This is a genomic window from Serratia sp. PL17 (assembly GCF_017832355.1).
Taxonomy (GTDB): Bacteria; Pseudomonadota; Gammaproteobacteria; order Enterobacterales; family Enterobacteriaceae; genus Serratia.
In genome coordinates, this window is sequence record NZ_JAFIBY010000007.1 from 57672 (window position 1) to 115342 (window position 57671).

Sequence of the window (57671 nt, forward strand, 5' to 3'; positions counted from 1 at the left end):
GAACGAATCCAGCCATTTTACGCCACTGTGGTTCCCTACGGCGGCCATCATTACCCTGTTGTATCGCCATTCGCCGCGCCAATGGGGATTACCCTTGCTGGCCTGTGGGCTGGGTATCATAAGCGCCAGCGTTATCCTGTACGGATTTAGCTGGTTGCCGGTAAAGCTTGCGCTGATCAACCTGCTGGAAGCCTCCGTCAGTACCCTGCTGCTACGCCGCATGCTGTTGTCTGACGATCCCCTGAATAATCTGGCCAGTTGGCTAAAGTTCGTGGTCTGTGCGGTCATTTTCACCCCGCTATTTAGCGCCTTGCTGGCCGCCTGGTGGGCCCCTGCCCCGGAGCAATCCTTCTGGCAACCCTTCAATACCTGGTTTATTTCGGAAGCCATTGGCGTCCTGTCACTGGCACCGATTGGATTGGTCTATCGCCGGCGCATGCTGGAGCAGTTAAACCTGTTCTCCTTGCTGCTGACGCTCATGATGGCGCTGATTTTTTGCTATCTCGCGCTGACCTATCTGCCTTTCCCGTTTACCTTTGTCATTCTTCCTCTGCTGTGGGCGGCGATCGCACTGCCACGCCTGGAAGCCTTTGTGACCTGCTTTTGTACCACATTGATGATCACCGTGATGATTTCACTTGGGCTGCTGCATTTTAATGTTCCCGCCGAACCGCTCAGTGACATCGAAATCTACTTACCGATTCTGTTGATTTTGATCCCCGCACACGCCATGGCGATGGTCATGCACGCCTTCCGGGTAGAAAAACAGCATATCGTCGAGAGCGAAGCCCGCTTTCGTAATGCGCTGGAATACTCCGCTATCGGCATGGCGCTGGTCTCTCCGCAAGGGAAATGGCTACAGGTCAATCAAGCACTGTGCAACCTGCTGGGCTACACCCCGGAAGCTCTGCGGCGCTTGACGTTTCAGGAGATCACTCACCCGGATGATTTGAATGCCGACCTGATGCAGTTACAGGATCTGCTCGAAGGCCATATCAGCAGCTACACCCTGGAAAAACGCTATATTCGCAGCGATGGCGAACACGTCTGGGCTCTGCTGGCCGTCTCAATGGTGCGCGATGCCGAAGGCCTACCGCTGTATTTTATTTCTCAGGTGGAAGACATCAGCGAACTGAAACGCACCGCCGCAGAGAATCATCGGTTGGTTGAACGCATCACGCTGGCCAATCAGGTGGGGGGTATTGGCGTTTGGGAATGGGTCATGGACGGTGAGGAACTCACCTGGGACAAGCGCATGTTTGAACTCTATGACCTCAGTCCAGAGCAGACGCCTACGCTTTCACTGTGGCGCACCCTCCTTCTGCCGGAAGATCGCGAGCGAACCGACCGTGAAATGGCCTCTTTGCTGGACCAACCGCGTCCTTTTATCCTCGAATTCCGGCTGCTTTCCCGCCAAGGGAAAATCCGCCATATCCGCGGCCAGGGCAACGTCATTCTGGATGCACAAGGCCGCCCGCTGCGCATGATCGGCACGAACATTGATATGACGGAAGTCCGTAATCTGACCGAAGCGCTGCACCAAGAGAAAGAACGTCTGCACATCACGCTGGATGCCATTGGCGAAGGGGTGATTTCAACTGACGATGCCATGCATATCACCTTCATGAATCCGGTGGCCGAACAGATGTGCGGCTGGCCGCTGAGTCTGGCTGTTGGCATGCCGATTGCGGGAGTCGTACGCATGACTAACGGCAAAGATGGCATGGAAGTGGAAAACCCGGTCCAGTGCTGCCTTCAGGAAAATCGTCAGCTTTCGGCGGATTATGCCCTGGTGCTGCACAGTCGCGACGGCCGTCACTTTGATATTCAACAATCGGTATCGCCGCTGAAAACCCTCGGGGGTGGCGTGATGGGGGCTGTGATGGTGTTGCAAGATGTCACGGCTTCACGCGAGTTGATGCGTAAACTGAGTTACAGCGCCGCCCATGACGCCCTCACCAGCCTGCCCAATCGCACCAGTTTTGAGAAGCGGCTGAAAGCCGCCATCCTGGGCTCCGGTGAAAAACAGCGGCAGCATGCGCTGGTGTTCCTCGATCTCGATCGTTTCAAGGCCGTCAATGACAGCGCCGGGCATGCCGCAGGCGATGCATTGCTGAGGGATATTGCTCAACTGATGCAACGCCACGTGCGTGACAGCGACTGCCTGGCAAGGCTGGGAGGGGATGAGTTTGGGCTAATCCTGTTTGATTGCGCCAGCGAGCAGGCAAAATCCCTGATGCAGCAGCTGGTTAACAACATCAGCCAGCACCCGTTCTATTGGGAAGGAAAGGTTTATCACGTAGGTGCCAGCGCTGGCATCACCCGTATAGAGAGCGGCAGTGGTAAAAGCGGCGAGCTGTTGGCGCAGGCGGACATTGCCTGTTATACAGCCAAACATCGCGGCCGCGGGCAGGTCTATCTGTATGAGGCACGGCAAAAACAGATGCTGGAACGCCAGCATGAGCTGCTGACGAGACAGGAAGTGATGAGCATTATTGCCGACGGGCAGTTGATGCTCAGTGTTAAGGCAGTGGCACCGCCGAAAACGCCACTGGCAGTGTGTTTCTATCAGCTAAAACTTCAGGTCATGCCGCTGGATCCACGCCCGTTGAACGGAGAGGCGTTTCTCGCTGCGGCACAGCTCTATGGCCTGCTGCCGGACGTCGATGACTGGGTCAGCCGGCAGATTCTTGAGCACCACGCCGCAGAGATCGGGGCCAAAGGCCTGACAATCGCGCTCCCGCTCTCGACAGACAGCCTGCTCGACGCCGGGTTCCGGCAACATCTGATCACACGGCTTAATGCCTCTCCATTACAACCACAGGCTTTGCTGCTGGTGGTCGATGAGGCGGCGGTGCTGGAACACGATGACATTTGCAGGCCGTTTATCCACCAACTGCAACGAATGGGCTGCAAGCTGATCGTCAGCGGCTTTGGCCACAGCCTTAACGCCTTCGACGAACTGCATGATCGTCGGATTGACTATATCCGCATTGATGAGCGCTTTATCACCCAGGTTCACTGCAATCAGATGGATGAACTGATGGTTTCCATGCTTAACGGCGCAGCCCATCGTATCCACGCGCAGACACTGGCAGGCCCGGCACACCAGCAGATAACCTTGCATACGCTGCAGGCTCTGGGCGTCGACCTGGCAGACGGTGACGCCGTGGCGCGGGAACACCCCCTTACCGAGCTGCTCAGCGGCGGTTATTTCGGCATAAGATAACCGCCTCAGCACGGCGCTCTCCTGTGTTCTTTTGCGTTGCGGCATCCTGTGCCGCACGCCCCCAGCACGTTTTTGCTTAGCCAATCAGATGTTAGTGGTATAACTAACGGGTGAAAGTTAATCCTTCGTACAATCACTTTGATACGGAAATCAGCACGCCCGTTAATTTCCAGGAACCATCTTTGCACGTAATTGCTCAGGGATAATGGCTATGAAAAACGAGTGGTTTGCCGCCAGGGAGCTGACAGGCATAGCAGGACTGCCCTCTTCACCACAGGGAATCAATTTGATGGCGCGGCGCGAAGGTTGGATCAGCCGCCGCCGTAAAGGCATCCAGGGGAAAGCGGTGGAATACCATATCAACAGCCTGCCTATTGGCCCGCGCAAGCTGTTGATGTTACAGGAAGAACCCGCAGAATATCAGGTTGAACGCCAAGAGCCACTGGCAGTATGGGTGCAGTATTACTATCACCTGAGCGAAACCGAACGCGAGAAGGTGCTGGCATTCCTGATGCGTGAAGGGATAGAAAGCCTACTGGCTCGTATCGACAACGAAGGATAACGCCACCGCGCTAATTGTCGACATCCGCCAGCGGTACCCATGCGTCGTTATGCCACAAATGGAGCGTGGCGTAAGAACGCCACGGCCGCCAGCGTTCGGCATATTTTTCAATTTGGCGCGGCGTCAGGTCAGGGAAGCGTTGCTTGATCAAATAATCCCCCGCCAAAAACACGTCTGGCCATGACCAGGCACGCATCGCGATATAACTGGCCGTCCAACTGCCAATCCCCGGCAAGGCGGTCAGCGCCTTAATACCTTGCTCAATATCCAACACGTTATCCAACTGGAGCCGCCCTTCGGTTACCGCACGCGCAATCGCAATGATTGCCGCTGCGCGTTTCAACTGCACCCCCAGCGGACGCAACGCCTCAGGGTGTAACAGCGCGACCTGCTCAGCATTGGGGAACAGATGTGTAATGCCGCCATAGGGTTGTTCCAGCGGCGTCCCCCACTGTTCAGCCATCCGCCCGGCAAAAGTCGCGGCCATCTTGACGCTCACCAACTGCCCCAAGACGGCACGGACCGCCTGTTCAAAACTGTTCACGCAACCGGGCAGCCGCAACCCTGGTGCATCGGCAGCCAATGCGCCCAAGGCATGGGCAATCAAATCCGGTGCGGCGTCCAGATCAAACAGTTGACGGATCCGGCGCAGCACTTCCGTGGTCACCCGGCTTAATGAGGCGGCAATCTCTACTCGTACCCGGTTGCGCGTCTCATCCGGCTGGACGCTCACCCAGCCGCAATACTCGACGCCCCCTTGGGTAATGGCTATCGCTCGCAGATACTGCTGCCCCTCAACCCGTTCGACACCGCTCACCGCACGCGCATGCAAAAAACCCAACATGCGCTGCCAGTCATAGGGCGGTCGGTAGCCCAGATGAAACACCAGCCCGCTGGCAACGGTGGGCGCATTGCGTTCGCAGCTGCTGCGCAGCGCCGATGGAATAAGCCGGTAGCGTGCCTTGAACAGCTCATTAAAACGCCGCAGGCTGCCAAAACCGGCCGCAAATGCGACGTCACTCAATGGCATGTCGGTATCCGCCAGCAGGCGTTTGGCCTGCAACAACCGGTGCGACTGGGCGTAATCAATCGGCGATGCCCCAAACTGATCGGCGAAGATACGCCGCAAATGACGATCAGAGATCCCCAGCCGCGCGGCCAGTTGCTCGCAACTGTGTTCTGACAGGTACCCTTGTTCAATCAACTGCACCGCCACCTGCGCATAGCGATTGCCAAGATCGATCAGCGCCAACCCCGGTGCCAGCTCCGGCCGGCATTTCAGACAGGGGCGGAACCCCGCCAGTTCCGCCGCCGCGGCGCTGGGGTAAAAAGTGCAGTTCTCGATTTTCGGCGTACGGGCACTGCACACCGGCCGACAATAAATGCCGGTCGAGGAAACACCGACGAAAAAGCGGCCGTCGAATTTGCGATCGCGCGCGCTCAGTGCGTCGTACAGCGCCTGTTGTTGGTTTTTCATGGCAACGCTCGGGGTCAGTTTTTTGTTCATTATGCGACTCGGCTGGTGCGCTGACGTGCGGAATTCGGACATTAAGTTAAGCATGCCATGCTGGTCGCCGCTAAATTTTTCGTCAGTTAAGCGCCCACACGTTGCCCAGGAGCCAAGTCTCGGGTAAAGTCGCCCCCCTTCATTGGCATGGGGATTGAGAAAAGACATGTTTATTGGATTCGATTACGGAACAGCCAACTGTTCTGTCGCAGTGATGCGTGATAACGGCCCCGAGCTACTGACGTTGGAAAACAACGAACCTTACCTGCCGTCGATGCTTTGTGCGCCGACGCGTGAAGCCGTGAGCGAATGCTTGCACCGCCACTGGCAGGTACCGACCGGCAGCGAAGAGAATCAGCAACTGCTGCGCCGGGCCATTAGCTACAACCGCGAAGAAGACATTCCCGTCGGTAACGACAGCGTGCTATTTGGCCTGCAGGCACTGGCGCACTACGCCGAAGATCCGGAAGAGGTGTATTTTGTTCGCTCGCCGAAATCCTTCCTCGGCGCTAACGGCCTGAAGCCACAGCAGATTGCGCTGTTTGAAGATCTGGTTTGCGCCATGATGTTCCACATCAAACGTCAGGCGGAAAACGTGCTGCAAGACAGCATCAGCCAGGCGGTGATCGGTCGTCCGATCAACTTCCAGGGGATTGGGGGGGAAGACGCTAACCAGCAGGCGCAGGGTATTTTGCACCGTGCTGCCGAGCGCGCCGGTTTCAAGGACATTGAATTCCAGTTTGAACCTGTAGCGGCGGGACTGGACTTCGAAGCGACGCTGAACGAAGAGAAAACCGTGCTGGTGGTAGACATCGGTGGCGGTACGACCGACTGCTCGGTACTGCTGATGGGGCCACAATGGCGCGACCGTGCCGATCGCCAGCAAAGCCTGCTGGGGCACAGCGGGTGCCGCGTCGGCGGTAACGACCTGGACATCATGTTGGCGTTCAAACAGCTGATGCCGCTGTTCGGCATGGGTGGCGAAACCGGCAAGGGTATCGCGCTGCCCGCGCTGCCTTATTGGAACGCGGTCGCCACCAACGACGTGCCGGCACAAAACGACTTTTACAGCGTCGCCAACGGTCGCATGCTGCGTGATTTGATCCGTGATGCCGCCGAACCGGAAAAGGTCAAACGTTTGCTGAAAGTGCACCAGCAGCGTCTGAGCTACCGGTTGGTACGCGCGGCGGAAGAGAGTAAAATCGCCCTGTCGGCGCAGCAAAGCATCAGCGCGCCATTGGCGTTCGTCCAGCCTGACTTGGTGGAAACCATCAACCAGGATCAGCTTGCCGACGCTATTTCGCAACCCCTGTTACGTATTCAGGAACAGGTCAGTGCCGCCCTGGCGAGCAGCCAAACCGCACCACAGGTGATTTATCTCACCGGCGGTAGCGCGCGTTCACCCTTGCTGCGTGCCGCGCTGGAACAACAGTTGCCGGGCATCCCTATTGTCGGTGGCAACGACTTCGGCTCGGTAACTGCCGGGTTGGCGCGCTGGGCGCAAACGCTGTTCCGTTAATGGCCTGAGGGCGCGGTATATACCGCGATCCAGACGGCAGACAAAACCGCATAAGGGCTAAACAGGTAAGGGTCGAACCTGTTCGATCCGATTTAACCCATTGATTATGCTATAGGGCGTAGCATGCAGCGCCCCTACCATGAAACCAAGGAATGCTTGGTTACTGGAGGAAAGTCGATGTGTGAAATATTTCCCCTGGAAACTGACAGGCTGCGGTTGCGTGCCTGGCGTGACGATGATCTGCCCGCCTTCGCTGCCCTTAATGCCGATCCTCGGGTCATGCGTTATTTCCCCGCCCCGCTCAGTTCCACGCAAAGTGACGCACTCGCCGACAAGATCCGCCTGTTCATGCAACAGCATGGTTGGGGCTTATGGGCACTGGAAGTGAAAGGCGGTGCGCCTTTTATCGGCTTTGTTGGGTTGGCTATTCCTGCTGATGATCTCCCCTGCTCGCCCTGCGTAGAAATTGGCTGGCGGTTGGCGGCAGCGCATTGGGGTAAAGGCTACGCCAGTGAAGCGGCCGAGGCCGCATTGCACTATGCCTTCGAACACCTGAATCTGGCAGAAGTGGTGTCCTTTACCGCCGACGCTAACCAACCGTCGCGCCGGGTGATGGAACGCATCGGCATGACGTCCAAGGGTGAAAGCTTCCTTCATCCACGGCTACCCCAAGGCCATCCGCTGCAAAAACATGTACTGTATCGGCTGGGGCAACAATTATGGCGGGAGCAACAATGCTGATCGTTTTTTCCGGGCTGCCGGGCAGCGGCAAAACTACGCTGGCACGGGCGCTGGCAGGTGCCCTATCGGCAATTCATCTGCGAATCGACACCCTGGAACAGGCAATCCGTGACAGCGGTGCCTTAGCCAGTGACGTAGGCCCATCAGGCTATTTTGCCGCCTATGGCGTCGCTGAGGATAACCTGCGTCTGGGCCACACCGTGATCGCCGATTCGGTTAACCCACTGCCTGTCACCCGTGAAGCCTGGCATCAGGTTGCGCTCCGGACTGGCAGAACCTGTATTGATATTGAAGTGTTCTGTTCAGACAGTGCGGAGCACCGCCGAAGGATCGAAACCCGAGGCGGCGACATTGCCGGGCTACGATTGCCCAACTGGCAGGATGTCAGTAACCACGATTACATCCCCTGGAACATGCCAGTGGCCTCTATTGATACCGCAGGATGTACAATTGAAGCCTGCCTGACGCAGCTGCTTCAGTTGATCGATACCGCCCGCGGTTAATCTCGATTACCAGGCGCTGGCTTCGTTCAAGGTGCTGATATCATCCGCATCCAGCCGAAGCCGGGTGGCGCTAACCAGCTCATCCAACTGTTTTAAGGACGTGGCGCTGACGATAGGTGCAGTGATGCTGGGCCGTGCGATCAGCCAGGCCAGTGAAACCTGTGCCGGCGTGGTGTGATGCTTCTTCGCCACCTGATCCAAGCCTGCCAGAATGCTAAAGCCCCGCGGATTAAGGTACTGCGCGATCACTCTGTCGCCACGCTGACTTTTGCCGATATCGTGTTCACTGCGGTATTTCCCCGTCAGAAAACCGCTGGCCAGCGAGAAGAAGTTAATCACGCCCAACCCATGACGCTGCGCAACGGCCTCCAATCCCTGCTCATAGCCCGCCCGCGCATACAGGTTATATTCCGGTTGCAGGGTTTCATAACGCGCCAGCCCTTCCTGCTTACTGATATTGAGGGCTTCTTCCAGACGATCGGCCTGGTAGTTAGACGCCCCTATTGCCCGTACTTTGCCGGCCTTGATTAAGGCATCAAACGCCGCCAACGTTTCCGCAAGCGGCGTATCCCGATCGTCATCATGGGACTGATACAGATCGATATAGTCGGTCTGCAGGCGGCGCAGGGAATCCTCCACCGCTTGCTGAATATAACGTGGTGACAGCCCCTGTTTACCCTCGCCCATCGGTTTGCCTACTTTGGTGGCGATAATCACCTGGTCGCGCTTGCCGCTCTTTTTCAACCATTCGCCAATCGTGGTTTCCGATTCCCCCCCCACATTGCCCGGCGCCCAGCTCGAATACACGTCCGCGGTATCGATAAAATTGAGCTGATTTTCCACCAGCGCATCTAACAGGCTGAATGAGGTTTCACGATCCGCCGTCCAGCCAAACACGTTACCGCCGAAGGTCAATGCTGGTACTTTGATGCCTGAACGGCCCAGTTCTTTATGACTCATTGCATGCTCCATGGAGTTAATGATTTGCAGATTAATTATTAGCGTGAAGGCATAAAGTTCGCTAAAACCTATTCGCTATAAGCCGGATGGCATCGCTTATAAACATAGCACGATCAAATCTACAACTTATTCGGACAATGCTGACGGTTCCTCCATATTTCCTTCATTTTTATGCCGTCTTTCCTCGCTAAACTAGTATTCTGTAAGGAGTGTATTTTTTTGGCAATGCGTGCCCACGCACCTGCCCTTTGGAGAGATTTTCGCCACCATGAATGCAAAAAACCCTCGTCGTTCACTGATACTGCGCCTGCTGGTGGTCATCATCGTGGCGATTGCCGCCGTATTGATTTGGCGTCACTTCAGCGCAGCGCAGCCAGCCGCAGAGACGGCGCCGAGTGCCCGTCGCGCCGGTGCGAATCCAGCGGGTGCAAGCCACGCAGGTGGCCGACGTGGTGGCTCTATATCACCGGTACAGGCCGCGACGGCTACCCAGCAGACCGTTCCCCGCTACCTGATCGGTCTGGGCACGGTCACTGCCGCCAATACTGTCACCGTAACCAGTCGGGTTGACGGACAATTGATGTCATTGCATTTCACCGAAGGGCAACAGGTAAAAGCTGGGGACTTGCTGGCCGTGATCGATCCTCGCCCTTACCAGGTTCTGTTAACTCAGGCACAAGGCCAATTGGCAAAAGATCAGGCCACGCTCGCTAACGCGCGACGCGATCTGGCACGCTATCAGCAGCTGGTCAAAACCAATCTGATTTCACGCCAAGAGCTGGATACCCAAGTGTCGTTGGTCCAGCAAACGGAAGGGGCCATTAAGGCAGACCAAGGCGCCGTCGACAGCGCGCAGCTGCAGTTGACGTACAGTAAGATCATTGCACCTATCTCAGGCCGCGTCGGGTTGAAGCAGGTGGATATGGGGAATTACATCACCAGCGGCACCACTGCCATTGTAGTGATCACGCAAACCCATCCGATCGACGTGGTGTTCACCCTGCCGGAAGGCAATATCAGCGATATCGTCAAGGCGCAGAAGGCCGGCCCGGTGAGCGTGGATGCCTGGGGCCGCACCAATAAAGCCCTGTTGGCGCAGGGCAGCCTGCTCAGCCTTGATAACCAGATCGACACCACCACCGGTACGATTAAATTGAAAGCGCAATACGCCAACGAAGACGATGCGCTGTTCCCTAACCAGTTTGTGAATGCGCGCCTGAAAGTCGCAACATTGCAGGACGCGGTCGTGGTGCCTACCGCCGCCGTGCAAATGGGCAACGAAGGTAACTTCGTCTGGACCATGGATGCAGAAAATAAGGTCAGTAAGCATCTCGTGACCCTGGGTATTGAAGACAGCCAAAATGTGGTTATCGCCAGCGGGCTCAACGCCGGACAACGGGTAGTGACCGACGGTATTGACCAATTGATTGAAGGCATGAAAGTGGAAGTGGTCACACCGCAGACCAAAACGGCTGACAGCAGTGCCAAACCGCATACCAAGCGGGAGAAATCCTGATGCAGGTGATGACACCGAACCCCGGTGGTGGTCCATCCCGCCTATTTATCCTGCGCCCAGTAGCCACCACGCTGTTGATGGTGGCTATCTTGCTGGCGGGGATTATCGGTTATCGCTCACTGCCAGTATCTGCCTTGCCTGAAGTAGATTACCCCACCATTCAAGTGGTGACGTTATACCCCGGCGCCAGTCCAGATGTCGTGACATCGGCAATTACCGCCCCGCTGGAACGCCAATTCGGCCAAATGTCCGGGCTTAAACAAATGCTGTCGCAGAACTCCGGCGGCGCATCGGTGATCACGCTGCAATTCCAATTGGCACTGTCGTTAGATGTCGCCGAACAGGAAGTGCAGGCAGCGATTAACTCTGCCACGAACCTGCTGCCGACCGACCTGCCCTACCCCCCCATTTACAGCAAGGTTAACCCTGCCGATCCGCCTATTTTGACGCTGGCCGTGACCTCAACCGCCATGCCGATGACCCAGGTGGAGGATATGGTGGAAACCCGGGTCGCACAGAAAATATCCCAGGTGACCGGCGTTGGGTTGGTGACGCTGTCCGGCGGTCAACGGCCTGCCGTACGCGTTAAACTCAATGCCCCCGCCATGGCCGCCAATGGACTGGACAGCGAAACGGTTCGCACGGCCATTACCGGTGCCAACGTCAACTCGGCCAAGGGGAGCCTGGACGGCCCGGCGCGTTCAGTCACGCTGTCCGCCAACGATCAGATGAAGTCAGCCGATGAATATCGTCAGCTGATTGTCGCTTATAAAAATGGCGCGCCGATTCGGTTGCAGGATATTGCGACCGTTGAACAGGGTGCCGAAAATACCCGGCTGGCCGCCTGGGCCAACAAGCAGCCGGCGATCGTGCTGAACATCCAGCGCCAGCCGGGGGTCAACGTCATTACCACCGCCGACAACATCCGTGAGATGTTGCCCACGCTGATCAAAAGCCTGCCGAAGTCAGTCGACGTCAAGGTGCTGACGGACCGTACTACCACTATTCGCGCCTCCGTCAGCGACGTGCAATTTGAGCTGCTACTGGCTGTCGCCCTGGTGGTGATGGTCATTTACATATTCCTGCGTAACGTACCTGCCACCCTAATTCCGAGCGTTGCGGTGCCGCTGTCACTGATCGGCACCTTTGCCGTCATGTACTTTCTCGGCTTTTCGATCAACAACCTGACGTTAATGGCGCTGACTATTGCCACCGGGTTTGTGGTCGATGACGCGATTGTGGTGATCGAAAACATCTCTCGCTATATCGAAAAAGGCGAAAAACCGCTCGATGCCGCGTTAAAAGGTGCCGGTGAAATCGGCTTCACCATTATTTCATTGACCTTCTCACTGGTGGCGGTGCTGATCCCGCTGCTGTTTATGGGGGATATTGTCGGCCGCTTGTTCCGAGAGTTTGCCGTCACGCTGGCCGTTGCGATTTTGATTTCGGCCTTTATTTCCCTGACGCTGACGCCAATGATGTGCGCACGCATGCTGAGCCATGAATCGCTGCGCAAGCAGAACCGTTTTTCTGCTGCTTCTGAGCGTTTCTTCGAGCGCGTGATTGCCGGCTACGGCGTTTGGCTGAAAAAAGTGCTTGATCACCAGTGGTTAACGCTCGGCGTGGCACTGAGTACCATGGCGCTCACGGTGCTGCTGTATCTGTTTATTCCGAAAGGGTTTTTCCCCATTCAGGATAACGGTTTGATACAGGGCACGCTGGAAGCACCGCAGTCGGTATCCTTCAGTAAAATGGCAGAACTGCAACAACAGGTGGCCGCCCAACTGCTGCAAGATCCGGCGGTGGAAAGCCTCACCTCGTTTATCGGCGTGGATGGCACCAATGCCGCCCTTAACAGCGGCCGTCTGCAAATCAACCTCAAACCCCTGAGCGAACGCAGCGGCAGCCTGCAAGAAATCATCAACAGGATGCAGCAACAGGCCGCTAAGCTACCCGGCCTGAATTTGTATCTGCAACCCGTGCAAGATTTGACCATCGATACGCAGGTCAGCCGTACCCAGTACCAGTTTACCCTGCAAGCCATGTCGCTGGAGCAGCTCAGCCAATGGGTGCCACAGTTGGTCGATGAACTGCGACAAACCCCGGCATTGCAAGACGTCAGCAGCGACTGGCAAGATCAGGGGTTGGAAGCCTATATCAACGTCGACCGCGACTCAGCCTCTCGGTTGGGTGTCCAAATGAGCGACGTAGACAGCGCGCTGTATAACGCCTTTGGCCAGCGGTTAATCTCCACCATCTACACTCAGGCGAACCAGTATCGCGTGGTGCTGGTGCATGACGTGCAGGCTACACCGGGCCTGGCGGCCTTGAACGATATCCGCCTGACCAGCAGTAACGGCACCATCGTGCCGCTGAGCACGATTGCTAAAATCGAACAGCGCAATGGGCCGTTATCCATCAACCATCTTGACCAATTCCCAGCCACCACGGTGTCGTTCAACGTGGCGGAGGGGTATTCACTTGAGCAGGCGGTCAATGCCATTACCCAGGTTGAGAAAAACCTCAACATGCCGAAAGACATCACCACCAAATTCCAAGGGGCAACGCTGGCGTTTCAGGCCGCACTCGGCAATACGCTGTGGCTTATCCTGGCCGCCGTGGTGGCAATGTATATCGTACTGGGCGTGCTGTATGAGAGCTTTATCCACCCGGTCACTATCCTCTCCACGCTGCCAACCGCCGGGGTCGGTGCGCTGCTAGCCTTGATGATGGCCGGTAGCGAGCTGGACGTGATCGCCATTATCGGCATCATCTTGCTGATCGGTATCGTGAAGAAAAACGCCATCATGATGATCGACTTCGCGCTCGCCGCCGAGCGTGAACAGGGCATGACGCCGTATGACGCGATCTATCAGGCTTGTTTGCTGCGCTTTAGGCCAATTTTAATGACCACGCTGGCCGCGTTGCTAGGGGCACTTCCGCTGATGCTCAGTACCGGTGTGGGCGCAGAGCTGCGCCGCCCGCTCGGCATCTGTATGGTGGGCGGCCTGATCATGAGCCAGATACTGACGTTATTTACCACCCCGGTGATTTACCTGCTGTTTGACAAACTGGCGCGCAATACTCACGTCAAAGAAGAATCGCAGGAGACACCGTGAAATTCTTCTCGCTGTTTATCTTTAGGCCGGTCGCGACGACCCTGCTGACGCTGGCGATTGCGTTAGCCGGGGCGCTGGGGTTTAGCCTGTTGCCGGTCGCCCCTTTGCCGCAGGTAGACTACCCGGTGATCTCTATCACTGCCACTCTGCCGGGCGCCGATCCAGAAACCATGGCGACCTCTGTCGCCACGCCATTGGAGCGCGCACTCGGCCGCATCGCCGGGGTCAATGAAATGACCTCCATGAGCTCACTGGGCAGCACCCGCATTATCCTGCAGTTTGATCTTAACCGTGATATCAATGGCGCTGCGCGTGACGTGCAGGCGGCGATCAACGCGGCACAAAGCCTGCTGCCCTCCGGCATGCCAAGCCGCCCCACCTATCGCCAGATGAACCCCTCCGACGCGCCGATCATGATCCTGACGCTGACGTCCGATACTTACAACCAGGGGCAACTTTATGACTTCGCGTCCACCCAATTGGCGCAAAAAATCTCGCAGACCGATGGCGTAGGCGATGTCACCGTCGGCGGGAGCTCCTTGCCGGCAGTGCGCGTCGAGTTAAATCCGTCCGCGCTGTTTAACCAGGGCGTATCACTGGACAGTGTGCGCCAGGCTATCAGCAACGCCAACCTGCGTACGCCGCTGGGGTCGGCGGAAAGCCAGGACAAACGCTGGCAGATACAAAGCAACGATCAAATCAAGAAGGCAGAAGGCTACAAGCCGCTGATCGTGCATTACAACAACGGTTCAGCCGTACGCCTCAGCGACGTCGCTGACGTCATTGATTCGGTCCAGGACGTCCGCAATGCCGGGATGACCAATGCCCAACCGGCCATTCTGCTGGTGGTAAGCCGTTCGCCCGATGCCAACATTATTGATACCGTCGATCGTATCCGCGCGGAACTGCCAAACCTGAGGGAAAGCATCCCCGCGTCGATCAAATTGAACATTGCCCAGGACCGTTCTCCGACCATTCGTGCCTCACTGGCCGAGGTGGAACAATCGCTGGTGATCGCCATTGCGTTAGTGATCCTGGTCGTTTTTGCCTTCCTGCGCTCCGGGCGCGCCACGTTGATCCCGGCTGTCGCCGTACCGGTTTCACTGATTGGTACCTTCGCCGCCATGTACCTGTGCGGCTTTAGCCTGAACAATCTGTCACTGATGGCGCTCACCATCGCGACGGGCTTTGTGGTGGACGACGCCATCGTGGTCCTGGAGAATATCTCGCGCCACGTCGAAGCCGGTATGAAACCGCTCCAGGCCGCTCTGCAAGGGATCCGTGAAGTCGGTTTTACCGTGCTCTCGATGAGTATGTCGCTGGTGGCGGTGTTTATTCCGCTGCTCTTGATGGACGGTCTGCCTGGCCGCCTGTTCCGCGAATTTGCCGTCACCTTGTCAGTGTCGATCGGCCTGTCATTACTGATATCTTTGACCCTGACGCCAATGATGTGCGCCTATTTGCTGCGCCAGCAACCGGCACACTCGCAGCGGCGGGTTCGGGGTTTTGGCAAACTGTTGTTGAAGCTGCAACAAGGCTACGGGCGTTCGCTGAACTGGGTGCTCAATCATTCGCGTTGGGTGCTGGTTGTACTGTTGGCCACCGTGGCACTGAATGTTTGGTTGTACATCAGCATCCCAAAAACCTTTTTCCCGGAGCAGGATACCGGTCGCCTGATGGGGTCAATTCAGGCTGACCAGAGTATCTCGTTCCAATCGATGCGCGTGAAGCTGCAAGATTTTATGACCATTGTGCGTGATGACCCCGCCGTGGATAACGTCACAGGCTTTACCGGCGGTTCGCGCACCAACAGCGGTTCAATGTTTATCTCCCTGAAACCGCTGTCCGAACGCAAGGAAAACGCTCAACAGGTGATTGCCCGCTTGCGCGCAAAATTGGCGAAGGAACCGGGTGCCAGCCTGTTCCTCATGGCCGTTCAGGATATTCGCGTGGGCGGCAGACAGGCCAATGCCAGCTACCAGTACACCCTACTTTCTGACGATTTGAGCGCCCTGCGCACCTGGGAGCCTAAAATCCGCACCGCCCTGGCCGCGCTGCCCGAATTGGCAGACGTCAACTCGGATCAACAGGATAAAGGCTCGGAAATGGACCTGATTTATGACCGCGACACCATGGCACGACTGGGTATCTCGGTTTCCGACGCCAATAACCTGCTCGACAACGCTTTTGGCCAGCGCCAGATATCCACCATTTACCAACCGCTCAATCAGTACAAGGTGGTCATGGAGGTGGCTCCGGCCTATACGCAAGACGTCAGCTCTCTGGATAAAATGTTCATTATCAACAGTGAAGGCAAAGCGATCCCCTTGTCCTACTTTGCCCACTGGCAGCCGGCCAACGCGCCTTTGGCCGTGAACCATCAGGGGCTTTCTGCCGCCTCGACCATTTCGTTTAACCTGCCGCTCGGTTACAGTCTGGGGGATGCGACCGATGCCGTAACCCGTGCCATGACTGCGCTCGGCGTTCCCTCGACCGTGCGCGGCGCCTTTGCCGGGACGGCTCAGGTCTTCCAGGAGACGCTGAAATCCCAGGTGATCCTGATCCTGGCGGCGATAGCCACGGTATATATCGTGCTCGGCATTCTCTATGAAAGTTATATTCATCCGCTGACTATCTTGTCCACCCTGCCCTCCGCAGGGGTGGGTGCATTGCTGGCGCTGGAGCTTTTCGGGGCGCCGTTCAGCCTGATAGCATTGATCGGCATCATGCTGTTGATCGGCATTGTGAAGAAAAACGCCATCATGATGGTCGACTTCGCTCTTGATGCGCAGCGCAACGGCGGTATCAGCGCACGTGATGCCATTTTCCAGGCATGTCTACTGCGTTTCAGACCGATCATGATGACCACATTGGCCGCGTTGTTCGGCGCTTTGCCGCTGGTGCTAACCAGCGGTGACGGTGCTGAATTACGCCAACCGCTGGGGATCACCATCGCCGGTGGGCTGGTGATGAGCCAACTGTTGACGCTGTACACCACGCCGGTGGTCTATCTGTATTTTGACCGATTGCAGATGAAGTTACGTCGCGGCAAGAAATTGGTCCCGCTGCCTCAATAATGGTTGCCTGATGCTCATAAAACACACCGCCTCAGTGAGGTGGCAACTCTGGATTGTGGCGTTTGGCTTCTTCATGCAGACGCTGGACACCACCATTGTCAATACCGCCCTGCCGTCGATGGCCGTCAGCCTGGGGGAGAACCCGCTGCGCATGCAGTCCGTGATCGTTTCCTATGTGTTGACGGTGGCGGTGATGCTGCCCGCCAGCGGCTGGCTGGCGGATCGGGTTGGGGTGCAGCGGGTATTTTTCAGCGCCATCGTCCTGTTCACGCTGGGTTCCATCCTGTGTGCCCGTTCCGAAACCCTCAATGAGCTGATCGCTTCGCGGGTCATTCAGGGGATTGGCGGGGCGATGATGGTGCCGGTTGGCCGGTTGACGGTGATGAAAATCGTCCCGCGCGAACAGTACATGGCAGCGATGACCTTCGTCACCCTACCCGGCCAAATCGGCCCACTGATGGGGCCGGCACTGGGTGGGTTTCTCGTCCAGTACGCCAGTTGGCACTGGATTTTCCTGATCAATATTCCAGTCGGCATTGCCGGGGCCATCGCCACGCTATTGTTAATGCCTAACTACCGTATGCAGACGCGGCGCTTTGACATCAGCGGTTTTATCATGCTGGCGATCGGCATGGCGACGCTGACCCTGGCGCTTGATGGACACAAAGGGATGGGGCTGTCGGCGACCGCTATCTCAGGCCTGGTTGCAGCCGGTGTGGCGGCGTTGGCCGGCTATTGGTGGCATGCGCAAGGCAACAGTCGCGCGTTATTCTCACTCAGGCTGTTCAAAACTCAGACCTACAAGGTGGAGCTTACGGCAAGCCTGCTGGGCCGTATCGGCAGCGGTATGTTGCCGTTTATGACCCCGCTATTTATGCAAGTTGGCATGGGGTTTTCCCCGTTCCACGCCGGATTGATGATGATCCCGATGATCATCGGCAGTATGGGAATGAAGCGGATTGTGGTACGCGTCGTTAACCGATTTGGGTACCGCAATGTGCTGGTGGCCGCCACGCTGATGCTGGCGCTGGTCAGCCTCAGTTTCCCGTTGGTGGCCATGATCGGCTGGATCTGGCTTTTACCCGTGGTGCTGTTCTTCCAGGGAATGGTCAATTCACTGCGCTTCTCGGCAATGAACACCCTGACGCTCAAGGACCTGCCGGACAGGCTGGCCAGCAGTGGGAACAGCCTGCTTTCGATGGTGATGCAACTGTCGATGAGCCTCGGCGTCAGCCTCGCCGGTATTCTTATCGGCAGCTTTGCCCATCACCAGGTGGTCACCGACAGCCCGGCAATTCACAGCGCATTTATTTACAGTTACTGCTGCATGGCATTGATCATCGCCCTACCCGCACTGGCCTTCGCCCGCGTCCCGGCTGATACCGCGCCCAACCGAACGCTGACCAAAGAGCCGGGGACCGGCACCACGAGGTTGCAATAATGAAACTAGGCATTACCGGCAAGCTGTTCATGGCCATTTTCGCCACCTGCATGCTGGTGTTAATCACCATGCATTGGGGCGTTCGTGTCAGCTTTGAACGCGGCTTTATCGACTACATCAAGAACAGCAACGAACAACGTATCAATATGCTGAGTGAAGGGCTGGAAGAACAATACAGCCGCCACGGCAACTGGGTTTTTCTGCGCAATAACGATCAGGTGATTTACCAGATCATGCGCTCGTTCGAACAAAACAGCGACAGCAGCCACAACTTGCCGCCCAAGGGCTGGCGCACCCAGTTCTGGGTGGTAGACAGCCAGTTTAACCGCCTGGTGGGCCATTCAGGCCCGGTGCCGAAAGAAGGCCCGCGCCATCCTATTCGTTACAACAATGAAATTGTCGGTTGGGTGATCACCACCCCAATAGAGAGGCTAACGCGCAACACCGACATTAATTTCGATCAACAGCAAAGGCGCACCAGTTGGATGATAGTCGCCCTTTCCACACTGTTAGCGGCGGCCGTTACCTGGCTAATGTCGCGCGGGTTGCTGGCCCCGGTCAAACGGTTGGTTGCCGGTACTCATCGGCTGGCCGCGGGGGATTTCAGTACCCGTGTGGCGGTCAGCAGCCAGGATGAGTTAGGGCGGCTGGCACAGGACTTTAACCAGCTTGCCACCTCTCTGGAAAAAAATGAACAGATGCGGCGCGCCGTTATGGCTGACGTCTCGCATGAGTTGCGCACTCCGTTGGCGGTATTGCGCGGCGAACTGGAAGCGCTACAGGACGGCGTGCGCCAACCCACCCCCGCTTCACTCAATTCGTTGCAGGCAGAAGTCTCTACCCTGACCAAGCTGGTGGACGATCTGCATCAGCTGTCGTTATCCGATCTGGGCGCACTCGCCTACCGTAAATCCCCGGTCGACTGCGTGCATCTACTGCAAATTGCGGTTGCCAGTTTCCGCGAGCGGTTTCGTGCCAAGGGGCTGGAGATTGTGACTCTGCTGCCTGAACAGGCACCGCTGTTTGGCGATCCCGATCGCCTCAACCAGCTATTTAATAACCTGCTGGAAAACAGCCTGCGGTACACCGACGCGGGCGGTAAGTTGGAAATCGGCGTTGAACAATCGCCAGACTGCTTGCGTGTTTACTGGCAAGACAGTGCACCTGGCGTCACTGACGAACAGTTGGCGCGTATTTTTGAACGTTTCTACCGCACCGAAGGTTCGCGCAATCGCGCAAGCGGCGGCTCGGGTCTGGGGCTGTCGATCTGTCAAAATATTGTGGAAGCGCACAACGGGACGATCCACGCACAGCACTCGCCTTTAGGCGGCGTGCGGATTACAGTAGAATTTGCCACCCCGTTAATGAATAAGGCGTCATGATGGAAACCCAGAATCAACCGTTGCAGATTATGATTGTTGAAGATGAACCCAAACTCGGTCAGCTGTTGGTGGATTATCTGCAGGCCGCAGGGTACGCCACGCATTGGCTGACCAACGGCAGCGAGGTGGTGCCTGCGGTACATGAGCATAGCCCTGCACTGATCCTGTTGGATCTGATGCTACCGGGGGCCGATGGGTTGACGGTTTGCCGCGAACTGCGCCGCTTTACCGATGTCCCGGTTGTGATGGTGACGGCGAAGATTGAGGAGATCGATCGCTTGCTGGGGCTGGAGATCGGTGCAGACGATTATATCTGCAAGCCTTACAGCCCGCGTGAAGTGGTCGCTCGAGTAAAAACCATCCTGCGCCGCTGCCATCGCCCGCTGGATAATTCGCAGGAAGAAACGCAGCTTCACATCGATGAACCGCGTTTTCAGGCCAGCTATCAGAACCATATGCTGGATCTCACGCCCGCAGAATTTCGTCTGCTGAAAACCCTCGCCAGCCAGCCGGGTAACGTATTCTCACGCGAACAGCTGTTGAACAACCTGTATGACGACTACCGGGTAGTGACCGATCGCACCATCGACAGCCATATCAAAAACCTGCGGCGTAAGCTGGAGCTGATCGACGGAGAAAAATCCTTCATCCGTTCGGTATACGGTGTGGGATACCGCTGGGAAGCCGAGGCCTGTCGGCTGGTAAATGGACTTTAACCGGCCGGACGTCCGGTCTTCTACCGCCAACCCCGGCACCATGCCGAATGCCCGGTAGTGAGCCACTCACGTCGCACCGCGACTCTGCGCGTGTGCGGCGGTAAGCCACGCCGCCTTGTGCCATCACAATCCTCCGTTAGCTTCCTGTGCTACAGCACGATTCGCTGATTGAAACTCAACGCCAGCGCAAAAAATTTGCACGTTTTTTGCGCTACGCTTCTCAGATAAGGTTTGTTAGCCGCTCAGTTTCACGCTATTGGCTACACTTACATCACTTATCGGAACCCACAGGAGAGGAACCATGGCAATCGGTCACTATGAGCTGAAAAAAGCAAAGAATGGACAGTACCACTTCAACCTGAAAGCCAGTAATGGCGAAATCATTTTGGCCAGTGAGATGTACGCCAGCAAAGCCTCGGCGGAAAATGGCATTGCCTCTGTGCAAACCAATTCACCTCACGAAGCGCAATATGAACTGAAACACAGCACCAGCAACCAGCCTTACTTTGTCCTTAAAGCCAAAAACCATCAGGTAATCGGCGTCAGCGAAATGTACAGCTCTGAAACTGCGGCAAAAAACGGTATTCAGTCGGTGATCAAGAATGGCCCGAGCACCGACGTGCGCGATGTAAGCGCATAACAGCATCTGTGCGGCGCGCGATGGCCGCCATCGCGCGTTTTTCTTATGACCAGGATCAATCTCCCTGTAATAAATCCGGTTACCTGCTGATTTCTTGCCGCGCTACCGCTACAATTCCCCGCTTTTACTGCGCCATTTGGGGCGCGTTATACCCACTGGCTTTCCTACCGTAGCCAGGCGGCAAATTCGTGCGTCTCCAGGCGCTTGGTAAGCCCAGTGACCAGGGAGAACGAATACCGCCAACTGCGCTGCGGTTATAAAGACAGAGGTATACTGACCTGAAATCAGACCGAGACTCACTATGTTTACTCCGGAACTCCTCTCCCCGGCGGGCACGCTGAAAAACATGCGTTACGCCTTTGCCTATGGTGCTGACGCGGTTTATGCCGGCCAGCCACGTTACAGCCTGCGGGTGCGCAACAACGAATTCAATCACGAGAACCTGGCGCAGGGCATTAACGAAGCCCACGCACTGGGTAAGAAATTCTACGTGGTCGTGAATATCGCTCCGCACAATGCCAAACTGAAAACCTTCTTGCGCGATCTTAAACCTGTGATCGACATGGGCCCTGACGCGCTGATCATGTCCGATCCCGGCCTGATCATGATGGTGCGTGAGGCCTTCCCGCACATGGATATTCACCTGTCGGTACAGGCAAATGCGGTGAACTGGGCAACGGTGAAATTCTGGCAGCAAATGGGGCTGACGCGGGTGATCTTGTCGCGTGAACTGTCGCTCGAAGAGATCGCCGAGATCCGCACTCAAGTGCCAGACATGGAGCTGGAGATTTTCGTCCATGGCGCCCTGTGCATGGCCTACTCCGGCCGCTGCCTGTTGTCCGGTTATATCAACAAACGCGATCCGAATCAGGGCACATGCACCAACGCCTGTCGCTGGCAGTACAAAGCGGAAGAAGGCAAAGAAGACGATACCGGTAATATCGTGCATATCCATGAGCCTATCCCGGTACAAACCGTTGAACCAACATTGGGTATCGGTGCGCCAACCGACAAAGTGTTCATGCTCTCAGAAGCCCAAAAACCGGGCGAGTATATGAGCGCCTTCGAGGATGAACACGGCACTTACATCATGAACTCGAAAGATCTGCGTGCCATTCAGCACGTGGAACGTCTGACACAGCTCGGCGTACATTCGCTTAAAATCGAAGGCCGCACCAAATCCTTCTACTACTGCGCCCGCACTGCACAAGTCTACCGCCGCGCTATCGACGACGCGGTTGCCGGCAAACCGTTCGATGCCACATTGCTCACCACGCTGGAAGGCCTGGCGCATCGCGGTTACACCGAAGGTTTCCTGCGTCGCCACGTGCATGACGCGCAGCAAAATTACGATTACGGCTCTTCATTGTCTGAACGCCAGCAGTTTGTCGGTGAATTTACCGGCGTGCGCCGTGACGGTTGGGCTGAAGTCGATGTGAAAAACAAGTTCCTGCTCGGTGATAGCGTAGAAATGATGACCCCCGGCGGTAACGTCCTGTTTACCCTGGAGAGCATGCAAAATAAGAAAGGCGAGGCGATCGACGTGGCGCCTGGCAATGGGCATATCGTTTATTTGCCGATCCCACAAGATATCGATCTCAATTACGCGCTGCTGATCAGAAATTTGCCGGATACCAATAGTCCTGCGGCGTAAAATGCAGATTACGCGGCTTTAAGGGCGTTTTTTAGCAAATATTAGAATTGGATCACATCAATTAGTTCGCAGCTTGGTTACCATCAGGCTGCTTAAAACTAAGAACGAAAAATATTTGCATAGCAATACTAGGAACCACCTCCTTAGCCGGTCCAATCTCCCTTGGACTGGCTTTTTCTTTGGTAGAAAAGAAATATCTATAGATATATATCCATGATATTTCAATTACATGCCACATCTGTCTTTAATAACGCTCACGACTATTTCGATATAAAAATAATGCTGCAGCGATAAGTTAATTCATTAACTAAAATCGTTAACACGGCTACGACATATATCTCAAATTAAGCCAATCATTCAGAGATAACCACTGTGTAATGGTTATTCATCCGAATTAACTGAATATTCTTATGGTCTGCCGCCGATAGGTAGTTTATCGTTGATCACTATCTGTTTTTAGCCGGGAGATATCAGGAATGCATCCATCAGCACCCGCGCTTCTTATCATTAATGGTAAAAGCGCCGGCAACGAAGAGCTCCGTATTGCAGTACAAACGCTGCGGGATGAAGGCCTGACACTGCATGTTCGCGTTACCTGGGAATATGGGGACGCCGCGCGTTATGCACAGGAAGCCTGCCAACTGGGGGTAGCCACGCTGATTGCCGGCGGGGGCGATGGCACGATCAACGAAGTCGCCGCCGCGCTGACCGCCTTACCCGCAGATAAACGGCCCGCGCTGGGTATTGTGCCTCTGGGCACGGCCAACGACTTCGCCATGGCCTGCAATATCCCACCGATGCCGGAACAGGCGCTACGGTTGGCGATGAAAGGCCGCGCCGTCCCTATCGATTTGGCGAAGGTGAATGATAAACGCTATTTTATCAATATGGCGACGGGCGGCTTCGGCACCCGAATCACTACCGAGACGCCAGAAAAGCTAAAGGCGGTGCTGGGCGGTGTTTCCTACTTTATCCACGGCCTGTTGCGCATGGATACGCTCAAGGCCGATCGCTGCGAAATCCGTGGGCCGGATTTCCATTGGGCCGGTGATGCGTTGGTGATTGGCATCGGTAACGGCAAACAGGCCGGAGGTGGACAGCAATTGTGCCCAGATGCCCTTATCAACGACGGATTGCTGCAACTACGCCTACTGATCGCGGACGAGTTATTGCCGGCATTGGTGGCTAGCCTGTTTAACGGTGAAGAAAACAAAAACGTGATCGGCGCCGCGTTACCCTGGTTGGAAATCAGTGCCCCCCATGAGATGACGTTTAATCTCGACGGAGAACCGCTGAAGGGAACCCGCTTCCGCATTGAAGTCCTGCCCAATGCCATCGAGTGCCGCCTGCCCCCTAATTGCGAACTACTCGGACAGACGTCTTCACGTTAATCGCTGCCAGCGGCGCCCAACAGAACGTTGAGCGCCCCAGGTAGGCTGGCACAGCCTCTGTGCCCCCCCTTAACATCCCCCTGTCCTCTGCACTTTATTCTGCGATGAAATGTGATCTTCTCCGGCAAATTCTTTAAATCATACTTGTATGGTAGTTAGTTCATGGCGTATTTTTTGCCCATTCAAATCACCCTTGGGAAGAGGATTAGCCGTTATGAAGATCATTAACGCAGAGGTATTTGTGACCTGCCCAGGCAGGAATTTTGTCACGCTAAAGATCACCACTGACGACGGAATTACCGGTATCGGCGACGCAACGCTTAATGGCCGTGAACTGCCGGTCGCGTCCTATCTGAAAGATCACGTCTGCCCACAATTGATCGGGCGAGACGCTCACCAGATCGAAGACATCTGGCAATTCTTCTACAAAGGCGCCTACTGGCGGCGCGGCCCCGTCACCATGTCTGCCATCTCCGCAGTAGACATGGCCCTGTGGGACATCAAGGGTAAGGCCGCCAACATGCCGCTGTATCAGTTATTGGGCGGCGCATCGCGCACCGGTGTGATGGTTTACTGCCATACAACCGGTCATTCCATCGACGAAGTCCTCGATGACTACGCCAAGCATAAAGAATTGGGCTTTAAGGCCATCCGCGCGCAGTGCGGCGTACCGGGCATGAAAACCACTTATGGCATGGCCAAGGGCAAGGGGTTGGCGTATGAGCCGGCCACCAAGGGCAACTGGCCGGAAGAGCAGTTGTGGTCAACGGAAAAGTACCTCGACTTCACCCCCAAGCTGTTCGACGCCGTGCGCAACCGGTTCGGCTTCGATGAGCATTTGCTGCACGACATGCACCACCGGCTAACGCCCATTGAGGCTGCGCGCTTTGGTAAAAGCATTGAGCAGTACCGGCTGTTCTGGATGGAGGATCCAACGCCTGCGGAAAACCAGGAATGCTTCCGCCTGATCCGCCAGCATACCGTCACGCCAATCGCCGTCGGCGAAGTGTTCAACAGCATCTGGGACTGCAAGCAACTGATTGAAGAACAACTGATCGATTATATCCGTACCACCCTCACCCACGCTGGCGGGATCACCGGCATGCGCCGCATTGCCGATTTTGCTTCGCTGTATCAAGTGCGTACCGGCTCACACGGCCCCTCCGATCTGTCGCCCATCTGCATGGCGGCGGCGCTGCACTTTGACCTGTGGGTACCGAACTTCGGCGTTCAGGAATACATGGGGTATTCCGAGCAAATGCTCGAGGTCTTCCCACATAACTGGAGTTTCAACGACGGCTATATGCACCCCGGCAACAAACCGGGCCTGGGCATTGAGTTCGATGAAAAACGGGCGGCCCGTTATCCCTATGAGCCCGCTTATCTGCCGGTCGCACGCCTGGAGGATGGCACCTTATGGAATTGGTAACAGGAGGACGCACCATGCACAGCGTGGTTATTGAACAGCCCGGTCGGCTGACTATCCAACAGCGCCCCTTGCCGCAGCCCGCCGCCGATGAAGTGCGCGTAAAGGTTAAATTTGCCGGTATTTGTGGTTCTGATGTACATATTTATCATGGTCACAACCCGTTCGCCCGTTATCCGCGCGTGATCGGTCATGAATTTTTTGGCGTGATTGACCAGGTCGGTAGCGAGGTTGATCCACAACGCCTTGGCGAACGCGTTTCCGTCGATCCGGTCGTCAGCTGTGGTCATTGCTACCCGTGTTCTATCGGTCGCCCCAACGTTTGTACCGAACTACAGGTGATCGGCGTACATCGGGACGGCGGGTTCAGCGATTATGCCTGTGCCCCGGCGCGCAATGCCTACCCTATTGCAGATAACATCAGCGACCGTCACGCCGCTATGATAGAACCCTTCACCATTGCCGCCAATATTACTGCCCACCTGCAACCCAACGCCGACGATATTGCGTTGATCTACGGGGCCGGGCCGATGGGGTTAACGGTGATCCAAACGCTGAAAGGCGTCTACGGCGTGAAGCACGTGATCGTCACCGATCGTATCCCTGAACGCCTGATGATGGCACAGGAGAACGGGGCCGACTGGACATTCAATAACGCCGACGCGTCGCTGCCTGCAGAACTGGAACAACGCGGTATCCGCCCGACGTTGATTGTTGACGCAGCCTGCCACCCGAGCATTTTGCAGGAGGCCATTCATCTTGCTTCACCGGCAGCGCGTATCGGTATTATGGGGTTCTCCGGTGACGCCTGTACCCTGACCCAACAAAGCATCACCAGTAAAGAGCTGTCGATTTTCTCCTCACGCCTTAACAGTGCACGCTTCCCGCAGGTCATCGATTGGATGGCCAGCGGGAAAATCAGCCCACAGAAATTAATCACCCATTGCGTACCCGCCGAAGACGTCGAGCAGGCAATGTTGATGTTCGAACAAGACCAGCGCACCTGCTGCAAAGTGTTACTGCAATTTAGTTAGTTTTTTCACCGGGGCATCGGGCGGTGATACCGCCCTTGCAGACAACAAAGCATCGCGATTAAAACAACATCAAGTGGAGTGCTTTCATGTTTAAGAATCTGCGTTGGACCATCGTATTCCTGCTGTTTATGGTTTACATGATCAACTACCTCGACCGCGTCGCGCTGTCGATTACCGTGCCAATGATCGAGAAAGATCTGATGCTGAATGCCGAACAGTTCGGCATCATCTTTGGCAGCTTCTTCTTCGGTTACGCCATCTTTAACTTTATCGGCGGGCTGGCAGTAGACAAATTCGGCCCAACATTGGTTCTCGGCATCGCCGTTGGCCTGTGGTCAATCTTCTGCGGCATGACGGCGTTAGCCACCGGCTTCTATTCCATGCTGATCTTGCGCGTGCTGTTCGGCATGGCCGAAGGGCCGATCTGCGCCTCCGCCAATAAAATGATCAACGGCTGGTTCCCGAAAAAACAGGCGGCGACCGCAATGGGCCTGCTCAGCGCCGGTTCCCCTTTGGGCGGTGCCGTCGCGGGGCCGATCGTCGGTTATCTGGCGCTGGCGTTCGGTTGGCGGCCCGCGTTTATGATTATCTGCTCGATCGGCATTGTCTGGATGCTGGTGTGGTTCTTTGTGGTGGCAGATAACCCGGCGAAAAGTAAACGCGTCAGCGATGAAGAACTCGCGCTGATTAACCAAATGAAAGAAGAGACTCACAGCGCAGAGGAAGAACTGAGCCATGCCGCACACGGCCTGGGCTACTACCTGAAACAACCGATTATCCTGGTCACTGCATTCGCCTTCTTCTGCTACAACTATATCCTGTTCTTCTTCCTGAGCTGGTTTCCGTCCTATTTGGTGCAGGCGCATAACCTGAACATCAAGGAAATGAGCCTCACCACCATGATTCCGTGGGTTGTCGGTTTTGTCGGGTTGGCGCTCGGCGGGTATATCTCTGACAAGATTTTCAATATTACCGGCAAGCTGCTGCTGTCGCGCAAGATTGTGTTGGTCACCAGCTTGCTGGCGGCAGCTATCTGCGTAGCACTGGCTGGTACCGTCAGCAGTGTGGTCCCGGCGGTAATGCTGATGTCAGTGTCGATCTTCTTCCTGTACATCACCGGCGCTATTTACTGGGCAATCATTCAAGACGTTGTGCATAAATCCCGCGTCGGGGGTGCCAGCGGCTTCATCCACCTGGTCGGTAGCGTTTCCGGCATTATCGGCCCGATAGTTACCGGCTATATTGTGCAAAACACCGGCAAATTCGACAGCGCCTTTATGCTGGCAGGCGGCGTGGCGGCGCTCGGTGCGGTACTGGTCTTGTTGGTGATCAAAGCACCGCGCAACACCGCGCAACCGCAAATCTCAAAATCCTAATGCAATCGGGCGGCCATCACCGCCCGGTCCCTCTGTCAGGAATTCCAGCATGATACTTTCCCCTAACAGCGCACTGCCGGCGGCAATTGCCCAGCCGAATTACGATCGAGAACGGCTTAAACCACGCATCGTGCACATTGGCTTTGGCGCATTTTTCCGCGCGCATCAGGCGGTGTATGCCGAACAACTGGCTAATGATCACGCCAGCGACTGGGGTTACTGCGTGATCAGCATGCACAACGGCAGGCAAAAAATCGCCGATCTACAGCAGCAGGATTTGCTGTATACGGTTGCCGAAATGAACGATACCGATTGGCACGGTCAAGTGATTGGCGTTGTCAGGCAGGCTCTGCACCTGCAGGTCGACGGATTGGACGCCGTGTTGGACGCCATGGCACAACCGGAAGTGGCCATCGTTTCGTTAACAATCAGCGAGAAAGGCTATTGTTATCACCCCGCCAGCGGCCAGTTGCTGTCAGAACACCCGGATATTCAGCATGATATTGTTCATCCACAGCAACCACGTTCCGCGCCGGGATTGATCCTGGCCGCACTGCGTCTGCGCCGGGAACGTGGGTTGCCTGCGTTTGCCGTGATGTCCTGCGACAATATGCCCGCCAACGGCCAGATGACTCGCAACGTATTAACGCAGCTGGCACAACGGCAAGACAATGGCCAAGCAGCGTGGATCGCACAGCATGTCGCGTTTCCCTCAACGATGGTCGACCGCATTGTCCCGGCGGTCACGGCAGAAACCCAGCAACACACGGAGGCATTGCTGGGTGGCGTCGCCGATCTGCTCGGTGTCGCCTGCGAGCCGTTTCGCCAATGGGTGATCGAAGATAACTTCCCACAGGGCCGCCCCCAGTGGGAAAAAGCCGGTGCCGAGTTGGTGAGCGACGTGCTGCCCTACGAAGAAATGAAGCTGCGGATGCTCAACGGCAGCCACTCGTTCCTCGCTTATTTGGGCTATTTGGCAGGCTATACCCACATCAGCGACAGTATGCAGGATGCCTATTTCGAGCGTGCGGCGCGCCATCTGATGCTGGCGGAACAGGCCCCGACGCTGCAAGTCTGCAGCGTGGATCTGGCGCAGTACGCTGAGTCGCTGCTGGCGCGTTACCGCAACACCGCACTGAAACACCGAACCTGGCAGATCGCCATGGACGGTACCCAAAAACTGCCGCAGCGCTTGCTGGACGCCATCCGCTGGCATCTGGCACGCGACGGCAACGTTGACTGCCTGGCGTTAGGCGTTGCCGGTTGGATGCGATACGTCGGCGGTCAGGATGAGCAAGGTCAGGCCATCGAGATCAGCGATCCATTACGGGAACGCCTCGCCAATGTGGTCAGCAACAGTCGCGAAGGCCCTGAACGGGTGCTGGCCTTACTGCAACTTGATACCGTCTTCGGCCATGATCTGCCCGATGATCCGCGTTTTGTCGGGGCGGTGACCGATGCCTATCGGCAACTGCTGACACAAGGTGCCAAGGCTTGCGTGGCAGGATTGCCGCTCGGCTGTTCCTCACCGACAGCGTAAAATGGCTTTGTTCGTCAAGCTGCGGAAGGATTTATCCGTCCGCAGCCAGCGGATAATCTGCTAGTATGGTGGCATTCACACTCAAGCCTGGTAATGCGTTGTCACCATGTCTGAATCCTACAGTCTCACCAATAATCTCCCGGTCAATCAGCAAGTCTACCGTTTCCTGCGCAAGGATATCGTCGATTGCACCATTCCCCCCGGTACACTGTTGTCCGAGAAAGAGATTTCTACCCGCTTTAGTGTTTCTCGCCAACCGGTGCGCGAAGCCTTTATCAAATTGGCAGAGGCTGGATTGGTGCAGATCCTGCCGCAACGCGGGACGTTTGTGATGAAGATTTCTGCCAAGCGGGTGGCCGACGGGCGCTTTATCCGTCAGGCGGTGGAATGCGCGATCGTGCGGCGTGCGGCGGAACGGATCACACCGGAACAACTGATGACGCTGGAGCATAACTTGCATCGTCAGGAGCTGGCGGCACAAAACCAGCAGACGCGTGAGTTTCTGACGTTGGACGATGAATTTCACCAACTGTTGACCCAGTTCGCGGACTGCCCGTTGGCCTGGGAGACCATCGAAACCATCAAGGCCACCATGGACCGAGTGCGTTTTCTCAGCCTGAGTGAGGTCTCACCACCGGAGAGCCTAATCCAACAGCACTACCGTATTTTTGCCGCGCTGAAGGCGCAGGATGCAGACGCCGCCGAGCGTGCCATCCACGAGCATCTACAAGAAATGATTTACTCAATCACCCCTATCGCCCTGCAAAATACCGAGTGGTTCGACGCAGAATAATCAGCGGCCTGGCCGTCAAGGGGGCGATCGCCCCCACGTATTTGGCCATGCAAATGGCATTTCCTCTCAATCGCATCTATTGTTTCTCCTTGCTGTCAGGATTTCATTAATATCGTTCTATCAGCTTCAATCACCGCTTTTTACTGCGCCGGTGGTCAGATACCTTGCCCTACCGGTGTTATGAAGAAGCTAATCGGGAGTTAATCATGACTGATATTGCACAGTTGTTAGGAAAGGAAGCGGAAGACCTGTTGCAACACCGCTGTACTACCATCCCTGCTGAGAATCTCTACCTACCGGGCGCCGACTTTGTTGACCGGATAATGATCGATAACAACCGTCCCAACACCGTTTTGCGTTCCATGCAAAGCCTGCTTAATCACGGTCGTTTAGCTGGCACCGGCTACCTGTCAATTTTGCCGGTCGATCAGGGCATTGAGCATTCTGCCGGTGCGTCGTTTGCTGCCAACCCGTTGTACTTCGATCCGAAAAATATCGTCGAACTGGCCATTGAGGCCGGTTGTAACTGCGTCGCCTCCACTTACGGCGTGCTGGCGTCCGTGTCACGCCGCTATGCGCACAAAATTCCGTTCCTGGTCAAACTGAACCATAACGAAACCCTGAGCTACCCAACCCAATACGACCAGACGCTGTATGCCAGCGTCGAGCAGGCTTTCAACATGGGTGCCGTCGCGGTCGGGGCCACCATTTACTTTGGTTCTGAACAGTCACGCCGCCAGATTGAGGAAATTTCTAGCGCCTTTGAGCGTGCTCATGAGCTGGGTATGGTCACCGTGCTGTGGGCCTATCTGCGTAACCCGGCATTCAATAAAGACGGGGTGGATTATCATTCCAGCGCCGATCTTACCGGTCAGGCCAACCATATTGCCGCCACCATTGGCGCCGATATCGTTAAGCAGAAAATGGCGGAAAATAACGGCGGCTACCGCGCGGTGAAATTTGGTTATACCGATGACCGCGTCTACAGCAAGCTGACCACTGACCACCCGATCGATCTGGTGCGTTACCAGTTGGCCAACTGCTATATGGGCCGCGCCGGGCTGATTAACTCCGGCGGCGCTGCCGGTGAAAACGACCTTCAGGAATCGGTGCGTACTGCCGTTATCAACAAACGTGCCGGCGGCATGGGCCTGATCCTGGGGCGTAAAGCGTTCAAGAAATCGATGAAAGAAGGTGTGGCGTTGATCAATGCCGTTCAGGACACCTATCTGGACAAGAAAGTGACCATCGCCTGATCACGGCGACAGTAAGTAGAGTTCTCTCCAGCCCGGTACGCCGGGCTTTTTCATGTCTTTTATCTGCTGATTCCCCTTTCCCGCCTCACGGCCACCATGCTTTGATGTTATTTTTCTTTCATAATTAACTTTCACAATAAAATATTTATCTTTCAAAGTGTGATCTATTTAAAACAAATGAATCCGTGAAGTGATTAGTGTAAGGCCCATGGCGACAGAGCTGCCGTTTTGCTCCAGGCCATACCTTCCATCACAGGAGAACAATAATGATTGAGCTAATCACTCAGGGTGCCGAATGGTTTATCGGCCTGTTTCAGAAAGGCGGTGAGGTGTTTGTCGGCATGGTGACAGGCATTTTACCTTTGTTAATCAGCTTGTTGGTCATTATGAACGCGCTGATTAAATTTGTTGGCCAGGAACGTATTGAACGCTTGGCGCAGCGCTGCGCGGGAAACCCGGTTTCACGTTATCTGCTGCTGCCGCTGCTCGGCACCTTTGTTTTTTGTAACCCGATGACCCTCAGCCTCGGTCGTTTTATGCCCGAGAAATATAAACCCAGCTACTACGCAGCAGCATCTTACAGCTGCCACTCCATGAATGGCCTGTTCCCGCATATCAATCCCGGCGAACTGTTCGTTTATCTCGGCATCGCCAGCGGGCTGACCACCCTCGGCCTGCCGCTGGGGCCACTGGCCGTGAGCTATTTTCTGGTCGGGCTGTTTACCAACTTCTTCCGCGGTTGGGTAACCGATCTCACTACCAGCCTGTTCGAACGCAAGATGGGCATCCGCCTGGATCGTCAGGTGCAACTTTAACCCGTGGAGTGCAGCATGAGTGCTTATATCCGTATTGAGAAAGGCGCCAGCGGCTGGGGCGGCCCATTACAGTTGCCGATCGAGCCGGGCAAAAAAGTGGTGTACATCACTGCGGGCACCCGCCCATCGATCGTCGACCGGCTTAGCGAACTGACTGGCTGGCCCGCCGTCGACGGCTTCAAGGAAGGTGAACCGCCGGCGGACGAGATTGGTGTGATGGTGATTGACTGCGGCGGTACCCTACGCTGTGGCCTGTACCCTAAACGCCGTATTCCGACGGTCAATATCCACGCCACCGGACAATCCGGCCCACTGGCAAAGTTTATTCTCGAGGACATCTACGTTTCTGGGGTGCGCGATAACAACATCAGCCGGGTAGCGTCGGAAACAGATGCGGTGCAAGCCGCCCCCGCCACTCAGTCAAGGGGACGGGATTACGACACCAGTAAAAAAATCACCGAGCAGAGTGACGGCCTCTTGGCAAAAGTCGGCATGGGCATGGGATCTGTGGTGGCCGTGTTTTTCCAGGCGGGTCGCGACACCATCGACACCGTCCTGAAAACCATTCTGCCGTTTATGGCGTTCGTCTCGGCGTTAATCGGTATCATCATGGCGTCCGGTCTTGGGGATTTTATCGCCCACGGTCTGACACCGTTAGCCAACAGCCCTATTGGCCTGGTGACGCTGGCGCTGATTTGCTCCTTCCCGCTGCTGTCCCCCTTCCTGGGCCCCGGCGCGGTGATCGCTCAGGTAATCGGTGTGCTGGTCGGGGTACAGATTGGCCTGGGCCATATTCCGCCGCAGCTGGCACTGCCCGCCCTGTTCGCGATCAATGCGCAAGCCGCCTGCGACTTTATTCCCGTGGGCCTGTCGCTGGCAGAAGCCAAACAGGACACGGTGCGGGTCGGTGTGCCTTCGGTATTGGTCGGGCGTTTCCTGACCGGCGCGCCCACCGTGCTGATCGCCTGGGCCGCCTCGGCCTTCATCTATCAATAACACTTACCGCCAGGGGCTAGTTATGAACACCATTTTTCAAACCACCATCACCCAGATTGGCGGCTCTGCCCGCGATGCGCTGTGTGATGACATGCTGATCACCTTTCGTGAAGGAGCACCGGCAGACATCGAAGAGTTTTGTTTTATCCACCAGCACGGCAATACCCTCGGTGAACTGCTCGCGGGTGGATGGATGGAGTTGGCGGATCAACGCTACCCGATCACAGCCGTCGGCAGCGTCGCTAACCAGAATTTGCGTGAACTGGGCCACCTTACCGTGCGTTTTGACGGGGAAACCCAGGCCGAATTTCCCGGCTCGATCCATGTTTCCGGCACCACGCCGATTGATATTCCGATAGGCAGTACGCTGAAATTTATCGCATAAGGAGTAGACCATGTCTGAAGTAGCAGTAGTGATTGGCGGTGGCCAAACATTAGGCGCATTCTTGTGCCTGGGACTGGCGCAGGCGGGTTACCGCGTGGCGGTGGCCGATTTAAACGCGGGGAACGCCCAAAACGTGGCGCAGCAGATTAACGCTCAATACGGCGCAGGCTGTGCGCAGGGCTTTCAGACCGATGCCACCGATGAACAAAGCGTGATGAAACTGGCAGCGGCAGTGGATGGTGCATTTGGACAGACCAACCTGCTGGTGTACAGCGCGGGGATCGCCAAGGCGGCACCAATCACCGATTTTCCGTTGGGGGATTTCGACCGCTCGCTGCAAGTGAATCTGGTGGGCTATTTTCTTTGCGCCCGCGAGTTTTCCCGCCTGATGATCCGCGACGGCATTGCCGGGCGCATCATTCAGATCAACTCCAAATCCGGCAAGGTCGGCAGCAAGCACAATTCAGGCTACAGCGCTGCCAAGTTTGGCGGCGTCGGGCTGACCCAATCACTGGCGCTTGATCTGGCGGAGTACGGCATTACCGTCCATTCGCTGATGCTCGGCAATCTGCTGAAGTCGCCGATGTTCCAGTCGCTGCTGCCGCAGTACGCACAGAAACTGGGGATCGCCCCCGATCAGGTTGAAAAGTATTACACCGATAAAGTGCCACTGAAACGCGGCTGCGACTATCAGGATGTCCTGAATACCCTGCTGTTCTATGCCAGCGATAAGGCGTCTTACTGCACGGGCCAGTCAATTAATATTACCGGCGGTCAGGTGATGTTCTGATCGGATTATCCCTCCCTCTCCTTCGGGAGAGGGAAACCAAACAGGAGACGACATGACCCAGGCATTCATTATTTTTGCCGTGCTGGCCTGGCTACTGCAAATTGCTTTCGGCTGGTGGCAACTTCAACGTTTTAACCGCGCCTTCGACGGCCTATGCCAGCTGGGCACCGTCGGTGTCGGGCGTTCTGGCGGGCGCTTTCGGCCACGGGTGGTCTTGGCACTGGCTTTCGATACCGAGCAGCGGGTCTGCGGCAGCATGCTCATGCGTGGCCTGACCATTTTTGCGCAACCGCGACAGCTCGCCCGTCTGCACGGGCTTCATCAGAGAGACCTTATCCCGGATGTGATCTTCCCCGAGGATCGCGCATGCCAGACTGCACTATCGTTAGCGATTGCCCCTAAATCATGATATTTTCACATTAAAAGACATTACCTTTCATATTGAATTATTCGTTGAAGGGAAATGCTCAACTCTTGTGAACAGGACAGGCTATGAAACCAAAGCAGCGGCAGGCCGCTATCCTTGAATATCTGCAGCGGCATGGCAAAACGGCAGTGGATGCCCTGGCAGCACACTTCGCCACCACGGGCACCACCATTCGTAAAGACCTCACTCTGCTGGAGGACGAAGGCGAAGTGATCCGTACGTATGGCGGTGTCGTCCTCAGCCGTGACGATGGCGATCAACCGATCGACCGTAAAACCCATATCAATACCGAAAAGAAACGCCAGATCGCCTACGCCGCCATTGGGCTTATCAATGACGGCGATTCACTGATTTTTGACGCCGGCAGTACCGTGCTGCAAATGGTGCCGCATCTGGCGCAGTTCAATAACATCACCGTGATGACCAACAGCTTGCATATCGTCAATGCGCTCGTGGAGCTGGACAACGACCAGACTATCCTGATGCCCGGCGGTACCTATCGCAAAAAATCGGCCTCATTCCACGGCAGCCTGGCAGAATCCGCTTTCCAACAGTTCAGCTTCGACAAACTGTTTATCGGCGCAGATGGTGTAGACCTCAACGCAGGCGTTACCACCTTTAATGAGGTGCATAACGTCAGTAAAGCGATGTGCGAGGCCGCCAGCCGCATTATTCTTCTGGTAGACTCGTCGAAATTCGGCCGTAAAAGCCCGAACGTGGTCTGCGACCTGGCCGCCGTAGACACGCTGATTACGGATAAAAACATCAACCCGGATTATCTCGCCGCGCTGCAAGCGAAAGGTATCAATATCATTCTGGTAGGAGATTCTGATGAGTAACGCCTCGGCCCTTCTGGCCTTTGCCCGTGAAACACTGGAAATTGAGCTGACAGAAGCACAACGTCTGCTGGAACGGCTTGACGATAATTTCGTCCGCGCCTGCGAACTGCTGCTGAACTGCCGTGGCAAGGCCGTGGTTTCCGGCATTGGCAAGTCCGGTCACATCGGCAAAAAAATCGCCGCCTCTCTGGCCAGTACCGGCACACCGTCGTTCTTCGTACACCCGGCGGAAGCGCTGCACGGCGATCTCGGAATGATCGGTGCCGATGACGTGGTGATCTTTATCTCTTATTCAGGCCGAGCCAAAGAGCTGGATCTTATCCTGCCGCTACTGGCGGAAAATACTATCCCGGTGATCGCCATCACAGGCGGTAAAGAGTCACCGTTAGCACAGGCAGCGGCCTGCGTGCTGGATATCAGCGTTGAACGTGAAGCTTGCCCAATGGGGTTGGCACCGACCTCCAGCGCAGTCAATACGCTGATGATGGGTGATGCATTGGCCATGGCGCTGATGCGTCAACGCGGTTTCAATGCCGAAGATTTTGCCCGCTCACATCCTGGCGGCAGCCTGGGCGCACGTTTACTGAATCGGGTACATCACCTGATGCGCACAGGCGATCGCCTGCCTCAGGTCAGTGAAAATGCCAACGTCATGGAAGCGATGCTTGAACTGAGCCGCACCGGGCTGGGCTTGGTGCCCGTGTGTAACGCACAGCAGAAAGTGGTCGGCGTCTTTACCGATGGTGACCTGCGTCGCTGGCTGGTGAAAGGGAATAGCCTGCAGGATGCGTTAAGCCCGGCGATTACCCGCCCCGGCTACCGCTTGCCAGAACAGTGGCGCGCCGGAGAAGCGCTTGAGGCGTTACACGAACAGCATATCAGCGCTGCCCCGGTGGTCAATTTGGACGGCGTACTGGTAGGCGCGATCAACCTGCACGACCTGCATCAGGCCGGCATCGGCTGACGAAAAGGACAGAAACCCGCATTGTTTGCGGGTTTCTTTCTATCCTCAGCGTTGACTTAGCTGGGCACTGCCTCAACGATCGAGACATAACAACCGGTGTTGATTATCCGGTTCAGCTTCAGATCGGCAGTGGCCAGCAACGCCCTCAGTTCTTCTTCGGTACGCGCTTTCCCGCCGTCAAAACTCCCCATGAGCAGCAGATCGATCTCTCTGGCACTGTCCCAATCATGACCCTCTGGGATCACCGGTTCCATGATCAACAGTGTCGAATCAGGATGCATAGCATTGCGGCAGCTGCGTAATATCCGGCTGGCCAGTTCGTCCGGCCAGTCCATGGTGATGTATTTCAATAAATAAAAGTCCGCCGTCGGACACGACTCGAAGAAGCTGCCGGCACAGGTTTCCCAACGAGAATCGTCCCCGAGTTCACCGAGCCGATTTCTCGGCAAGATCTGCGGCTGATCGAAAAGGATACCTTTGAGCGTCGGGTTAGCACGCAATACGCTCAGCAGCAATCCGCCCAATCCCCCCGCAATATCCACCACCGTCGCATTTTCTGGGAAATGATAATTTCGCACCAGGAATTTATTTTCCACCGATGACATGGACGACATTCCGGCATGAAAATCATTTTCCGACGCGGGAATATTTTCCCTCGACCAATATTCATAAAAAGACATTCCGAACAGCTGTTTGAACACCGGGTCACCCCGAACGGTTCCCGTCAACTTGCCCAAAGGCAGCCAGAATGTGTCATCAGTAAGCATGATGACTGCAGCACGCAAAGAATCCCTGGCATCGGAGCGCAGGCATTGTGCCACCGAATTTAGCGCGAAATGGCCGTCGTTAGAAACGGTAAAAATATTGCGAGATACCAGCGTGCGCATAACGCGATGCAATAAGTCCTGATCCACCGCCAGCTGACTCGCCAGCTCCCGGGACGTTTTGGGCGTATCAATCAGAGCGTCGGCCACGTTCAGCTCCGTCGCGACCCGCAATGCGGCCTGCACGGTGAACCCCATCGCCTGATCCAACAAGTATAATGACGCTTTTTCATCTTCAGAAAGAGTAATGTGATTTGTTTCCATGATCATAATGCTCCGCTTACATATTTATCTCCAGACACCATTGCAAAAAGCTGCAATGCCTATTTTTCCGGTGAAAATAAATTCGCCAAACAAGATCATAGACACTAAACAAAATAAAACCACAAAATAAAAGTGGTTATTTTTTAAGAAAGAAAATAAAACTCACAACCCATTAAATACTAAGGAAATAAATATAATTACGCACAACAAAATAATACAAAACAGATATAACCAAATAATAAAATTATTATTAAATAACATTTATCCTATTTAGACATTGTTTTATATGGGGTTAATTTTAATGTTCTATATTCATCGCAAAAAAACGGCCAAATGCGTCAGCATTCAGCCGAATACTGATTATTTCCAGTCTGGATTATTCTCGAACTGTTGTTTCAACAGCGCCTTCATGTCCTCGTCCGGCTTGCCCAACCATTGGTATTTAGCGTATTTCTTCGGATGATCAACCGCTTCCGGTTTATTCGCCACTTCGACGCGCACCGCCCATGCCTGTGACTTGTCTTCTTTAAACGCCACCATCATAAAATTGTTGGCACAGTCGTGGGGTTTGCACAGATTGCCCACCAAATAATTTTGGCCCTTCCAACTCAGGCTTTGCGCCGGGGTTGATGTCCCCATTCCCTTACGCGCCCACCCCGGTAAACGGGCCTGGCCTTTCACCATGTTCTGCCAACTTGTCTGGTAGCCCGGCTGCTGGATCACATCGGAGGTAGTGACAATTTGTTGGGCAACGCTGCCCACGCTGAAGCTGAGTAACACGCCGAAGATGGCACCGCGAAGTGCGTTTTGTCCTGTCATGGCCTTCTCCTTTAATAAAATTCATCCGCACCCGGCCAAAACCGGGCCTGAATCTAGTCAGACCACAGTGACGGCAAAAAGTTGACTCACCACCAGGCGTGAAAATGATGCACCGGTCCGATACCCTGCCCCACTTCCAGGGTGTCGGCTTGCTGCAACGCTTTTTGTAGGTAATCTTTGGCCGACGCCACTGTGCTGGCCCAATCATCATGGCGCGGGCGCAATGCGGCTAACGCGGCGGAAAGTGTACAACCGGTACCGTGCGTATGACGGGTCGCCACACGTGGCGCAGTGAAACGCAGTTCCTGCCCATCACTAAACAACCAGTCCGGGCTCTCACTTTCACTCAGATGACCGCCCTTCATCAGCACTGCCCGACAGCCCATCGCCAGCAGCGCCTGGCCTTGCTCACGCATTTGCCGTTCATTCTCCGCCGGCGCACATTCCAGCAAAGCCGCAGCTTCCGGCAGGTTCGGCGTAATAATCGACACCAACGGCAACAGTTCGCGACGAATAGAGTCCACGGCCTCTGGCGCCAACAGGGGATCACCACTTTTCGCCAACATCACGGTATCCAGCACCACAAATGCCGGTTGGTAATGACGCAAACGCTCCGCCACCGCCTGCACAATGTCAGTGTTAGCCAGCATACCGATTTTGGTGCTGTCGATACGCACATCGCAGAACACGGAATCAAGCTGAGCGGCGACAAAAGCAGGGTCAATATTGTAAACCGACTGCACCCCGCGGGTATTTTGCGCCACCAGTGCGGTAATAACGGAGGCCCCGTAGGCACCCAGCGCAGAGAAGGCTTTCAGGTCAGCCTGGATACCTGCACCGCCGCTCGGATCGGTACCCGCGATGGTCAATGCGTTAATTCGTTTCATTGCAGATCCTCCGGCCGCAGTTGATACAACGCGTCGAGGAACGCAGGGGTGAAACTGCCCGGCCCTGCGGCATCGCGCGTGGCACGTTCACCACACAGCGACATCACCCGGCAGGCAGTCGCGACGTTGTCCAGCCGATCGCCCGGCAGGCTGCAAAATGCCGCCACTACGGCCGATAAGGCACAGCCGGTTCCCACGACCCGCGTCATCAGTGCGTCCCCCCCTGCGACGGCCCACTCACGCTGGCCGTCGGTGACATAATCCACGACCCCGGTTACCGCCACGACAGCGCCACTGCTCCGTGCCAGCTCACGCGCGGCGGGTAAAGCCGCCAGCGAATCGTCCGTGCTGTCTACGCCGCGCCCACTTGTCTGCAGACCGCTCAGCGCCATGATTTCGGAAGCATTACCGCGGATCGCCGCGGGTTTTTTACCTAACAGGCAATGGGCAAAGGCAGTGCGGTACACCAACCCACCAACCGCCACCGGATCCAGCGTCCATGGCGTTCCCGCCGTATTGGCGGCCTCCACCGCCGCCAGCATGGATTCGGCACGTGAGGCATTGAGAGTACCGATGTTAATCAGCAAAGCATTCGCCAGCAGGCTGAACTGCGCTGCCTCTGTCGGTTCCACCACCATCGCAGGGGAAGCGCCGAGCGCCAGCAACACGTTAGCCGTCAGCTCCTGCACCACTTCGTTGGTCAGGCAGTGAATCAATGGGGGTTGGTGCTTAAATTGGGTCAAACAGGCCGCGGCACGGGCGCCGGGTAAAGCATCAGGTCGAGCGAACATATTCCTCCCAACCGGCGTTCAAGAAGGCGGGTACCGGTTGGGGCACCGAGACTTCCCTACGCTGGCATAATCCAGATCAGGTAATACGGGTAAAATCTCAGCCCCTTGGGGCACCCCGAGTCTTTGAAAGTGTTAAGTTTTTCACTGTAACCACTAAGAGATAATCATACCCTATAAATTAACCTGTTGACCACACCATACTCCAGATTGTTGTACAGTTATATTCGACAGGTTTTAGGCCTAACCCAAAACGAGCAATGGATTGTCCATGCGAAAAGAAATATCGAACATTACTAGTATAATAAAAAACAAACCAATAAAATTTCAACTTTATCATTAAAATAAACAAGACCTTATGACACTAAATAAAACCCTCTAAAAGCCAATACCCAATTATTGGTTCAGGGCGTTTACACTTGATATCTTCCTTAACTCAACCAAGAGATCATGATTATTACCCAAGCGCCAGTGTATCATTTCATGGTTATATATTAATGTATTTATTATCTTGCTTAACATTCAATGGCGTAAATTTTTAACACTTGAAATAATATACATTAAACTTTACATAGTTAATTTTAAATTAACACATAATCATAACCCCTCGAAATTATTTTTAAAATCAAATAAATTGACTCTGTAAGCCCCCCCTGTAGCAGGCTGTCGACTTTACAGCCATTTAACTTTCCATGGAGATAAGACCATTACCTTAGTTGTTTGAATACCTCACTCGTGACTTGTTATCTACCGTTCCGCACAATAGACACACTTTATATTTTTTAAATGCCGGGTATGAAAATCGCGCATTGATTATAGAATCCGAATATATTTCATCGGCGATTTAATTCGGCGTTCAGAAACGGGATTAGGGTTAAAGGTATTATATATCATAACGCATGAACGCTGGTTGTTTCTGGTCACGGCTTTATATACCTTCCATAAAAATCAATCCGTTATGCTATACAGACCCGGATGAAAAATATAGTACTAAATACTTTCCTGATGGCCATGCAACAAAATAAATCGCAAAAAAAATTGCTAATAAGGCCGTCCATCGAGCGGCCTTGTCGGCACTAGCGTTTGTAATTACCTTTGCTCGCAACCTTGGTACATAGATGACTCAGTTAGCCATTGACCGCCATAGACTTTATTGCCCATCTACAATACGAGCAGGAACACCTGCAACGGTTTTACCCTCAAGTACGCATTCCAGAACAACTGATCCTGCAGCTACCTTGGCATTATCCCCAATCTTAATGTTGCCCAATATTTTGGCGCCAGCACCAATGGTAACGTTATCCCCAATTTTAGGATGACGATCACCCTGTCCTTTTCCTGTACCACCCAATGTTATACTGTGGAATAGCGAAACATTATTGCCAATAATTGCCGTTTCACCAATAACAAGACAATGTGCGTGGTCAAACATAATACCCGAGCCGATTTTTGCTGCAGGATGTATATCAATTGATAAAACTTCTGACATGCGGCTCTGAATAAATAGCGCCGTTTCTTTTTTCCCTTGAATATATAACTCATGAGCTACGCGATAGCATTGCAAGGCGATAAACCCCTTGAAAAAAAGCATTACCTGCAGGTATCCATAACAAGCGGGATCTCTTTCTCTGAAAGCATGTAGATCAGACAGCGCCTGATTAATAATTTCAGGGTTATTATTATAAACTTCAACGACAATTAGATACCAGTCTCTAAACCGGTCTTCATCCTTATTCAGTTTGTCCACGACACACCACGCAAGAGACGCATTAAAATTCGAGTGTGCAAGAATAGACTTATACAAAACCTGATTGATAAGTGGATTTTTTACAAGAGCCTGACTAGCCTCTTGCTTCAAAATATTAAACATATAGGTAGATTCACCTACTTCAAGATATTCATCATTTTTAAAAAAACGCATGTATATGCTCACCTTAAAGTAAATTAAATTGTAGCCAAACCCACGCAGGTCGCCAGCTCATCAATAGCAGAAAAAAGCGTTTCGATTTCTGACAGTTCATTATAAATACAGGCAGAAATACGAATAACTTCACCCTGTGCTTTTTCAGTTACAAAGGGCTGTGCGCAAAGATAGCCACTGCGACACATGATGCCCCATGAATCACTCAGCAAACGAGTCAACTCCCCCGCCGGAATACTGCTGTCAAACTTCACGGAAAATATCGCATGCCGGTCCTTTGTATCGTGCGGCCCAAGTAACGACAGGAATGGGCGTTCTGCAATAGATTTCAACATCGCCTCTGACAATGCCCTGTCATGAGCACTTCTCAGGCTTTCATCACATTGCAGCAAGTAACGCACAGCAGCCCCAGTGCCTAATACAGAAGCGATAGCGGGGGTGCCGGCTTCAAGGTGGTATGGCGCACGTCTATTTATCTGCTTTTTCGCATCAACCCAATCCACAGTTCCACCGCCGTATTGCAGCGGTTTCAATTTTTCCAGTAAGGCATATTTTCCATATAGAAGACCCACTCCTGTTGGACCATACATTTTATGGGCGGAAAATGCCGCAAAGTCGACATCAAGCTGGTGAAAATCAATGCGCTCATGCGGCAGTGACTGAGCAGCGTCCAGGACGATAACAGCGTCAGAGGACGCCCTGATTAATTTCACCATCAGCCCGACCGGATGCACCGCCCCCGTGACATTTGAACAGTGAGTTAATGCCACAACGCTTGGTTTTAGCGACAGTAACTCGCGAAAATGGTCCAGATCGAGCCGCCCTTCCGCAGTAGTGCGAATAAAGCGCACGTCAGCGGTTTGCCGCCAGGGAAGAATATTTGAATGGTGAGCATCCTCATTGACCAGAACAATGTCCTGCTTGCTGAGCTGCAGCCCATGCGCAACGATATTCAGAGAATGCGTAGTATTTCCGGTAAAGACCAATTCATTGGCTTGCGCGCCAATATAGTTAGAAATATCCAACCTTGCATGTTCATAATCATTCGATGCTTCATCGGAAAGTCGATGCTTACCGCGATGTATATTGGCTCCATTAAAGGTATAAAAATCACTGACCGCCTTAATAACCGCGCGAGGCTTTAGCGTAGTGGCGGCATTATCGAGATAAATAATGCTATTACCGTCAATCTCTTGCTGTAGGGCTGGGAAATCAGATTTACAGACCGGGGAATGGCTCACGGTTTTACCTCATGAAACTGAGAAATACAGGACTGGAATTTTCCACTGCGCTCACAGGGGATATAATCCACCGATAGATATTCAATATCATCGGTGCCAATCAACGTACCGACGACATCCTTTATTCGAGCCAGGGTTAACGCATTAAACTGCTCATTAGCGATAAAGCGGAAGGTGAGTTTCCCTGCCTGGTTTTGCTCCATTTTGTAGAGGTCGATCCCCGGAGCATCACCCACAGCAGCATCTAAATCGGTCGGCGAAATACTCCTATTCCCCACCAGCAGATTCTGCGTTGCCCGCCCCTCGATCACCACGCGGGGTAAGGTACTACCGCAGGTACAAGAACCTGCGACAAAGCGATAGAGATCGCCAGTGGCATAGCGAATACGCGGGATGAGTCCATCATCGATAGTTGAAATGACCAATTCTCCTGGCTGGTTCTCCTGTACGTCCTCCCCATTTGCCAGCAGCTCAACGAAATAATCCTGGTTGTTGAGATGCAGGCTGCCGTGGTGGCATTCAAAGCCCAAATAACCCAGCTCTGACATGCCCAGCATGTTGCCCACCGGCACATCGTCACCGAAAAACTGGGTGATTTGCCGCCGCGCCATGTGGGTCAGTTGCGTGTAACCGCAGATGATGTGCAATTTGTTACTGCTGCTGATAGTCCTGCCCAGCTTCGCGGCCTGACGCGTCAAAAATGCCAGATGTGTGGGGTCCACCACTAGAATGTCCGGATTGTAAAGCGCGATTTCATCCAGCGCTTGATTGATCATCCGCAGAGGGGTCGCCAGCAGGTCGTGCGCCACCGGTAGGACCAATGTGCCATCTGCTAACGTGCGTTCTTCCATTGTACTCAAGCCAATACCACACTCGACATCTGAACAGTTAGGCGGCGCATAACGACACAGCTTGAGCTTTTTCCCGGGCAGCCAAAGCGAATTAAACTTCTCATTTACGCTCAGGCTGGTAGCCTGCCGACGCGCCAGATCAAAGGAGAAAATCGCGCTGTTCAACCGCTCACCCGACGTCCCCGAACTTTGAAAACGCATGACGTGCGGTGAGTTCAGGGTGTAACCCGCTGCCAATACGCCAAACGGATAATTTTTTCGGTAATGCATCTTACGCGTGACGGGCAGGCGCTTAAACGCCTGTACTGAGTCAATGGCATCGGGCACGATGCCCGACTCATCGATATGGTTACGGAAAAAACGCGCATGCTGATAAGCATATTCAATCTCGCGTTTTACATCCTCAAAATTACCTGAATCGATCATGTCATTGCCACCATAATGGAACGTGGAGTTTTGAAAGGTCGCCGCCCATGTGACATCGTCTCGTTATCAACTATCAGAATGTCCCCTTCTTCCCAGTCGAAGACTAACTCCTCCTTCTGGTAGGCCGCCCGAATGGTGGCCAAATCCGCTGCTGGGATCGGAGTACCGTCACCAAACAACGTGTTACGCGGCAGATCAATTTCACAAAACTCGAGACGTAATTCCCGCTCCGTCTCCAGAGGGAGGCTACTGACATGAAACAGGTGGGCCTGGTTAAACCAGATCCCCTGACCGCTGTGTTTATCGCGTATCGTAGCCTGACAAACCTGACGCGTACGAAGCCTTCCCTCGCTCAGCCACTCAAACTGGATGCCGTTTTCAGTACAATAACGTTCAACTTCGCTGACTTCCTCCGTCTGGAAGACATCCTGCCAGCTCAAATCAAGCCCCAGGCCATAGTTACGCACATACATAACGCCATGTCGGTCAAAGCGTTCGATCAGATCTGCCGGTAGGCATTGGTACATTATTTTACTGTCTGCTAAAGGGGTTTGTCCCCCGTCACCCGGTTTAACCGCGCAGTAGAAAAATAGACGCGTGGGCCAGTTCTGCGTGTAGGACATTTCGTTGTGCTGAGGAATATACTGATCCGCCGGGTATTCGGTTGAGCTGTAAATCCCCGCACTGATGCTTTTACGCGGCGTTGACCGGTGGGTGTAGTTCAGCAACGTGCCCTGTGTCGCCTCAACCACCTGACGGAAAGCGTCGGCATCGGTTACGTTAAATCCTCGTAACAGCAGCGCGCCATGCGCGTTCAGCCATTCGGTCATCTGCTGCAGGTGCTCCAGCATCCAAGCGTGTGCAGAAACGTCTTTACGATCGGGTATGACCATTTTTCCCCGCCGTGTTTCATCCACCAACGGCACCAGTGTTACGCCTTGATGCGATGAGACTTTCACTACCTGGCGACGACCACCAAATCGCGTTTCGGTTAACATGATTTTACCTCCTGATTTTGTGCCAGCGCCGTCTCGATCTGCGCACTCAGTCCACTAACAGTGGCATCCATAAAGACAGAGCGCAGGTTAAAAGGGATCGTGAACTGCTGACGGATCGCAGCCACCAGCCTTGTTGCAACCAGTGAATGGCCACCGATATCAAAAAAGTCATCGTGCTGGCCGACTGAGGCGACCTGAAGCAACGATTCGAATATTCCGGCAACTGTTTTCTCTGTGTCACTTTTCGGCGCCACGTAATGGCTGTTATCGCCGGAATGCAGCGATTCGGGATGAGGAAGGAGTGAAATATCAATTTTCCCGTTATGGTTGAGCGGGAAACGAGACAACGCGACGACGTACGACGGCAACATAAAGTCCGGCAATTGCGTATTAAGGTAATCGCGCAGCGCAGGTTGCAGACCAACCGAACAGTCCTGCAACACCACATAAGCCACCAGATATGCGCTGGCAGACTCCCCCTGTTCAATGACGCAGCTATCCAGCACTTCGGTATGACGACGCAAAATCGCTTCGATCTCGGCAGGCTCCACCCGGAATCCACGGATTTTCAACTGTCGATCGATGCGTCCCAAGAACTCAAACCGTCCGTTTGGCAAGCGGCGAACCTTGTCTCCGGTTCGGTATACGCAACCTTCGTCATGCCACGGATCCGCAATAAAGCGCGCGACATCCCGCTCTTCCGCGAACACATAGCCGGTGCTGACGCTTTCCCCCCCGATATATAATTCACCAACCGCACCATCCGGCAGCAAATGGCCATACGCATCAACAATGTAAGCACGCACGTGGCCTAACGGCTGCCCCAACGGAACGGTAGATGCCAGTGCCACATCCGCGTCAGTTTCGACAACGCCGGCAATCACCCCCACGCAGGTTTCGGTCGGGCCATAATGGTTGAAAATCTTGCTACCGTGGCTGAAGGAATTGAACAAACGCCACATCCCCCAGCTCAGCATTTCTCCGCCCAGCACCAGCGTTTTTTCTGGCATCAAGCGAGCCGGCTCCTGGCACAGAGCAAACAATGAGGCTAAATGTGAAGGCGTGATCTTCAGAACATCAAATTGCGTTATTTCCATAAACGCGATTTGTTCCTGGGCTTCTTCCGCTTTAGAGTGCGGAGACATGATGATGCAACCACCGCTGGTTAACGCCGGGAAAATCGTCGTGTTACCTAAATCCGTGGTCAATGGGCCGACAGAAAGATAGACTAACGGACCTTTAATGCCGATACGTGTCTTAACCCCATCAATGTAGCGCGCGAGCGCGCGGTGCGTTACTTTTACTCCTTTAGGGTTACCCGTGGTGCCAGAGGTGTAAAGAATGTAAGCAAGCGCATCGGGGTGGATCGTCACCTCCGGCCCGCTCGACGGATACACTGTCGCGGCATCCAGCACGGCGGACAGACGAAGTGTAGCCTGTTCGCCAATAACATCGATTTCACTGCCGTCATCCTGAATCAATAACACTGGCGTGGTTTGCTGGAGCAGGGTTGCAACACGCTGTTCAGGCATAATGATATCTAACGGCAGATAGGCGGCCCCCGCTTTATTAACGGCGATAATCAGTGCTAAAAGGTAATCACTGCGTTCCAGCCGTAAAGCCACAGTGGAGCCGGGAACAACCCCTTTAGCGACCAGCGAATTGGCAATCTGGCTGGTCAGTACATCAAGCGAACCATAACTCCAGATACGATCGTTAAAACGTAAAGCAGGCGCATCGGGCGTTTCCTGCGCTTGCCGAGCAAAAACCTGCGTCCAGGGTTCAGAGGCAGCCAGTGCAACAGGAGCAACCGTATTCTGCAACAGCTGTTGCTGTTGAGCCGTGTTAAGAAGAGCGAAATGCCCGAGAGGTTGTCGCGCATTCGCCAACAGTGCATTGACTGATGCATTAAAGGCTTGAGAAATCGCCTGTATGCCGGCATCGGGAATAGTGCCATTGCGCACATTCAGCGTGCAGCGTAATACCTCACCGACCTGTACCCGCAACATCAGATCGGTATCAAAATCAACGCGCGGCTGCGACTGGTTACACCAGTTAAGTTCTGCCAGACTGATTGCCATTGCTGCTTCATCAAAATCAAAAGCAACATTTACTTTCTTGCTAATCTGATGAAGACCACTGGAACGTATCTGCACCAGCGGCTCATAACGTGATAAAGCGTCCTGACATTGCGTCAATAATTGTGAAAAATCATGGGTTGGTAACGGAGCCAGATTGAGCGTGACCGGCGCGCTATAACGGCCGAGTGAATGCTGCAATTCAGCAAAAGGCCTTCCGAGCATGTTCACGCGAATGCTGACAGCATCAGGAGAGCCACAAAGTCGCCACAGACCCGCCGTCCAGCAGGCCAGAAACACCGCTTTTTGCCCCACCCCCAGCCGATCAGCAACCGCCATCAGGCCAGACTGTTGCTCCACGCTCAGCGACAGTGGATGACGGCTAAAATCCGTTCTCTCTGATTTCATCTCCAACGGCAGGTTCAATGCAGTGGCGTTTGCCAGCTGAGTCTGCGCGTAGGTATCACCTTTATTAACGCGGTTTTTCTGATCTTCTTCCCGCTGCCACTGGGCAAAATCCACATATTGCACAACATGGTTTTCACCCACGGCCATTTGCTGGGTCAACGCATGATATTCAGCCGCAACCTGCTGCATCAGCAAATTCCCGGATAGCCAATCAAAGCCTATCGCAGGTACCTTGAGCAGCAATGTGTGATGATCCTTCCAAGTGAGTAAGCTCGCATTAATCGCATCATCACGATTGACAACCTCACCGCTTTCTAGAGCAGCCATTTCGCTTGCAATCACTGACTGTCTTTCGGCTTCCAATAATAAAACTATCTTATCGAGATGCAGTAAGGCAGTCTCACTGATTACCATCAGTGGATTTTTACTCTGACTTTGCAGTGTTCGATAGTGGGTGCGAAGGATTTCATTTTTCTCAACAATGTTATTTAGCGCCTTATTAAGAAGAATCTTATCAAGCACACCTTTAATATCGAATCGCAAACACAGGGTACGGAGCTTTTCATTTACGCGCTCAGCACAAAACGCGTCCTGCTGGAAAGATAATGGGAAACCCTCCCATGTATTATCGGGCATTAATGTCATTTTATTTCCTCCAAAGAATTTGAGTTAGCTGACTATCTCACTCCAGACACGTATCTTATTGCCACCAAAATACTCTGCGACCATTTCCCAGAATGCGCCGTATTGGGCAGGAATATTGGTGCAGGTATGATTTTTGTGCATGGGAGCATGTGCAAGCACATCCGCTAATTTTAAGGTCAGCAGTTTTTCGAAATATTCACGAGTAACAATAATGGCTTCGCCGCTACGGCGATCTTTTAATGCGGGTATGCCATCGGCTTTCAACAGGTTGCGAAAGCTTTTACTGAGCGACTCATAACTCATCACCGAAAAATGATAAACCAGGCTTTCAACCTGAGTACCCGCGCAATTACGCACTATCTGGCGCTGGGTTTCAGGAATATCACCGATTTCATCCGTATGCAGGCCCTGTGTGCCATAACAGCCGTGGAAAAGACCGGCCAGGCACACCTGCTCCTCACACGACATCCGGCACAATATTTCGTAAGTACGGATCAGATGATTCATCAGGGGTTCATCCAGATGAGCAACCTTGTGTACGCCAAGCGTAACGAAGTCATTCTGATAACGTTCAACGACTGTAGCTGTTTCCATCATAAGATCCTCGAACAGTTTGGTTATCGATTAATGTTTTTACGATTCTTTTGGAGTTGCATAACGCGTTGCCTGGCTGTCAGGTTTTTATCTGTCGGCACGAGCTGAGTTGCAGCTTGTTTTTCTGAATGTCCTTTTAACCACTGAGCCAACGAACGAATTGTGGTGTACTGGAATAAACCCATTACTGGGAAATTAAACCCTATTTCATCCTGTAATGCCCGATGCGTTTGGATAAGCCTGGCAGAGTCTCCCCCTGCATCAAAAAAGTTGTCCGTAAGACTAATTTCATTTCTATTTAAAACAGTTCGCCAGACGTTCTTTACTTTCTCCTCAATACACATTCCATTTTCCGACGACATCTCATTATCTTTTACATTCAACTTAGGTTCTGGCAATTTACTTTTATCAAGCTTTCCATTTACCGTTACCGGAATTTCATCAATCGTAATAAACAAAGCGGGAATCATATATTCAGGCAGACTCTGACTTAACGTTCCTTTAATCAGCGCAATATCTGGCTGAGTCATTGCCTGAACGACGATGTAGGCACAAAGCCAGTAATGGTGTCGTTCACCTTTTCTTGATACGTGCGTCGCCACAATGCCTTCACATCTCAGGATCGCCGCTTCGATTTCATCGATTTCGATGCGATAGCCATTGATTTTGACCTGTGAGTCCTGCCGCCCAAGGAACTCAATATTACCGTCGCCAAAGAACCGCGCCCGATCTCCAGTGAAATACATTCTGGCTGAAGGAGCGGCGACAAAAGGATCGCGACAGAATTTCTCCGCTGTGCGATGTGCATCACCGTAGTAACCCTCGGCCAGCACATCACCACCAATATACAAGTCGCCCTCAACCCCGACCGGTACCGGCAACTGATGCGGGTCCAGAATGTAGTAGCGTGCATTCTGAATTGGCTTGCCGTAAGGAATGCTACTCAGCTCTCTTTGATTGCCGGATGTCGGGAAAAAGTTGGACCAAATAACGGCTTCAGTGGCGCCACCCAGCGCGATCAGCTCTGCTTTAGGGCATTTTTCCGCCAGCCGGGTCGGCAGCGACACCGGGATCCAGTCACCGGATAAAAATGCCAGCCGGAGATGCGGGTTACCTGTTACATCCAGATAAGGGATAAGTTGATCGAGGATCACCGGCGCCGAATTCCAGAAGGTTATCGCTTCCCGACTGACAATCTGGCTCAGTAGTTCAGGGTTACGAATTTCTTCCCGGCTCGCTACGCGCAGCGTCGCACCTGCTGCCAGCGTGCCCAACATGTCATAAACAGAAAGGTCGAATGCGATCGACGTGACAAATAGAAGTTTATCCACGGGAGAAACCGCAAACGTGCGATTAACCCAGTCAATCAAGTTGACCGCCGGTCGGTGTTTCACCGCGACGGCTTTCGGTATTCCCGTGGTACCGGAGGTAAAAATAATATAGGCACGATCATCCGCCGTAGCTGGATTGTCCGGCGGCGTGTCACACTGCATGCGATGTGCATCAGAGTCCGCCCAGATCAGCGTCAGCGGTACTTCAGCCTGAATGCTCAGCGCTTTATTACGCAAAGCGTCATCACTGATCAGGCCAGAAAAGTTGGCAACGGTGGCCATAAGCCGACAGCGTTCTGCAGGTGTCGACGGGTCGATCGGCACATAGACACATCCCGCCTTCAGCACTGCCAGTACGGCAATAACCATTGCCGCACCGCGTTCACATAAAATCCCTACATGAGCCCCCACCGGCACACCAGCATCACGCAGGCTCCAGGCCAGCTGGTTCGCACTCCGATCGAGCTGCTGATAGCTCAGCACATCCTGACCCGCAATCAGAGCGGTGTGGTCGGGTTGCCCGACAACACGTTGCGAGAAAAGCATGTCGATGCGCCCTTCAAACGCCACAGCCGTTTTCGTGTTGTTCCAATCCTCCACAATTTTCTGATAAGACGCCTCAGATAACAGACCGACCTGAGACAGCGGTGCTCTGCTATTTGCCGTCAGATTCGCGCAAAATCCGGCCCAGGTCTGCGACAAACTCCTCGCCATAGCATCACTAAACCGCTGCGTATCGTATTCCAGGTTCAGCACCAGCCCGGTATTGTCGTAACGGAAAAACAGGCCAAGGTCAAAACGGCTGGTGCCAAGATCTACAGGCAAGAAGGTTGTCTGGCAGCCCTCCAGTTCCAGAAGTGCCGGAGATACTAATAGTGATAGCATGACATTCACGGACGGTACGCCTTCAGCGGAACGTAACCCTTTCACCGCATTCAATACTGACTCAAAAGGCACATCTGCATGCCGCAACAGCTGAAGGGTGTTCTCTTTCGCGGCCTGTAGTAACTGTTCAAAGGTCATGGCGGCATGTGGCCGTCCGCGCGCAATAGCAGTATTAACAAAATTTCCGACCGTTCTGGCGTATTCCGACGGACGGGTATGTACTGGCAAAGCCAGCAACACATCGTCACTTTCTGACAGTTTGCCCAGAAATGCCCAGGTAACGGCCAGCAGACCGTGGAACAACGACCCCTGATGCTGCTGACACAGCTTCAACAAAGAGTGTACCGTCTCCTGATCCACCGTAATGCTTAGCAGTTGCCCAACACCAGTCGTGCTTCGTTTAGCCGGTTTGTCAAAAGGTAAGCGTAAAAGCTCTGGTGGATTGGCGAGCGCCATTTGCCACCATTGCAGCGACTTTTCCTGCTCCATTTGCAGCGACGGAGTCAGCAAATATTGGGCGTAGTCATTATACGATCGGCAGCTCTGTATGGGGGCGTGCGGGCGGTTATAGCGGAACGAGATCTCCTCCACTAGCAGCTCCATCGATCCATCGGCCGCAATGTGATGGGTTTTGATATCCACCAAGTGCAAGGTGGGAGCAACAGTGATAATTTGCACACCTAAGGGTGCATTGCTACTCAGTTCAAACGGCTGTCGCTGGAAAGCGCTGGACAGAGTTTTGGCCTGCTCCAGTGCCTGAACCAGCGGCATCTGGCTCAAATTTTTCTGCAACACGTTCACGCGGTGTTTGGCCAGTGGCACAGGTTGCAGGCCACGGTCGGACTCACCATATACCGTGTGCAGCATGGCATGGTGTGCCGCCGTTGCGGTCAGCGCCGTAATCAGCCGTTGGTTATCCAGCTCGCCCTGCAGTTGGAAGGTGTTTGCAATATTGTAACGCGGCGATCCCGGCAGCAGCTTTTCCAAGGTCCACATTCTGCGCTGAGAAGGTGTGCAGGACAGCTCTTCGCTGCTTCCGGCGCGATTGTCGATCACGTCGGATTGAGCTATCAATCTGGCTTGTTCAGCCAATGTGGACGCTGACATCAACGTTGCCAGCTCAATGCTGACCGAGAAGATTTCACGGATGTGATACTGCAAACGGGTGAACAACAGGGAATGCCCACCCAGAGCAAAAAAGCTGTCATGCCGGCCAATCGTCGGCTGCTCTAACAAATGACGCCAGCACTGTGCCAGGGTTTCTTCAGTCTGCCCCATAGGATGCTGATCGTCGGTTAAGTGTGCCCTAACAGTTGCGGCTTTACGCAGGTAAGCCCTATCAATTTTGCCGTTTGGCAGTCGCGGAAGCTTGTCAAAGACCTGCCACTCTGAGGGGATCATAAACGCCGGCAAGCGTGCGCTCGCCCACGCGGCGATATCGGCTTGGTTTGTGCTGTCGCTCAGTTCGAGCGCACAGCGCAGAAATTTTCCGCGTGCGGGTGAATCGACCACCACCACCGCAACCTCTGCCACCGCGGGATGCTTTCGCATTGTTGCGTCCACCTCACCGATTTCAACGCGATGACCACGAATTTTCACCTGATCGTCACGTCGCCCCAGACACAAGATCCGCCCGTCGGCAAGCTGGCGACCAAAATCACCGGTACGGTACATGCGATAGCTGTCTGGTTGCCGTTTATCCGGCATAAATACGCTCTCAAGGTCGGGGCGTCCGTAATATCCGCGTGCAACACCCGGCCCGGCCACGTAGATCTCTCCAACCTCTCCGTGCGCGACCTCATTACCACTTTCATTCAGCAAATAGCAGTGGCGTCCCAGCATCGCAAGGCCAATGGTAGGCTGTTCATCGCTCGCCAAAACCTCGCTTACGGTGGAATAGGTCGTATCTTCCGAAGGTCCATATAAGTTGAAAATCTGCGCATTGGGGCACTGCGCGCGCAATACCAGCACTAAGCTTGCAGGCAGCGGTTCACCGGCTAGGTTAATCACCGAAAGCTGCTGTGGTAAATGCCCCAGCGTCGCCACTTCATTGAGCACAGAAGGCACTGTATTCAGCAGCGTCAGCACGTCGCGCCACTTCCAGTCAAGCAGCGATAAGCCATTTTCCAGGATGTGGATCATTCCCCCCGCGCTCAGCGGCACAAAGATTTCAAACACCGAGAGATCAAAGGTGATCGAAGTAGTAAATGCGACACTTGCCAGCTGCGATGACGAATAGAAATGATGCGCCCAGTAAAGAAGTGACAGTGCATTGCCATGCTCAATCATCACTCCCTTTGGCACCCCCGTTGAACCCGAAGTAAAAATAAAGTAAGCCAGTGAGTTTGACTGCGCAGGGTCGTTATTCAGAACATGGTCCAGATCGACCAGCGCAATATCTTCAATGCAAATGGCCGTGATATCACCAGGCAATGTCTCCGCCAGCAATCGCGTGGTAATGACACACTGAACCTGCCCTATCGTGATTAACTGCTCAATGCGCTGCTGCGGGTAACGTGGGTCAAGCGGCAAATAGGCGCAGCCAGCGGCCATAATGCCGATCAATGCAGCGGGTAAATTGCGATCGCGGGGTAAATACACCCCGACCGCCGTTTCCGGCATCAGTCCATGACTGCGCAAAGAGGAGGCAATAGCGCAGGCTTGCTCCCGTAACTCAGTGTAGGTCATCACACCGGCATCATCGCGAAGAGCAATTGCCGCGGGCGTGCGTATTGCCTGGCGAAAAAACGCGTTGTGTAAGCTGTATCCATAATCCGACGGACAGAAATGCCCGACAACGCTTGGAGGGTTATTCATCACAGTTCCTTCACTCGACGACGGTTATTAGAGAAACTCCATGGCGGGAGAGCGTCAACGGGGTGCTGCTGGCGTTTGAGTCGCGCTTTTTCAGTGTCCAGCCACTGCATTAACTGACAGAGGGGCGTTTCCGTGTTGGTTACAATCCGAGCCACTAAACCGACGAAACAATCACACAGCACCCCGACATCTTCCTGAGCAAAAAGGCCGTTACGATAGTCAAGCCCACCCTCCACTCCCGCACTATTACTGACGAGTGACAACTTGATGTCATGGACGTCCAGTAGGAATTCAGCATCCAGCAAGCGAGACGCGATCCCATCGATATCCCACTGAGGAACCGGCACATCGTGCAAAACGAACCAGGAACGATAAATAGGTGACGATTCCGCATCGGAACGACGCGGACGGAGAAGACTCACCACCTGATCAAAGGGGATATCCTGATTGATGTAAGCATCAAGGCAGGTAAGACGTACCTGCTGTGCCAGTTGAGTAAAGGGCTGCTCACGATCAAGATGAGTGCGGATCGCCAGGCTGTTGACCATGAAACCAATAACATTGGTCAATGCCGGATCCGCGCGGTGGCCCGCAGGTGTACCGACAATGATGTCATCCTGATGGCACCACCATCCCAGAACCAGCTGCCAAACCGACATGTAACCCATGAAAGGCGTAACACTCAGCGCAGAACACAGGTCAGTGAATGCCGTGGCAACCGGTGTTGTGATATGGAAGACATGGCGCTGTCCCCCCGTCGCCGGCTCACCCGTAACGATCGGTAATGCCAGGACGGGTAGTACACCACCCAGTTGCTTCAACCAATATTCACGCTGTGCGGCAAACGCATCGGTCGCAATCTGGCTTTGTTCCCAGCAGCAAACGTCAAAGAAATTGAGCGCGTCAGCCGGCAAGTGCAGCGGTTGGCCATTGAGCAAGGTGCGATAACGTTGACTCACTTCTTTGATCATGATGGCTGTAGACCAGCCATCCCAGATGATATGGTGTGCAACCACAATCAACACATGTTCACGCTGAGAAAAACGCAGCAGATGTAATTTGAACAACTCACCCGCATTAGCTTTAAGCGGGGTGTTCGCTTCGCGCTGAATATGCTGCCCGATAAAGTAATCGCGTTTGTTTTCTGCAACATCACTACAGTCGCTCATACGGATAAGTGGTTGAGCGTCCGGGCGCAGCACCATATACGGCTCAGCGACATCGTCAGAGATCGCGCAGGTCAACACCGGATGCTGCTGAATAAAGCCGTTCAGCGCCTGGGTGAACAACGCCACATCCAGCTCCCCCTCAAGGGCAAAAGGCTCCACCAAGTTATAGGTGGTATTACCTGGATAGCATTGATCGTGGAACCATAAGCGTAGCTGCGCTGAAGACAGCGGATAGCTATCACGCCGCTCTGCCTTTTGCACACCGAATTGACTTGTCTCATCGGAGCAAGCAGCAGGCTGATACTCTTCAACCACCTGGCTGATAGCACGCACGTTCGCGTGTTCGAACGCGGCCCGTAGCGGAAACAACGGGCACATCTCATGCCGGATGAGTGTAACCAACTCGGTCAATCGGCGAGAATCCATGCCCAACGTAAACAGATCCTGCTCAACGCTGAACGTCGTGCATTGCATGATGGCCTGCACCAGCCCCGCCACCTGCGCTTCAGTATCATTTTTCGCGGCAATCTGCCGTGGTGCCAAGTCAAGCAGAACAGGGGAAGGTAGCTGCTTAACATCGACTTTTCCATTTGCGGTTAATGCAAAGCCCGGAACAACCGTGATCAATTTCGGCACCATGTATTCGGGCAGTCTTTCGGCCAGATGCCGCCGCAGCCGTGCAACGCCATTCGGGCAATCTTCATTCAAGGTGACCCAGGCCACCAACAGCTTCGCTCCTTGGTGCTGATGAGCGCCGACGATGCAGCCTGTCACGCCATCGTATTTCAACGCAATCGACTCAATCTCACCCGTCTCGACCCTGAAACCATTTATTTTGAGCTGGTTATCCAGTCTGCCCAGAAATTCGATGCTGCCATCAACCATCCAGCGCCCCATATCCCCGGTGCGGTAGAGTTTCTCTCCGGTACGAGGGTGGCTGATAAAACGTTTCGCCGTTTCTACCGGATTGCCAAGATAGCCCAACGAAAGGCCGTCACCACCAATATACAACTCTCCTGCAACGCCTATTGGACGGATGCGCATTTGCTGGTCAAGGACATAGAACTTTTGGTTAGCCAGCGCTTTGCCGTACGGAATGCTGGCCCGCTGACGATCCTCGCGCACAATGGGGTGGAAGATTGACCAAATCGACGCTTCCGTCGCGCCGCCAAGGCTGATTTGCAACGCCTCTGGCAGAGTTTTTTCAATACGCGCAGGCAATGAAACCGGTATCCAGTCGCCACTCATCATGATCAGCCGCACAGAGGGCAGTGTTTTCCGATGGGATTCAAGCGCTGACACCAGCAGCTCCATCAGTGCGGGAACGCTATTCCATAGCGTGACTTGATACCATTCAATACGGCTGATCCAATGTTCCGGATCTTTACTCAACCGGGCATCCGGTATAACCACGGCACCACCGACGCTGAGAGGTCCAAAAATGTCGTATACCGACAGGTCAAAAGTCGCTGAGGAAAGGGCTAATACCCGGTCATTACGATTTAGCTGATAACGGCGGTTGATATCTGACACCGTGTTATGCGCAGCGGCATGGCTGATCATCACTCCCTTCGGGGTACCGGTGGTCCCGGAGGTAAAGATGATATAGGCCAGTGCATCCGGTGACACCGCCACCTCCGCACAGATCGCCGCGTGATGGTATAAGGCATCAGACAACACAATCCGCTGCAGCCCTACAGGCCATTCGGTGGCCGCTGCACACTCCTCGGTAACCACGGCAATATGGATATCCGCCATGTTGAGTAAGGTATGCAGGCGTTCTTTTGGAAGCGAGGGATCTAACGGCACATAAGTGCATCCCGCACGCAAGATTGCCAGGATGCCCGCAACCTGCTGCCAACTCTTCTCCGCCACAATCGCCACCGCCGATGACGGGACCGCGCCCGCGCTCTGGATCCGTTCCGCCACTGCGGAGGTGAATCGAGCCAGTTCACCGTAGCTGATGGTGTCATTCCCAATGAGTGCGGGCGCTTCTGGCGTCACGTCTGCCCAACGCAGGAAAGCCTGATGCAATAAAACAGGAACGACCTCGCATGCGGTCTGGTTCGATGCAGCCACCACGCCTCGGTTAAAGCGCTCGGCCCACTGCTCACGCCAACTGTTGTC

The 57671-nt window shown here is 54.2% G+C and carries 42 protein-coding genes and 1 riboswitch (2 of these 43 cut by a window edge); of the genes, 27 read left to right on the forward strand and 15 right to left on the reverse strand.

Annotated features, from left to right (window positions below; all coding sequences use genetic code 11):
• Together JOE25_RS20070 and JOE25_RS20075 are read left to right on the forward strand one after the other, a co-directional pair.
• On the forward strand, window positions 1-3229 hold the 3' portion of the coding sequence (locus tag JOE25_RS20070) for a diguanylate cyclase (protein WP_209638228.1). 113 nt of this gene lie to the left of the window's left edge; 3229 of the gene's 3342 nt are visible here — the last part of the coding sequence; the start codon falls outside the window, past its left edge; the stop codon is at window positions 3227-3229.
• A 211-nt stretch (window positions 3230-3440) separates the two neighbouring features.
• Window positions 3441-3791, forward strand: a complete 351-nt coding sequence (locus tag JOE25_RS20075) for a DNA-binding protein (RefSeq protein WP_209638230.1) — start codon at window positions 3441-3443, stop codon at window positions 3789-3791.
• A 10-nt stretch (window positions 3792-3801) separates the two neighbouring features.
• On the opposite strand, the gene alkA is transcribed toward JOE25_RS20075, so the two are convergent.
• Complete coding sequence (gene alkA / locus JOE25_RS20080) at window positions 3802-5298, reverse strand: DNA-3-methyladenine glycosylase 2 (RefSeq protein ID WP_209638231.1); 1497 nt, start codon at window positions 5296-5298, stop codon at window positions 3802-3804.
• Window positions 5299-5464: 166 nt separating this feature from the next.
• Between alkA and yegD the strand changes: the two genes are divergently transcribed.
• From yegD to JOE25_RS20095, 3 genes are all read left to right on the forward strand, one after another.
• Window positions 5465-6817, forward strand: a complete 1353-nt coding sequence (yegD, locus tag JOE25_RS20085) for a molecular chaperone (RefSeq protein ID WP_209638232.1) — start codon at window positions 5465-5467, stop codon at window positions 6815-6817.
• Between the two features lie 177 nt (window positions 6818-6994).
• The gene (locus JOE25_RS20090; RefSeq protein ID WP_209638233.1) at window positions 6995-7558 is read left to right on the forward strand and encodes a GNAT family N-acetyltransferase; all 564 of its coding nucleotides are present in this window, start codon (window positions 6995-6997) and stop codon (window positions 7556-7558) included.
• Window positions 7552-8061 (forward strand): AAA family ATPase, encoded by a 510-nt coding sequence (locus JOE25_RS20095; protein WP_209638234.1) that lies wholly within the window; start codon window positions 7552-7554, stop codon window positions 8059-8061. The genes JOE25_RS20090 and JOE25_RS20095 overlap by 7 nt, the downstream gene beginning before the upstream one ends.
• Before the next feature lie 6 nt (window positions 8062-8067).
• On the opposite strand, the gene JOE25_RS20100 is transcribed toward JOE25_RS20095, so the two are convergent.
• Entirely contained in the window at window positions 8068-9021 is a 954-nt protein-coding gene (locus JOE25_RS20100) for an aldo/keto reductase (protein ID WP_209638235.1), read from the reverse strand.
• Between the two features lie 268 nt (window positions 9022-9289).
• Here JOE25_RS20100 and JOE25_RS20105 point away from each other — a divergent pair, with 268 nt between their 5' ends.
• The 15 genes from JOE25_RS20105 (at window position 9290) to fbaB (ending at window position 31382) form a co-directional block, all read left to right on the forward strand.
• On the forward strand, window positions 9290-10537 hold the full coding sequence (locus tag JOE25_RS20105; protein WP_209638236.1) for an MdtA/MuxA family multidrug efflux RND transporter periplasmic adaptor subunit: 1248 nt from the start codon (window positions 9290-9292) through the stop codon (window positions 10535-10537).
• Window positions 10537-13656 carry an MdtB/MuxB family multidrug efflux RND transporter permease subunit gene (locus JOE25_RS20110; RefSeq protein WP_209638237.1) on the forward strand — a complete coding sequence of 1040 codons (3120 nt, stop codon included), beginning with the start codon at window positions 10537-10539 and terminating at the stop codon, window positions 13654-13656. Before JOE25_RS20105 ends, JOE25_RS20110 begins: the two co-directional genes overlap by 1 nt.
• The gene (mdtC, locus tag JOE25_RS20115; RefSeq protein ID WP_209638238.1) at window positions 13653-16733 is read left to right on the forward strand and encodes a multidrug efflux RND transporter permease subunit MdtC; all 3081 of its coding nucleotides are present in this window, start codon (window positions 13653-13655) and stop codon (window positions 16731-16733) included. The genes JOE25_RS20110 and mdtC overlap by 4 nt, the downstream gene beginning before the upstream one ends.
• A gap of 10 nt (window positions 16734-16743) precedes the next feature.
• Window positions 16744-18174 (forward strand): MFS transporter, encoded by a 1431-nt coding sequence (locus JOE25_RS20120; RefSeq protein ID WP_209638239.1) that lies wholly within the window; start codon window positions 16744-16746, stop codon window positions 18172-18174.
• On the forward strand, window positions 18174-19556 hold the full coding sequence (baeS, locus tag JOE25_RS20125; RefSeq protein WP_209638240.1) for a two-component system sensor histidine kinase BaeS: 1383 nt from the start codon (window positions 18174-18176) through the stop codon (window positions 19554-19556). Before JOE25_RS20120 ends, baeS begins: the two co-directional genes overlap by 1 nt.
• On the forward strand, window positions 19556-20272 hold the full coding sequence (baeR, locus tag JOE25_RS20130; protein WP_209638241.1) for a two-component system response regulator BaeR: 717 nt from the start codon (window positions 19556-19558) through the stop codon (window positions 20270-20272). The genes baeS and baeR overlap by 1 nt, the downstream gene beginning before the upstream one ends.
• A 301-nt stretch (window positions 20273-20573) precedes the next feature.
• Window positions 20574-20912, forward strand: coding sequence for a YegP family protein (locus JOE25_RS20135; protein WP_209638242.1), 339 nt, complete (start codon window positions 20574-20576; stop codon window positions 20910-20912).
• Between the two features lie 301 nt (window positions 20913-21213).
• Window positions 21214-22566 carry a tRNA 5-hydroxyuridine modification protein YegQ gene (gene yegQ / locus JOE25_RS20140; protein ID WP_209638243.1) on the forward strand — a complete coding sequence of 451 codons (1353 nt, stop codon included), beginning with the start codon at window positions 21214-21216 and terminating at the stop codon, window positions 22564-22566.
• 476 nt (window positions 22567-23042) lie between these two features.
• Complete coding sequence (gene yegS, locus JOE25_RS20145) at window positions 23043-23957, forward strand: lipid kinase YegS (RefSeq protein ID WP_209638244.1); 915 nt, start codon at window positions 23043-23045, stop codon at window positions 23955-23957.
• A gap of 214 nt (window positions 23958-24171) precedes the next feature.
• On the forward strand, window positions 24172-25386 hold the full coding sequence (gene manD / locus JOE25_RS20150; RefSeq protein WP_209638245.1) for a D-mannonate dehydratase ManD: 1215 nt from the start codon (window positions 24172-24174) through the stop codon (window positions 25384-25386).
• A gap of 14 nt (window positions 25387-25400) precedes the next feature.
• Window positions 25401-26417: a Zn-dependent oxidoreductase gene (locus JOE25_RS20155; protein ID WP_209638580.1), complete on the forward strand. Its 1017-nt coding sequence runs from the start codon at window positions 25401-25403 to the stop codon at window positions 26415-26417.
• 86 nt (window positions 26418-26503) lie between these two features.
• Complete coding sequence (locus tag JOE25_RS20160; RefSeq protein ID WP_209638246.1) at window positions 26504-27793, forward strand: MFS transporter; 1290 nt, start codon at window positions 26504-26506, stop codon at window positions 27791-27793.
• 49 nt (window positions 27794-27842) lie between these two features.
• Window positions 27843-29333, forward strand: a complete 1491-nt coding sequence (locus JOE25_RS20165) for a fructuronate reductase (protein WP_209638247.1) — start codon at window positions 27843-27845, stop codon at window positions 29331-29333.
• Window positions 29334-29439: 106 nt separating this feature from the next.
• The gene (locus JOE25_RS20170) at window positions 29440-30126 is read left to right on the forward strand and encodes a GntR family transcriptional regulator (RefSeq protein WP_209638250.1); all 687 of its coding nucleotides are present in this window, start codon (window positions 29440-29442) and stop codon (window positions 30124-30126) included.
• 206 nt (window positions 30127-30332) lie between these two features.
• Window positions 30333-31382 carry a class I fructose-bisphosphate aldolase gene (gene fbaB, locus JOE25_RS20175; protein ID WP_012146277.1) on the forward strand — a complete coding sequence of 350 codons (1050 nt, stop codon included), beginning with the start codon at window positions 30333-30335 and terminating at the stop codon, window positions 31380-31382.
• Here fbaB and JOE25_RS20180 read toward each other — a convergent pair whose 3' ends face one another.
• Window positions 31383-31538: a hypothetical protein gene (locus tag JOE25_RS20180; RefSeq protein WP_209638251.1), complete on the reverse strand. Its 156-nt coding sequence runs from the start codon at window positions 31536-31538 to the stop codon at window positions 31383-31385. It lies immediately after the preceding gene.
• A gap of 110 nt (window positions 31539-31648) precedes the next feature.
• Here JOE25_RS20180 and JOE25_RS20185 point away from each other — a divergent pair, with 110 nt between their 5' ends.
• The 7 genes from JOE25_RS20185 (at window position 31649) to gutQ (ending at window position 36598) form a co-directional block, all read left to right on the forward strand.
• Window positions 31649-32197, forward strand: a complete 549-nt coding sequence (locus JOE25_RS20185) for a PTS glucitol/sorbitol transporter subunit IIC (RefSeq protein WP_209638254.1) — start codon at window positions 31649-31651, stop codon at window positions 32195-32197.
• A gap of 15 nt (window positions 32198-32212) precedes the next feature.
• Window positions 32213-33193: a PTS glucitol/sorbitol transporter subunit IIB gene (locus tag JOE25_RS20190; RefSeq protein WP_209638256.1), complete on the forward strand. Its 981-nt coding sequence runs from the start codon at window positions 32213-32215 to the stop codon at window positions 33191-33193.
• Window positions 33194-33215: 22 nt separating this feature from the next.
• Window positions 33216-33578, forward strand: coding sequence for a PTS glucitol/sorbitol transporter subunit IIA (gene srlB / locus JOE25_RS20195; protein WP_209638258.1), 363 nt, complete (start codon window positions 33216-33218; stop codon window positions 33576-33578).
• Between the two features lie 10 nt (window positions 33579-33588).
• Window positions 33589-34368 carry a sorbitol-6-phosphate dehydrogenase gene (srlD, locus tag JOE25_RS20200; RefSeq protein WP_209638259.1) on the forward strand — a complete coding sequence of 260 codons (780 nt, stop codon included), beginning with the start codon at window positions 33589-33591 and terminating at the stop codon, window positions 34366-34368.
• A gap of 52 nt (window positions 34369-34420) precedes the next feature.
• The gene (gene gutM / locus JOE25_RS20205) at window positions 34421-34777 is read left to right on the forward strand and encodes a transcriptional regulator GutM (RefSeq protein WP_209638261.1); all 357 of its coding nucleotides are present in this window, start codon (window positions 34421-34423) and stop codon (window positions 34775-34777) included.
• 83 nt (window positions 34778-34860) lie between these two features.
• A complete protein-coding gene (locus JOE25_RS20210; protein WP_209638262.1) occupies window positions 34861-35634 on the forward strand; it encodes a DNA-binding transcriptional repressor in 774 nt (257 codons plus the stop codon).
• A complete protein-coding gene (gene gutQ, locus JOE25_RS20215) occupies window positions 35627-36598 on the forward strand; it encodes an arabinose-5-phosphate isomerase GutQ (protein ID WP_209638264.1) in 972 nt (323 codons plus the stop codon). The genes JOE25_RS20210 and gutQ overlap by 8 nt, the downstream gene beginning before the upstream one ends.
• Window positions 36599-36654: 56 nt before the next feature.
• On the opposite strand, the gene JOE25_RS20220 is transcribed toward gutQ, so the two are convergent.
• The 12 genes from JOE25_RS20220 to JOE25_RS20275 form a co-directional block, all read right to left on the reverse strand.
• The gene (locus JOE25_RS20220) at window positions 36655-37686 is read right to left on the reverse strand and encodes a methyltransferase (protein ID WP_209638266.1); all 1032 of its coding nucleotides are present in this window, start codon (window positions 37684-37686) and stop codon (window positions 36655-36657) included.
• 360 nt (window positions 37687-38046) lie between these two features.
• A complete protein-coding gene (locus JOE25_RS20225; RefSeq protein WP_209638268.1) occupies window positions 38047-38505 on the reverse strand; it encodes an inhibitor of vertebrate lysozyme family protein in 459 nt (152 codons plus the stop codon).
• Window positions 38506-38591: 86 nt separating this feature from the next.
• The gene (gene thiD / locus JOE25_RS20230) at window positions 38592-39392 is read right to left on the reverse strand and encodes a bifunctional hydroxymethylpyrimidine kinase/phosphomethylpyrimidine kinase (protein WP_209638269.1); all 801 of its coding nucleotides are present in this window, start codon (window positions 39390-39392) and stop codon (window positions 38592-38594) included.
• Window positions 39389-40183 (reverse strand): hydroxyethylthiazole kinase, encoded by a 795-nt coding sequence (gene thiM / locus JOE25_RS20235; protein ID WP_209638271.1) that lies wholly within the window; start codon window positions 40181-40183, stop codon window positions 39389-39391. The genes thiD and thiM overlap by 4 nt, the downstream gene beginning before the upstream one ends.
• Before the next feature lie 36 nt (window positions 40184-40219).
• Window positions 40220-40311, reverse strand: a riboswitch (TPP riboswitch).
• Between the two features lie 1019 nt (window positions 40312-41330).
• Window positions 41331-42101, reverse strand: a complete 771-nt coding sequence (cysE, locus tag JOE25_RS20240; protein WP_209638273.1) for a serine O-acetyltransferase — start codon at window positions 42099-42101, stop codon at window positions 41331-41333.
• A gap of 23 nt (window positions 42102-42124) precedes the next feature.
• On the reverse strand, window positions 42125-43342 hold the full coding sequence (locus JOE25_RS20245) for an aminotransferase class V-fold PLP-dependent enzyme (protein ID WP_209638275.1): 1218 nt from the start codon (window positions 43340-43342) through the stop codon (window positions 42125-42127).
• On the reverse strand, window positions 43339-44619 hold the full coding sequence (locus tag JOE25_RS20250; RefSeq protein WP_209638277.1) for a phenylacetate--CoA ligase family protein: 1281 nt from the start codon (window positions 44617-44619) through the stop codon (window positions 43339-43341). Before JOE25_RS20250 ends, JOE25_RS20245 begins: the two co-directional genes overlap by 4 nt.
• On the reverse strand, window positions 44616-45617 hold the full coding sequence (locus JOE25_RS20255; RefSeq protein WP_209638279.1) for a TauD/TfdA family dioxygenase: 1002 nt from the start codon (window positions 45615-45617) through the stop codon (window positions 44616-44618). The genes JOE25_RS20250 and JOE25_RS20255 overlap by 4 nt, the downstream gene beginning before the upstream one ends.
• On the reverse strand, window positions 45611-48748 hold the full coding sequence (locus JOE25_RS20260; RefSeq protein WP_209638281.1) for a non-ribosomal peptide synthetase: 3138 nt from the start codon (window positions 48746-48748) through the stop codon (window positions 45611-45613). Before JOE25_RS20260 ends, JOE25_RS20255 begins: the two co-directional genes overlap by 7 nt.
• A gap of 24 nt (window positions 48749-48772) precedes the next feature.
• Window positions 48773-49342, reverse strand: a complete 570-nt coding sequence (locus JOE25_RS20265; RefSeq protein ID WP_245210027.1) for a DUF6817 domain-containing protein — start codon at window positions 49340-49342, stop codon at window positions 48773-48775.
• 23 nt (window positions 49343-49365) lie between these two features.
• The gene (locus JOE25_RS20270; RefSeq protein ID WP_209638285.1) at window positions 49366-54375 is read right to left on the reverse strand and encodes a non-ribosomal peptide synthetase; all 5010 of its coding nucleotides are present in this window, start codon (window positions 54373-54375) and stop codon (window positions 49366-49368) included.
• Window positions 54375-57671: the 3' end of a non-ribosomal peptide synthetase/type I polyketide synthase gene (locus JOE25_RS20275; protein WP_209638287.1), read on the reverse strand. Its footprint extends 4305 nt past the window's final position; 3297 of the gene's 7602 nt are visible here — the last part of the coding sequence; its start codon lies beyond the right edge, outside the window — the gene reads right to left on this strand; it ends in the stop codon at window positions 54375-54377. The genes JOE25_RS20270 and JOE25_RS20275 overlap by 1 nt, the downstream gene beginning before the upstream one ends.

Bases quoted from the DNA above. Each gene is read 5' to 3' on its own strand.
- JOE25_RS20075 (WP_209638230.1), top strand. From the start codon at position 3,441: ATGAAAAACGAGTGGTTTGCCGCCAGGGAGCTGACAGGCATAGCAGGA.
- alkA (WP_209638231.1), bottom strand. From the start codon at position 5,298: ATGAACAAAAAACTGACCCCGAGCGTTGCCATGAAAAACCAACAACAG.
- yegD (WP_209638232.1), top strand. From the start codon at position 5,465: ATGTTTATTGGATTCGATTACGGAACAGCCAACTGTTCTGTCGCAGTG.
- JOE25_RS20090 (WP_209638233.1), top strand. From the start codon at position 6,995: ATGTGTGAAATATTTCCCCTGGAAACTGACAGGCTGCGGTTGCGTGCC.
- JOE25_RS20095 (WP_209638234.1), top strand. From the start codon at position 7,552: ATGCTGATCGTTTTTTCCGGGCTGCCGGGCAGCGGCAAAACTACGCTG.
- JOE25_RS20100 (WP_209638235.1), bottom strand. From the start codon at position 9,021: ATGAGTCATAAAGAACTGGGCCGTTCAGGCATCAAAGTACCAGCATTG.
- JOE25_RS20105 (WP_209638236.1), top strand. From the start codon at position 9,290: ATGAATGCAAAAAACCCTCGTCGTTCACTGATACTGCGCCTGCTGGTG.
- JOE25_RS20110 (WP_209638237.1), top strand. From the start codon at position 10,537: ATGCAGGTGATGACACCGAACCCCGGTGGTGGTCCATCCCGCCTATTT.
- JOE25_RS20120 (WP_209638239.1), top strand. From the start codon at position 16,744: ATGCTCATAAAACACACCGCCTCAGTGAGGTGGCAACTCTGGATTGTG.
- baeS (WP_209638240.1), top strand. From the start codon at position 18,174: ATGAAACTAGGCATTACCGGCAAGCTGTTCATGGCCATTTTCGCCACC.
- baeR (WP_209638241.1), top strand. From the start codon at position 19,556: ATGGAAACCCAGAATCAACCGTTGCAGATTATGATTGTTGAAGATGAA.
- JOE25_RS20135 (WP_209638242.1), top strand. From the start codon at position 20,574: ATGGCAATCGGTCACTATGAGCTGAAAAAAGCAAAGAATGGACAGTAC.
- yegQ (WP_209638243.1), top strand. From the start codon at position 21,214: ATGTTTACTCCGGAACTCCTCTCCCCGGCGGGCACGCTGAAAAACATG.
- yegS (WP_209638244.1), top strand. From the start codon at position 23,043: ATGCATCCATCAGCACCCGCGCTTCTTATCATTAATGGTAAAAGCGCC.
- manD (WP_209638245.1), top strand. From the start codon at position 24,172: ATGAAGATCATTAACGCAGAGGTATTTGTGACCTGCCCAGGCAGGAAT.
- JOE25_RS20155 (WP_209638580.1), top strand. From the start codon at position 25,401: ATGCACAGCGTGGTTATTGAACAGCCCGGTCGGCTGACTATCCAACAG.
- JOE25_RS20160 (WP_209638246.1), top strand. From the start codon at position 26,504: ATGTTTAAGAATCTGCGTTGGACCATCGTATTCCTGCTGTTTATGGTT.
- JOE25_RS20165 (WP_209638247.1), top strand. From the start codon at position 27,843: ATGATACTTTCCCCTAACAGCGCACTGCCGGCGGCAATTGCCCAGCCG.
- JOE25_RS20170 (WP_209638250.1), top strand. From the start codon at position 29,440: ATGTCTGAATCCTACAGTCTCACCAATAATCTCCCGGTCAATCAGCAA.
- fbaB (WP_012146277.1), top strand. From the start codon at position 30,333: ATGACTGATATTGCACAGTTGTTAGGAAAGGAAGCGGAAGACCTGTTG.
- JOE25_RS20185 (WP_209638254.1), top strand. From the start codon at position 31,649: ATGATTGAGCTAATCACTCAGGGTGCCGAATGGTTTATCGGCCTGTTT.
- JOE25_RS20190 (WP_209638256.1), top strand. From the start codon at position 32,213: ATGAGTGCTTATATCCGTATTGAGAAAGGCGCCAGCGGCTGGGGCGGC.
- srlB (WP_209638258.1), top strand. From the start codon at position 33,216: ATGAACACCATTTTTCAAACCACCATCACCCAGATTGGCGGCTCTGCC.
- srlD (WP_209638259.1), top strand. From the start codon at position 33,589: ATGTCTGAAGTAGCAGTAGTGATTGGCGGTGGCCAAACATTAGGCGCA.
- gutM (WP_209638261.1), top strand. From the start codon at position 34,421: ATGACCCAGGCATTCATTATTTTTGCCGTGCTGGCCTGGCTACTGCAA.
- JOE25_RS20210 (WP_209638262.1), top strand. From the start codon at position 34,861: ATGAAACCAAAGCAGCGGCAGGCCGCTATCCTTGAATATCTGCAGCGG.
- gutQ (WP_209638264.1), top strand. From the start codon at position 35,627: ATGAGTAACGCCTCGGCCCTTCTGGCCTTTGCCCGTGAAACACTGGAA.
- JOE25_RS20220 (WP_209638266.1), bottom strand. From the start codon at position 37,686: ATGGAAACAAATCACATTACTCTTTCTGAAGATGAAAAAGCGTCATTA.
- JOE25_RS20225 (WP_209638268.1), bottom strand. From the start codon at position 38,505: ATGACAGGACAAAACGCACTTCGCGGTGCCATCTTCGGCGTGTTACTC.
- thiD (WP_209638269.1), bottom strand. From the start codon at position 39,392: ATGAAACGAATTAACGCATTGACCATCGCGGGTACCGATCCGAGCGGC.
- thiM (WP_209638271.1), bottom strand. From the start codon at position 40,183: ATGTTCGCTCGACCTGATGCTTTACCCGGCGCCCGTGCCGCGGCCTGT.
- cysE (WP_209638273.1), bottom strand. From the start codon at position 42,101: ATGCGTTTTTTTAAAAATGATGAATATCTTGAAGTAGGTGAATCTACC.
- JOE25_RS20250 (WP_209638277.1), bottom strand. From the start codon at position 44,619: ATGATCGATTCAGGTAATTTTGAGGATGTAAAACGCGAGATTGAATAT.
- JOE25_RS20255 (WP_209638279.1), bottom strand. From the start codon at position 45,617: ATGTTAACCGAAACGCGATTTGGTGGTCGTCGCCAGGTAGTGAAAGTC.
- JOE25_RS20260 (WP_209638281.1), bottom strand. From the start codon at position 48,748: ATGACATTAATGCCCGATAATACATGGGAGGGTTTCCCATTATCTTTC.
- JOE25_RS20265 (WP_245210027.1), bottom strand. From the start codon at position 49,342: ATGGAAACAGCTACAGTCGTTGAACGTTATCAGAATGACTTCGTTACG.
- JOE25_RS20270 (WP_209638285.1), bottom strand. From the start codon at position 54,375: ATGAATAACCCTCCAAGCGTTGTCGGGCATTTCTGTCCGTCGGATTAT.